This window comes from Sphingobacterium sp. GW821-FHT03E03 (assembly GCF_059420745.1).
In genome coordinates, this window is record NZ_JBWKUH010000018.1 from 57,672 (window position 1) to 114,675 (window position 57,004).

At 36.9% G+C, this 57,004-nt stretch carries 52 protein-coding genes (1 of these 52 running past the window's edge); 39 read left to right on the plus strand and 13 right to left on the minus strand.

The window, feature by feature from the left end; translation table 11 throughout:
* The 6 genes from AC07UV_RS18135 to AC07UV_RS18160 form a co-directional block, all read left to right on the plus strand.
* A protein-coding gene (locus AC07UV_RS18135) for a hypothetical protein (protein WP_495184749.1) crosses the window boundary here: on the plus strand, nt 1-29 show its 3' end. The gene continues 622 nt to the left of window position 1, outside the view; only the last 29 of its 651 coding nucleotides appear in the window; its start codon lies off the left edge, out of view; its stop codon occupies nt 27-29.
* A 71-nt stretch (nt 30-100) separates the two neighbouring features.
* Complete coding sequence (locus AC07UV_RS18140) at nt 101-1,021, plus strand: hypothetical protein (protein ID WP_495184750.1); 921 nt, start codon at nt 101-103, stop codon at nt 1,019-1,021.
* 161 nt (nt 1,022-1,182) lie between these two features.
* Nucleotides 1,183-2,376: an ImmA/IrrE family metallo-endopeptidase gene (locus AC07UV_RS18145; protein ID WP_495184751.1), complete on the plus strand. Its 1,194-nt coding sequence runs from the start codon at nt 1,183-1,185 to the stop codon at nt 2,374-2,376.
* Nucleotides 2,377-2,387: 11 nt separating this feature from the next.
* Nucleotides 2,388-2,720, plus strand: a complete 333-nt coding sequence (locus AC07UV_RS18150) for a hypothetical protein (protein ID WP_495184752.1) — start codon at nt 2,388-2,390, stop codon at nt 2,718-2,720.
* A 30-nt stretch (nt 2,721-2,750) separates the two neighbouring features.
* The gene (locus AC07UV_RS18155; RefSeq protein WP_495184753.1) at nt 2,751-3,065 is read left to right on the plus strand and encodes a transposase; all 315 of its coding nucleotides are present in this window, start codon (nt 2,751-2,753) and stop codon (nt 3,063-3,065) included.
* Complete coding sequence (locus AC07UV_RS18160; protein ID WP_495184797.1) at nt 3,062-3,928, plus strand: IS3 family transposase; 867 nt, start codon at nt 3,062-3,064, stop codon at nt 3,926-3,928. The genes AC07UV_RS18155 and AC07UV_RS18160 overlap by 4 nt, the downstream gene beginning before the upstream one ends.
* 158 nt (nt 3,929-4,086) lie before the next feature.
* Here the strand turns inward: AC07UV_RS18160 and AC07UV_RS18165 are convergent, their stop codons facing one another.
* The 6 genes from AC07UV_RS18165 to AC07UV_RS18190 form a co-directional block, all read right to left on the minus strand.
* Nucleotides 4,087-6,495 (minus strand): TonB-dependent receptor domain-containing protein, encoded by a 2,409-nt coding sequence (locus AC07UV_RS18165; protein ID WP_495184754.1) that lies wholly within the window; start codon nt 6,493-6,495, stop codon nt 4,087-4,089.
* Nucleotides 6,496-6,519: 24 nt separating this feature from the next.
* Nucleotides 6,520-6,870, minus strand: coding sequence for a hypothetical protein (locus AC07UV_RS18170; RefSeq protein ID WP_495184755.1), 351 nt, complete (start codon nt 6,868-6,870; stop codon nt 6,520-6,522).
* Nucleotides 6,871-7,327: 457 nt separating this feature from the next.
* Nucleotides 7,328-9,520, minus strand: coding sequence for a peptidase domain-containing ABC transporter (locus AC07UV_RS18175; protein WP_495184756.1), 2,193 nt, complete (start codon nt 9,518-9,520; stop codon nt 7,328-7,330).
* A gap of 3 nt (nt 9,521-9,523) precedes the next feature.
* Nucleotides 9,524-10,831 (minus strand): radical SAM protein, encoded by a 1,308-nt coding sequence (locus AC07UV_RS18180; protein ID WP_495184757.1) that lies wholly within the window; start codon nt 10,829-10,831, stop codon nt 9,524-9,526.
* On the minus strand, nt 10,767-12,065 hold the full coding sequence (locus AC07UV_RS18185; protein ID WP_495184758.1) for a radical SAM protein: 1,299 nt from the start codon (nt 12,063-12,065) through the stop codon (nt 10,767-10,769). The genes AC07UV_RS18180 and AC07UV_RS18185 overlap by 65 nt, the downstream gene beginning before the upstream one ends.
* Nucleotides 12,066-12,259: 194 nt before the next feature.
* A complete protein-coding gene (locus AC07UV_RS18190) occupies nt 12,260-12,442 on the minus strand; it encodes a hypothetical protein (protein ID WP_495184759.1) in 183 nt (60 codons plus the stop codon).
* A 782-nt stretch (nt 12,443-13,224) separates the two neighbouring features.
* Between AC07UV_RS18190 and AC07UV_RS18195 the strand changes: the two genes are divergently transcribed.
* The 9 genes from AC07UV_RS18195 to AC07UV_RS18235 all read left to right on the plus strand — a co-directional run bounded on the left by AC07UV_RS18195 (nt 13,225) and on the right by AC07UV_RS18235 (nt 22,021).
* Nucleotides 13,225-15,192 carry a hypothetical protein gene (locus tag AC07UV_RS18195; protein WP_495184760.1) on the plus strand — a complete coding sequence of 656 codons (1,968 nt, stop codon included), beginning with the start codon at nt 13,225-13,227 and terminating at the stop codon, nt 15,190-15,192.
* Nucleotides 15,193-15,323: 131 nt separating this feature from the next.
* Complete coding sequence (locus tag AC07UV_RS18200) at nt 15,324-15,662, plus strand: type II toxin-antitoxin system HigB family toxin (protein WP_495184761.1); 339 nt, start codon at nt 15,324-15,326, stop codon at nt 15,660-15,662.
* A gap of 9 nt (nt 15,663-15,671) precedes the next feature.
* On the plus strand, nt 15,672-16,184 hold the full coding sequence (locus AC07UV_RS18205) for a helix-turn-helix domain-containing protein (RefSeq protein WP_495184762.1): 513 nt from the start codon (nt 15,672-15,674) through the stop codon (nt 16,182-16,184).
* Between the two features lies 1 nt (nt 16,185).
* On the plus strand, nt 16,186-17,847 hold the full coding sequence (locus tag AC07UV_RS18210; RefSeq protein WP_495184763.1) for a KGGVGR-motif variant AAA ATPase: 1,662 nt from the start codon (nt 16,186-16,188) through the stop codon (nt 17,845-17,847).
* A 548-nt stretch (nt 17,848-18,395) separates the two neighbouring features.
* Nucleotides 18,396-18,569, plus strand: a complete 174-nt coding sequence (locus tag AC07UV_RS18215; RefSeq protein ID WP_312333961.1) for a hypothetical protein — start codon at nt 18,396-18,398, stop codon at nt 18,567-18,569.
* A 276-nt stretch (nt 18,570-18,845) separates the two neighbouring features.
* On the plus strand, nt 18,846-19,193 hold the full coding sequence (locus AC07UV_RS18220; RefSeq protein WP_495184764.1) for a hypothetical protein: 348 nt from the start codon (nt 18,846-18,848) through the stop codon (nt 19,191-19,193).
* A gap of 437 nt (nt 19,194-19,630) precedes the next feature.
* Complete coding sequence (locus AC07UV_RS18225; protein ID WP_495184765.1) at nt 19,631-20,122, plus strand: hypothetical protein; 492 nt, start codon at nt 19,631-19,633, stop codon at nt 20,120-20,122.
* An 80-nt stretch (nt 20,123-20,202) separates the two neighbouring features.
* Entirely contained in the window at nt 20,203-21,126 is a 924-nt protein-coding gene (locus tag AC07UV_RS18230) for a DUF4238 domain-containing protein (protein WP_495184766.1), read from the plus strand.
* Between the two features lie 25 nt (nt 21,127-21,151).
* Complete coding sequence (locus tag AC07UV_RS18235; RefSeq protein ID WP_495184767.1) at nt 21,152-22,021, plus strand: HEPN domain-containing protein; 870 nt, start codon at nt 21,152-21,154, stop codon at nt 22,019-22,021.
* Nucleotides 22,022-22,025: 4 nt separating this feature from the next.
* Here the strand turns inward: AC07UV_RS18235 and AC07UV_RS18240 are convergent, their stop codons facing one another.
* A complete protein-coding gene (locus AC07UV_RS18240; protein WP_495184768.1) occupies nt 22,026-22,388 on the minus strand; it encodes a helix-turn-helix domain-containing protein in 363 nt (120 codons plus the stop codon).
* 444 nt (nt 22,389-22,832) lie between these two features.
* Here AC07UV_RS18240 and AC07UV_RS18245 point away from each other — a divergent pair, with 444 nt between their 5' ends.
* The 3 genes from AC07UV_RS18245 to AC07UV_RS18255 are packed head-to-tail and all read left to right on the plus strand — an operon-like array spanning nt 22,833 to nt 28,792.
* Complete coding sequence (locus AC07UV_RS18245; protein ID WP_495184769.1) at nt 22,833-24,161, plus strand: TlpA family protein disulfide reductase; 1,329 nt, start codon at nt 22,833-22,835, stop codon at nt 24,159-24,161.
* 22 nt (nt 24,162-24,183) lie between these two features.
* Nucleotides 24,184-27,408: a SusC/RagA family TonB-linked outer membrane protein gene (locus AC07UV_RS18250; RefSeq protein WP_495184770.1), complete on the plus strand. Its 3,225-nt coding sequence runs from the start codon at nt 24,184-24,186 to the stop codon at nt 27,406-27,408.
* Between the two features lie 10 nt (nt 27,409-27,418).
* Nucleotides 27,419-28,792: a RagB/SusD family nutrient uptake outer membrane protein gene (locus AC07UV_RS18255; RefSeq protein ID WP_495184771.1), complete on the plus strand. Its 1,374-nt coding sequence runs from the start codon at nt 27,419-27,421 to the stop codon at nt 28,790-28,792.
* A 57-nt stretch (nt 28,793-28,849) separates the two neighbouring features.
* Here AC07UV_RS18255 and AC07UV_RS18260 read toward each other — a convergent pair whose 3' ends face one another.
* From AC07UV_RS18260 to AC07UV_RS18275, 4 genes are all read right to left on the minus strand, one after another.
* Nucleotides 28,850-29,155, minus strand: a complete 306-nt coding sequence (locus AC07UV_RS18260) for a hypothetical protein (protein WP_495184772.1) — start codon at nt 29,153-29,155, stop codon at nt 28,850-28,852.
* Between the two features lie 170 nt (nt 29,156-29,325).
* Nucleotides 29,326-29,997 carry a DoxX family protein gene (locus tag AC07UV_RS18265; protein ID WP_495184773.1) on the minus strand — a complete coding sequence of 224 codons (672 nt, stop codon included), beginning with the start codon at nt 29,995-29,997 and terminating at the stop codon, nt 29,326-29,328.
* 97 nt (nt 29,998-30,094) lie between these two features.
* Complete coding sequence (locus AC07UV_RS18270; RefSeq protein WP_495184774.1) at nt 30,095-30,970, minus strand: hypothetical protein; 876 nt, start codon at nt 30,968-30,970, stop codon at nt 30,095-30,097.
* 30 nt (nt 30,971-31,000) lie between these two features.
* A complete protein-coding gene (locus tag AC07UV_RS18275; RefSeq protein ID WP_495184775.1) occupies nt 31,001-31,993 on the minus strand; it encodes a helix-turn-helix domain-containing protein in 993 nt (330 codons plus the stop codon).
* A 533-nt stretch (nt 31,994-32,526) separates the two neighbouring features.
* Between AC07UV_RS18275 and AC07UV_RS18280 the strand changes: the two genes are divergently transcribed.
* The 8 genes from AC07UV_RS18280 (at nt 32,527) to AC07UV_RS18315 (ending at nt 38,244) form a co-directional block, all read left to right on the plus strand.
* Nucleotides 32,527-33,411, plus strand: coding sequence for a hypothetical protein (locus AC07UV_RS18280; protein ID WP_495184776.1), 885 nt, complete (start codon nt 32,527-32,529; stop codon nt 33,409-33,411).
* A 101-nt stretch (nt 33,412-33,512) separates the two neighbouring features.
* Nucleotides 33,513-34,487, plus strand: coding sequence for a LytS family sensor histidine kinase (locus AC07UV_RS18285; RefSeq protein ID WP_495184777.1), 975 nt, complete (start codon nt 33,513-33,515; stop codon nt 34,485-34,487).
* On the plus strand, nt 34,484-35,227 hold the full coding sequence (locus AC07UV_RS18290; protein ID WP_495184778.1) for a LytR/AlgR family response regulator transcription factor: 744 nt from the start codon (nt 34,484-34,486) through the stop codon (nt 35,225-35,227). Before AC07UV_RS18285 ends, AC07UV_RS18290 begins: the two co-directional genes overlap by 4 nt.
* Nucleotides 35,228-35,278: 51 nt before the next feature.
* Nucleotides 35,279-35,566 carry a helix-turn-helix domain-containing protein gene (locus AC07UV_RS18295; RefSeq protein ID WP_495184779.1) on the plus strand — a complete coding sequence of 96 codons (288 nt, stop codon included), beginning with the start codon at nt 35,279-35,281 and terminating at the stop codon, nt 35,564-35,566.
* 593 nt (nt 35,567-36,159) lie between these two features.
* Nucleotides 36,160-36,801 (plus strand): DUF6266 family protein, encoded by a 642-nt coding sequence (locus AC07UV_RS18300; protein ID WP_223577935.1) that lies wholly within the window; start codon nt 36,160-36,162, stop codon nt 36,799-36,801.
* Between the two features lie 83 nt (nt 36,802-36,884).
* Nucleotides 36,885-37,271, plus strand: coding sequence for a hypothetical protein (locus AC07UV_RS18305; protein WP_495184780.1), 387 nt, complete (start codon nt 36,885-36,887; stop codon nt 37,269-37,271).
* Nucleotides 37,190-37,780 (plus strand): CHAP domain-containing protein, encoded by a 591-nt coding sequence (locus AC07UV_RS18310; protein ID WP_495184781.1) that lies wholly within the window; start codon nt 37,190-37,192, stop codon nt 37,778-37,780. Before AC07UV_RS18305 ends, AC07UV_RS18310 begins: the two co-directional genes overlap by 82 nt.
* Before the next feature lie 11 nt (nt 37,781-37,791).
* Nucleotides 37,792-38,244, plus strand: coding sequence for a hypothetical protein (locus AC07UV_RS18315; RefSeq protein WP_495184782.1), 453 nt, complete (start codon nt 37,792-37,794; stop codon nt 38,242-38,244).
* 152 nt (nt 38,245-38,396) lie between these two features.
* On the opposite strand, the gene AC07UV_RS18320 is transcribed toward AC07UV_RS18315, so the two are convergent.
* Together AC07UV_RS18320 and AC07UV_RS18325 are read right to left on the minus strand one after the other, a co-directional pair.
* Nucleotides 38,397-38,771 (minus strand): hypothetical protein, encoded by a 375-nt coding sequence (locus AC07UV_RS18320; protein WP_495184783.1) that lies wholly within the window; start codon nt 38,769-38,771, stop codon nt 38,397-38,399.
* A 284-nt stretch (nt 38,772-39,055) separates the two neighbouring features.
* Entirely contained in the window at nt 39,056-39,367 is a 312-nt protein-coding gene (locus AC07UV_RS18325) for a TFIIB-type zinc ribbon-containing protein (RefSeq protein ID WP_495184784.1), read from the minus strand.
* Between the two features lie 601 nt (nt 39,368-39,968).
* On the opposite strand from AC07UV_RS18325, the gene AC07UV_RS18330 reads away from it, so the two are divergent.
* The 13 genes from AC07UV_RS18330 to AC07UV_RS18390 form a co-directional block, all read left to right on the plus strand.
* On the plus strand, nt 39,969-41,009 hold the full coding sequence (locus AC07UV_RS18330) for a LacI family DNA-binding transcriptional regulator (protein WP_495184785.1): 1,041 nt from the start codon (nt 39,969-39,971) through the stop codon (nt 41,007-41,009).
* A gap of 708 nt (nt 41,010-41,717) precedes the next feature.
* Nucleotides 41,718-41,882, plus strand: a complete 165-nt coding sequence (locus AC07UV_RS18335) for a hypothetical protein (protein ID WP_495184786.1) — start codon at nt 41,718-41,720, stop codon at nt 41,880-41,882.
* 367 nt (nt 41,883-42,249) lie between these two features.
* Nucleotides 42,250-42,720: a hypothetical protein gene (locus AC07UV_RS18340; protein ID WP_495184787.1), complete on the plus strand. Its 471-nt coding sequence runs from the start codon at nt 42,250-42,252 to the stop codon at nt 42,718-42,720.
* Nucleotides 42,721-42,726: 6 nt separating this feature from the next.
* Nucleotides 42,727-45,585: a SusC/RagA family TonB-linked outer membrane protein gene (locus tag AC07UV_RS18345; protein WP_495184788.1), complete on the plus strand. Its 2,859-nt coding sequence runs from the start codon at nt 42,727-42,729 to the stop codon at nt 45,583-45,585.
* Between the two features lie 11 nt (nt 45,586-45,596).
* Complete coding sequence (locus tag AC07UV_RS18350) at nt 45,597-47,396, plus strand: RagB/SusD family nutrient uptake outer membrane protein (RefSeq protein ID WP_495184789.1); 1,800 nt, start codon at nt 45,597-45,599, stop codon at nt 47,394-47,396.
* A gap of 17 nt (nt 47,397-47,413) precedes the next feature.
* Nucleotides 47,414-50,539 (plus strand): SusC/RagA family TonB-linked outer membrane protein, encoded by a 3,126-nt coding sequence (locus AC07UV_RS18355; protein ID WP_495184790.1) that lies wholly within the window; start codon nt 47,414-47,416, stop codon nt 50,537-50,539.
* 4 nt (nt 50,540-50,543) lie between these two features.
* Nucleotides 50,544-52,316, plus strand: coding sequence for a RagB/SusD family nutrient uptake outer membrane protein (locus AC07UV_RS18360; protein WP_495184791.1), 1,773 nt, complete (start codon nt 50,544-50,546; stop codon nt 52,314-52,316).
* 214 nt (nt 52,317-52,530) lie between these two features.
* Entirely contained in the window at nt 52,531-54,060 is a 1,530-nt protein-coding gene (locus AC07UV_RS18365; RefSeq protein ID WP_495184798.1) for an alpha-L-fucosidase, read from the plus strand.
* 168 nt (nt 54,061-54,228) lie between these two features.
* On the plus strand, nt 54,229-54,462 hold the full coding sequence (locus AC07UV_RS18370) for a hypothetical protein (RefSeq protein ID WP_495184792.1): 234 nt from the start codon (nt 54,229-54,231) through the stop codon (nt 54,460-54,462).
* 285 nt (nt 54,463-54,747) lie between these two features.
* Entirely contained in the window at nt 54,748-55,248 is a 501-nt protein-coding gene (locus AC07UV_RS18375) for a hypothetical protein (RefSeq protein WP_495184793.1), read from the plus strand.
* Between the two features lie 156 nt (nt 55,249-55,404).
* Nucleotides 55,405-55,791, plus strand: coding sequence for a hypothetical protein (locus AC07UV_RS18380; RefSeq protein WP_495184794.1), 387 nt, complete (start codon nt 55,405-55,407; stop codon nt 55,789-55,791).
* Nucleotides 55,792-55,798: 7 nt separating this feature from the next.
* On the plus strand, nt 55,799-56,206 hold the full coding sequence (locus AC07UV_RS18385; protein WP_495184795.1) for a hypothetical protein: 408 nt from the start codon (nt 55,799-55,801) through the stop codon (nt 56,204-56,206).
* Nucleotides 56,207-56,614: 408 nt separating this feature from the next.
* Nucleotides 56,615-57,004, plus strand: a 390-nt coding sequence (locus AC07UV_RS18390) for a hypothetical protein (RefSeq protein ID WP_495184796.1), incomplete at its 3' end; no start/stop codon positions are given.

The window sequence follows — 57,004 nt, forward strand, 5'->3', positions numbered from 1 at the left end:
TCGAAATTGAATTGAAAGAGATTGGATAAATTAGATCACGCCATTTAGAGAATGGCGTGATCTAATTTATTTGTAGTGGATATTTTGTTAAACTTATTTAATGAACATAGAATTAATTATAGATTTTTTTCTTTCAAGAGAAAATTGGAAAGATTTTATCATACCATCTTTGGCTATTGCAATCCCTATTTTTATTACACTAATTATTACCCATTTAGATCGTAAAACAAATGCGAAAAATAGGTTAGATGATTTAGCCCAATACGAAAAAGATAAAATCAAAATGCTTTTGGAAGCGGAAAATCAAAAGAATACCATAATTAAAGCAAAAACCGAAACTTTTAAAGATTTAATTACAAAGTCAATTTTTAATATTGAAATACATTTGATTACGCTTGATGGATTGATAGATAAATCATCTTTTGAAAAATTGAAAAGCTTGTCCATAGCCGTTATGGTAAATGACTATATACAAGCTTTACTTAGATTTAATTTCAGCGAGATTGATAAAAACTTTGATCAAAAAACATCTCTTCAATTTTTGAATTCCATAAAACTTATCGATCGAATGTATGACGAGTTTGGCGAATGGATTAATTTCTACAGATCGAATTATATTCTAAATTCTCGAGAGTTTGATGTTGCATTGCACCATTTACTTTTTGAAATCGAAAGGCTGAGATATGATCAAGATTTTGATAAATTAATTTTTCAAAGTCTTGACGATTTTAAAATAAAGTACGACCAATATGTGGATAGCTATAATGGAGTTACCTCTTTGTCTTCTGCTAAGATGGTAAGTATTTTGAAGGAAAATTTTGTCACACAAGATTTCATCAAGCTAGGTGGAAAATATGCATACCTACATAACTTATTGTTAAATTTAGAAATATCGCTTTTGAAACTAGAAAGACTCTCAGAAAATTCAAGTATGATGCTAAATGCTATTAAGTCAGGAATGACAACCCATGTTAGCGTATTGATTAGGGTAAAACAATTTTTAGATAATGAATTACTATAATGGATGAATGGCCAGCAAATTAACTTTAAATGCATTCTACAAGTCTAAATAAATGGCTATTGATTATAGCTTTTTATAAATCAAAAATAAAGGGTATTTACCCTTTATTTTTGATCTATATTAAAAAATTACCGTATATTTGAGGGTAAATACTTTCAGAAATGAAAAATATAGATGTAGATAAGCTTCTTCAAGATATATTCAATGATGATGTATCCTTCGATTTGAAAGCACGTTTTGACGAGAAGATAGAAGAGTATGGGATAACAAAGACTAAAGCACTTAAGTTATTAAGTATAGATAAGGATGTATTTGAAGATATCATTAACGGTACAGCAAAACAACCAAATCTTATACATGTTGTGAAAATAGCTGAGTTTTTGGAAGTCAATGTGGACGACTTTATCCAGATGGTCCTTAAGAATCAGAATGCGGAAAATATCACCTCAATAGATCGTGCGCGTAAAGTAAGGTTTTTAATGAAAAACTTTGATGTAAAGGCGCTTACTAAAGAAGGTTTCTTTGAGAATATCGATGATGTCGATCTACTTGTAGAGCGAGTTTTAAATTATTTTGGTTATGATTCTATTCGGGCGTTCGAAGATGAACTGGTAACGCCTTTATATAGTAGGACTAAACGTAAGTTCTCAGATAAGATGAAAGACTTTTGGGTACGTTCTGCTTATCAAACATTCAAGCTGATTAACAATCCAAATGAATACGACCGTGAGCGGCTTAAGGACGTTATCGTTAATATGAAGCCATATTCGCAAGATGTTAAGAATGGTCTTTATACGGTATGTAGAGCTTTATACAATATTGGCGTTACTGTAATATTTCAGAATTATTTGACAACCACACATGTTAGAGGTGCTACCTTTATCATCAATAATAAACCATGTATTGTTTTGACAGATAATCAGAAAAAATATCCTACGATCTGGTTTACACTACTGCATGAATTGCATCATGTTTTATTCGATTATGATGCAATCAATACCAATAGTTACCATTTATCTGACGATGAGGATCTGTTTTTAATTGAGGAGAAAGCGAACGCTTTTGCTCGGGATTATTTTTTGCCCAAGGCGGATTTTGATTATATAAAGACCTACATAAAAAATGCTTACGTGGTCGAGCGATTTGCTAAGGACAAAGAAATCCATCCGTCGTTGGTGTATTCATTTTATAAATGGTATCAAAAGGAACTTTACGATAAAAATTATCATGCAGCCTTCAAAGAGTTCTATCCTGACTATAAGATTGCAGTATCTCGATTGAATCCGATTGCTTGGAATGAAGATAGTGTACGAGTTGTAAGTGAAAAAATAAAAGCTGTATTTGAAATCAATTAATAAACTATTTTATGGAGAATAATAATAAAAAGAAAGCACAACAGGACGAAGCTGTCAGTCAAGCAGATTTAGAGCGTCTGGAATTATTGCGGCGTGCACATGAGAAAAAAGGCAAGCAATTAACTATCGATGGTGAATCTGGAAGCTTGAGGGAAATCGACGAACTACGTGAGTTAGTTGGTAAACAACTGGAGAATCCCGAAGAAAAGTATAACATTTACTACAAAGGGATTCGGAAGCGATTAATGGATCATTTACCAAAAGGAGATGAAGCTAAGGAGATGCGTGATATTATTTATGATGAGAAAAATATCTTGAAGTTGCTACATTTGACTGGACATTAAGTTAAGAGAATTTAATAACTTAACAGACTTATGTCAAGAGAAAGAAAAGTTTATACCAAAGAGTTCAAACTGATGAGCGTTGAACTGAGCAACACGCGTAGCGACCTTAGCGCGCTGGCCAGGGAATTGGCTATTAGCCCAGCATTATTGTATAGGTGGCGAAAGGAACATTCTGTAAAACAAGGAAGTAGTTTCTCTGGGAATGGAAAAGTTATCTTGAGTGAGAGTGAACAGGAGTTAGCACGATTAAGAAAAGAACTTCGGGAGACACAGATGGAACGGGATATATTAAAGAAGGCTGTAAGCATCTTCTCCAAGAGCGACACCAAATATTCAGGTTCATAAGGGACAATAGGGAAATATTTTCAGTCGAGAAGATGTGTCAGGTGTTCAAGGTGAGCAGAGCGGGCTACTACAACTTTTTAAAGGGTATCCCTTCAAATAGAAGTATTGAAAACCAACAGATTACTATGGAAATCCAGGATGCATTTATAAGAAGTAAAAATACTTACGGCAGTCCGCGTATTACCAGAGAACTACACAAAAAGAATATTAAAATATCCAGAGTGAGGGTAGCCAAACTGATGAGAAAGGCCGGGTTAAGAAGTATTGTCAAGAAAAAATTTAAGGTGACCACAGACTCCACCCATAAGTTTTCGGTACCGGAGAATATATTGGACCGTGATTTTAAACCGGGAACACTTGGTGCAGTATGGGTATCAGACATCACTTACATCAAAACGCAGCAGGGATGGTTGTATCTGACAACTGTAATCGATCTGGGAGATCGAAAAGTAATTGGATGGACTTTAAGTGAGACTATGAATGCGGTAGATACGGTGATTTCTGCTTTTAAAATGGCACAAAAAGCAAGGCCAATCACCCAGAAACTAATATTCCATTCCGATCGTGGCGTACAGTATGCCTGTCATGAGTTCAGCTCTATGGTGGAAAAAAATCCACTCATCATAAGAAGCATGAGTAGAAAGGGAAATTGCTGGGATAATGCTGTCGCTGAAAGTTTTTTCAAGACACTGAAAGCGGAATGTATATATCAGCATAAATTCGCTCACAGGGAGCAAGCTGCGCTTATTGTCTTTGAATATATTGAGACTTGGTACAACCGAAAAAGGCAACATTCTGCCTTAGGGTACTTATCACCAGAGGAGTTTACTAGAAAAATAAATAAACAAAATATTGCAGCTTAACTAGGTGTCCATTTTATTGTTGCAATTCCAGTTTATGTTTGTACAGCTTTAAACCTTCGGCTTAGGATGTTACCCGTTATCTCCTGGTAGTGCTATTTTGTTTCTTCGCTTTTTAAGATATACGTATTAATTGTCTAGTTTTACGAATATCCCAGATATTATAATCTACTCCGTTCTTCACTACTATTTGTTTTGCCTTCTCGAGTTTTCAGATTTTTGTTTCCAAATTTATATGAAAAGCTTAATTGAAAAATTCTTCCTTCGTAGATATTTCGAGTTTTTTGATCAATATTCAAAATCTTTACGGTTGTAAGCCGATCATTTGATTTAAATAGATCCGTAATACTAAATTTAAGATCCATGTTTTTACTCAGCTTTTTGCTAGCACCTATATTTATTAGCCAGTACGGGTCAATTTTATATAAACCAAAAGCGCTTGCTGCAGCATAGTTGAAAGAAATATAACTACTTATTCCTTTTGGTAATTTAAAAGATTGCTCGGTGAAAAATTGAATAAGAGTGCCTCTATTATCACCAAACGTTGACATATAGTTTCTGTAAGAAATATTAAATACATTATACATCTCCCACCATTTATTTATATTTAATGGAACTGTAGAATTGAAGCTGAATGCTCTATATTTTGCTAGGTTTTCATATTTCTCAATAGCAATTCCTGTAGTCTCATCCTGCTCGATTATCTTTTGAAATTCATTTTTAGAATCTAAATAACCTAAGAAGAGCATAATTCGTCCTTTTAGTAAGTAAATGAAATCAATCGTTGTAGCAGTACTCGGTTTTAAATAGGGGTTTCCGCTTGAATAGTCGTATTGGTCTATATAAAAAAGAAAAGGATTTAAATCTTTATAATTTGGTCTTGTTATCCTCCTTCCAATCGAAAATTTAATTAAATCTTTATTACGTCTTATTTTCTTTGTGATGCTTAAATTCGGAAACAGCATGCCATAATTATTCTTAAAAACATCATTTATTGAGGCTATGAGTTTTCCTTCTGAATACGTGTGTTCATACCGCAACCCTAATTCGGCAGAAAGAGTTGTGTCTATTGATTTAGAAAAGCTGGAATATAAGGCAATATTGGACTCGTTATATCTGAAATTACTTGTTTGATTCGCTATATTCGACCAGCTCCCATTTATGAGTGAGTCTTTTGCAAAATTATTTTTAGAAGTTATATTACTAAATTTACTCCCAAAATTAAGTTCTCCACCTAAAATATTCTGATCCATATTCACCTGAAATGTTTTTATCTCGATTTTTGTAGGATTTAGAATATTAAAGTACGAATGCCCTATTTGCTCATTTCTATCCAAAGTGGAATAACCAGTTTTCTGATCATTTTTATATAAGATATAACTTCCTAATATATTTAGGCCTCCACGTTTTCTCTTTTTATTATAATCAATATTAAAGGAGGTTGTAGTATATGTCTTATCTTCAATTATCGACCTTTCAAGGGTATCGGGCTGCTGTTTTTCTTTCTTGATGAGCGTTGTTATACCATCGAAGTTAAGGTTGTTTTTAAATTTGTTCAGGCCAATACTTAATCCCAAAGTACTATTGGAATCTATTTCGTACGTTGTGTTAAGAAGAGTGTTTAACCCCTTTGACGTTGAAACTATTTCCATGTCTTGATTGAGGGACTGATCATACGGTAAAATTCTATTATTAACATACGATTGACCACTTTTATTGTAAGGCGTATTGATTATGAATGTAGCTTTTAGTTTATTTTTGTTAAAATCTAAATTTAGACCTGGCGTAGTTTTAAAATAATCACCCTGCTGCAGTACCCAGTTAAAATTACCCACAAGACCTTCCGCTAAACTCTTCTTTCTAATAATATTGATAATTCCACCATATCCATCTGCATCATATTTTGCAGGTGGGTTAGATATTATTTCAATTTTTTCAATACTATTCGAGGGCATACTCTGAATTAGGTTTAATGCTTGTTGCGTATCAGTGGCAATTTTTTTTCCATCAACAAGTAACAAAACACCTGTTCTTGCCATCATCGAAATACTTGATCCATCGATCATCACCCCTGGAACCCGCCGTAGTAAATCAGATGCATTCAATGAGTTTAATTCAGCAGATTTTGAAATATTCATGATAATTTTTCCATTTAATAGTTCAATGTCTTTTTTTTCAAAGAAGACATTTACTGTATCAATACTCAAAGAATTTGGATCGAGTATTATTTTGTCAAGCGTCAATGTGTCGGAGAATTGATTGTTAATCTCAATTCTTTTAGTATGATATAATAAATGAGAAAATTCAATTTTTATCTTATTTGATTGAATGCGTCTTAGAGAATCGATTGATAGTTTAAAGATGCCATTTTGATTTGATTCGGTACTACTTATCGCCGATAGGCCACTGTCTAGCATCAATTTTATAGTTACATTTTCAATACCTTTAAAGTGTGAGGAGTCTGATAACGCACCTACTTTTCCAACAATCACTTTGCTGCCGTTTGATTTTTGTCCAAACAAAAGATTTGCAAACAATAGAAAGCAAAAACAGGAAATTATATTTTTCACCTTATACATAGTCTTTATTACAAGTTACTGTCCCCAGATTTTCTTTATCATGGTTGAACTTACTTTAATTTTTTTGAGAAAGTTCACACTGGTATGGGACACCCATTCATACTCGTTTATCTTTACAAAACTGTTTGAATCTATTACATATATCCATCCGCCGACATCCGTATTTAAATGGGAGTCATCTAGTTCAAGTGATAACTCTTTATCATCCAGATGTAGGTTCCAGGAACTAATAATATTTTCTTTTTCAACAGTGAGACAAAATGGAAGCGCAAATTCAAGTTTATGGGAAGCATAGAGTAAAGGAGATGGAATTAGAATATCTAGATCTCTTGGAGATCCATGATATAAAATTGAGTGTTGTCTCATAATTTATCTATAAGATCCGATCAGGTGGTCGGCAAGATTTTGATTAGTAAATACTAACTCAGCCTTCAGATTTTTTTTAAAATGATCTAGGTTAACTAGCTTATCGGAGAATCGTATTTCCAAGCAATTTGAACGCTTATTGCGATTAACTAATTCAACATTATGCAACTCTATTTTTCGTTTATCAAGATATAGATTTACCAAAGGTATTTCATCGCATTTTAAAATTTCCTTTGTCTTATTAAGATTGCTGTTTCCTAGATTTAACACCATAGAGTAAGATCCATTAATATGCAGAAACGATTCGATCTTGCCTTCAATTGCTGAGGGAAGTTTTACCGTGAAAATTATAACTAGGATGAGTACAATAATAGCAAACAAAGCCAGTATTGAATTAATGAATAATTTAGGAGGGATGCTCCCAATCTGTTTTTCTAGCATAAAATGATATTTAATGTTAGTATTCATCTAATTGGAGCTGGTTTTTGACCAGATTGAAATATCTTCCATTTACGTTTACTAATTCTGAGTGTGTGCCACTTTCAATTATTCTACCCTTATCAAACACCAGTATTTGATCAGCATTTTTAACAGTACTCAATCGATGCGCTACAATAATCAGCGTTTGGTTTTCGGACATACTATTAATGTTATTAATGACAATATTTTCGTTCTCGGCATCTAATGAATTTGTCGCTTCATCAAAAAATAGAAAATTTGGTTTTTTATAAACAGCCCTAGCGATCAGGATTCGTTGCTTCTGCCCCTGACTCAAATTGATACCGTCTATTCCAATTTTAGTATCTAAACCTACAGGGAGCCTTTGTATGAAAGAACCCGCATTTGCTACCCGGAGGGCGTAGGTTAGTCTTGTTCTGTCAATATCTTCTTCCGTCAAGCAGATATTATATAGAACTGAATTTGGAAATATAAATCCATCTTGCAGAACTACACCACATTTTGATCTCCAGTTCTCTAAGTTATTTCCGGTTAGTATTGTGTTCCCTATAGAAATCATTCCATCTTCTACGTCATAGAGTCCGGATAATATTTTAACTAGTGTCGTTTTACCACTGCCACTTTCACCAACAATAGCTGTTACTTTGTTATGCGGGATATCAAAACTCAAATCTTCTAATATTAAATTATCCTTTTGATAGGCAAAGCTTAAATTACGAACGATAATATCTGAATTTTCTATATTTGTGCGGTCAAAATTTTGACACCCCATGGTCGTATTTTTGGCGCCGACAGAAGCTTGAACCGTCTCCAGTCTGGCAATTGCAAGTTTCGAATATTCATAAGAAATAAAAAATGATATAATTTGAGAAATTGGTGCATTTAACTGGCTTGTTATAAATAAAATAGAGGTCATAATGCCTAAGGTAAGGTTGCCGGAAATAATATTTAAAGCACAAAAGTATATTATCAGTATTGTTCTTAAGTAGGAAAAAAAATCAGAGCCTCCTTTTAAGTATTGATTTAAAGTAAGATTGTTTTTATTTAAGAAAAACAGCTTAGTTTGAATATTCAACCATTCCTTATTTTTGAGATTTTCTATACCATATTGTTTTATATCATTCATTCCTCTGATGATCTCCATGAGTTTATTTTGATCTTGCGAGAGATAATTGAACCTTAAATTTTCATAAACTTTTAGTTTTGATTTGAAGAATAAAAACCAGGTTAATTCACAAATGGTGGTTATAAAAAAAATAGCGAAGATTGTCTTATTATATTGAAATATTAATATAGTCAAAACAACAACATTCAGAAGGGCAAGTATGAATTTTAAGAGTCCTTCATTTATTAGATTCTCCACCTTTTGATAATCTCTGATGCGCTGAATTAGGTCACCAGCAATTCTGTTGTCAAAGAATTTTGCTGGCAACAGCATGATCCTAGCCAAAAAATCTGAAATTATTTCAATATTCACCCTGCTGCTCACTTGAATTGTAATCCATGACCTAACAAATGAAGTTATTGAGGTGGCTATGTAAAGAACAAAAAGACTGATTAATAGCTGATTTATTAGCTGTAGATTTTTGGTTATTATTCCATTGTCAATCGTCAATTGTAAAATAAATGGGAATGTGATCTGAAGAAGACTCGATATGATAAAACTTAGAAAGATAAGGCCAATATATTTACCATATTTTTTAGTATACTGCCTGATGAAGTTGAATACCTTGAGTTTTTTCGAAGTGTTAAGATTCTGATCTGTTTGGAAAAACAATTCAGTTGGGCTCAGTAGAATTGCGGTACCATAATTTTCTATTTTTGAATACCAGATATTTATAAAATCATTTTTTTTATAGTATAAAATTCCGCAGCTTGGATCCGCTATTTGTACTCTGTCATTTTCTATTTTTATTACAATTACATAGTGATTATTATTGACATGGCATATTGCAGGAAGGCATTTTGATTTATATAGCTGGTCGTAATCCAATTTTACACATTTAGATTCAAAACCGATAAGATCGCCTAACCTCATAAGATCATATGCAGATATACCTATCCGGTTAAGCATACTCTTTTCCCGGAGATAGCTGGAAGGGATTTTATTCCCATAATATATAGATAACATGCTTAAACAACTTGGCCCGCAATCTATAGAGTCTAATTGGCGAACAAATGGGAATTTCATAAATTACCTTAATTTTTGTTTAAATGATTCCAGATATTTACCTTCGAGTTCATTCTCGTGTGTATATTCTTGACTTACAAATTCCATTATCTCATCAAATTTCATAGGTTCTATCTCCATGGAGTCGACTAAATGTTTTGGAATACTTTTTAAAAGCTGGTTTTGAATATGTGTAATCAATTTTATTAGATCATGGCAGTAAACTGACGGATTATCAAAACCATTTTCTATACTGAATCTATGAGGTAGATATCCACCACCACATATATCTCTAATTGGGCAAACAGCGCATTTTGCGCACAGCATCGTATGACTTAAATGATACAAATTCGCTAATTCTGTATCGATGGCCTGATCAAAGGTATGGCTCGATACATTGGCGCCACATTTGGTGAAACCGTCCCCACATACTTTGAGAGCATCTACGGCTTCAATCCCGCCGTCAGTCTCAATGACTAGTACCTGGTTGTTTAGATCGCCGATAGAATCTGATGAAACAATTCCACCTAATAACATGTGTATGATTTGATCAAAAAATCGGATTTTTTTAATTCTATTTGTAGAACTGTCGTAAAACCATTTGTCAAACAGGGCTATGAGCCAATCTCCATAGGAGGTTTGAGAAAAATTTTCTTTGCCTGATGGAAATTTTTCATAGGTTGTTTCTGGCAGGAGAAAATCGGCTGATTCGATGCCGAGAGCTTTAAAATGTTCATATACACCAATAGGTGAATTTTGGACATCAATTACACAGAGTATGCCTGGTTTATTTTTTACAAATTTTGAATTTTGTAGTGTTTTTAATCCTTTTATAATGTGGTTGTAGGATCCCTTTCCAGCATGGTCTATCCTATGCCTATCATTTGATTCTTGGGTGCCATCCAAGCTTACGCCGACATTTATTCCCAATTCAGATAAAGTTTGGCACCAGGATTCGTTTATGAGTGTGCCATTTGTTTGTAGGACTGTTTTTACCTCAATGGAGGATAAAGTCTTCCTAACAGCACTCATGAAGTTTTTGAAAAACTTTTCTCCGGCAAGGAGAGGTTCCCCTCCATGTAAGACAATCGTAAACTTTTTAACGTCATGGGTCTGACAGTGAACCAATATTTGGTTCATCAATTCTTGTACGGTATCCATTGACATTCGTTTAGGTTGAAAATGATAGGTCTCATCTCCCATGTTATACATATAACAATAGGTGCAATTAAGATTACAGCGACTTGCTATCTTAACTACTACAGTATTACATTTTAACATCATATTGCTTAGGTTTAACATTAAAACTTTCAAGTTCAGAACTATGGTCATCTATGGCAGAAAATTCATTCTGTTCAATTAATTGCAATGCCTTTTCATATGAAAGTGCACTGATTGTTAACGATTCAAGTAATCTGCCGGGGATTTTGCCAATAAGAAAGGTTTGGATATGGGTAATTAGCTTTAACAGGTCATGACAGAAAATAGTTGGATTATTGAACCCGTTTTCACTAAAATACCGATGAGGTAAATACCCTCCACCACAAATATCTTTCACCGGACAGCATTGACATCTTTTACAAAGCTTCTGGTGGCTCATAAGATAGAGGTTCGCCAGTTTGGTTTTTAACGCACCGTCTATTGAATCCCTTCTTATATTCTTTCCGGTTTTTGTAAATTCATCACCACAAATTTTGAGTGCATCCACTGCTTCAATCCCACCGTCTGTCTCTATAACAAGAAGTTCATTATAATATTCTCCAAGAAAGTCTACTGGAAATTCGGATCCTAATATAGAAGATATGATTCCGTCAAAGAGACGTATATTAATTCGCTCATTGGGAGCTTCCTTTATCCAATAATTGAATAGTTTTATCAACCAATCTCCATAAGTTGTATTAATTGTTTGATGCTCATTTATCAAAGATGGCTTTATTCCAAAGCTATCATAAGTATAATATGGTAGAAGAAAATCTAATTTCTTTACACCTAAGCTTTTCATATGGGAATAGCATTCTATGGGATCTACATTTATGTTGATAACACTCAGAATCTCAACCTGTTTATTAAATGTGCTGAATTTTTTTAAGTTTTCGATTCCTGTTACTACTTTGTCATATGAACCATGCCCAGCATGATCTACTCTATGTTTGTCATTTTCAACCTTATTACCATCTATGCTAATACCTATATGTACATTCAGGTCGCTTAATAACTTACACCAGTCATCCGTTAAGAGGGTTCCGTTAGTCTGGATGGAGAAATATAATTTTATCTGTTCATTTTTGAATTTCTGGAGGCATTTCTTTACAAATCCCCGAATAAAAGCTTTTCCAGCCAATAATGGCTCTCCTCCATGGAAACCAAATATGAATTCTTTTATTTGATGTTTTCTGCAATGGGCCAGAACATTCTCAATTAATGCACCAACTGTATCGCTTGACATTACCTTTGGTTGTTTTTTGTAACTCAGATCCCCCATGTTATACATATAGCAATAAGTGCAATTCAGATTGCATCTGCTCGCAATTTTAATAATTAAGGATTTACATTGCTGTTTGTTCATTTCGAGATAGTTATTAATATATATAAACTGATATTGATCGTTACGGAGTCCTTGTAATAAAGCAGGTTATATTAATAGTTACGAAAAAGAGAAAAACGCCCTTTAGATCACATATTTTAGGGATTAGCTGGAACGAACGATTTAGTAGAATTTAATTAGCAAGACCTCTTCTGAAAAGAGGTCTTGCAAAATCATTAGGCTTTACTCCAGGTAGCGTCTCCATGAACTTTCGCCCAGGGATCAACCACAGGATCTCCGTCAGAAGCACCACCATAAATCTTCTCAACAGCAGATTTAACTAGTTCACTATCAATTTCATTGATAGCCGCACGAAGTTGTTGAACTTCTTCCATGTTAATTCTAAACTTTTTTTTCATAACAAATTTATTTGATTTTATTCTCTACTCTTTTAAGGTTTTTCGAGAATCCACCTATAAGCTTATAATTAATTGAAACTAATCATTTTAGTTCCGACCTTATTTGATAGCTTTTTGTTATATTAAATTGGTTATAAGTACAAAGATTATTATATCTTGGTTATTGCTTTCGGTGATAATTATTTATTGAAAATCGTGTTACTTTTTATTAAATTTACGATAATATTTTTATTAAAATATTCTTTAGGGTTAATTCTACACTTTTGTGTAGTGTATTTTATGATTTATTGAGTTTTTTTGAAATTTTTAAGTTGCATGTATTGTTGATTTCTTAAAGTTTCTTTAAGATAAATATTTGTGTGTGGCGAATTTTTCAGCAGGTGTAATTTTCTGAATAATGATTGTTTGTATTTATAATGTTGTTTACTTTTTGATTATTAATTGTTTATTGTTTTTTAATATAAGTGAGATAAATAAAATAAACGCTAATGGTATTTTTAAAGCAATTTTAAATGAATAAAATTTATAGAATTGTTGTTCTTTTGTGTTGAAAATTAAAGTTTTTAAGATATATAAAATAAATCATTGGGAAATATTTTAGGGTGTGCTTGCGGGCTGATTTTGTATTCTTCGTCTTGGTTTTTACTTCTATATCAATACGGTAAGTGAATTTTGGAATAAAACTTTTCGGTACCTCCGGAATACCGCTTAGATACCGCTTCTTTTCCTTAGCTAACCCTACTTACCCGCTTACTTTTGCTATACACTTTAAAGAAAAGAAAATGGCAAATCAGCTTTTAATTAAAAACACGATGCAGGAGATGAGGGCTCTTTCCGCGGAGGAAATTGCAGGACTACAAGGAACCACACCAATCTATTCTGGCGTAAAGTTACTCGGCTATTACAAAAAAGGCGATACTCCAGCACCTATTATTTACTACCTCGCTCCAAGCGATCCAAGCGCAGACGATGGCGGCAGCGTAATTGCAACTGGAGGAATTAAATTGATCCATAATTTCGTTGGTAATGTGAATGTCCTATATTTTGGTGCCAAAGGTGTTGAAGCAGGTGGGCAACCCCCACATCCTGATGATTATCTGTATATACAAAATGTCTTAAACTATTGTGCGGGCAAAGGGAAATGTATCAGTCTTCCAGGGAAAAAGTTTTATACATCACAGACGCTAAACATACCACATAATAGCATAGGCGGTGGGGTCGTCAGTGAGCAGGGCAGCAATTCCTATATTAAGTCTTGTATCGAATTGATGGCAACCTCCGCCAATTTATATACCATTAGGAATTATTCACAGGGAACGACATTTAAAGATGTGGCTATTAGAGGTAGATCGGTTAGTGTCGCAAATTCTGTGGCCATACTGTTCAAAAGGGTTGATGAATACCCCAATTCCGGCGATCCATGGAAAGATGATCTAGAAAATAACATTGATGCGGTGATCGAGGGTTGTGACTTTGGCAATGCAGAGACCCATCTTGAATTTTGGGGACGTCAGGTAACCGTAAAGCACAATACGTTTAGTGGTGGTCATAATGCCATGGTATTTAAACAATTCAATACCTTGGGTAAATATGGTGGCAGTGCCAGAGGTTATCGCATATGGAACAATTTCTTCCACTCATTTGATAGTGGCAATGCCAATCGGGACAATTTTGCATTGATCAATAATAAGACAACTGACGGCTATGGATTTGATATCATTGGCAATTTTAGCGATAGCTTTAACACATTCTTTATGGGTAATCTTGTCAATAGTCTTGTCGCCAGTAATATTGATTACACACTCTTAGGTTATTTTGTTAAAGGAGGTCATATTATTAATAGCAACATTACATCGAATAATGTCGATCATGCACAGCGGTATTCCGATACCGGAACCAACCCGCCTTATAATTCCAAAGGTGCTGTTCATGCGGATCGGATTGATAAAACAATTATTAGCAACAATAATTTCACGACCAGTTCCGGATCTTCCATCTTGTCCGAGGGAGTGACGAATTCCAAAATCCAGGGCAATATCTTTAATCGGTGGGGAGTAGCCACAGTGGCACCAGTTGCCTGTATCGTATTGGACTCAAGCACGAATACTCTCTCCAAAAGCTATGGTAATGAAATTGATGGAAACACGTTTTACAACTCACTGAAAGCAGGTGGCTATTTATTGGAATCAGGTACATTCGATACCAATAATTACTGGGGGAGTGGCAATCGTATTTGCTTGGATTCTCAAGCGACTTTGACAGCTCTGTTCAATACCCCAAATTTTAAATTGTCCCAATCGGTAAGCTTTAGGCGGAATTTAATCGTAGGAGAGAATATAGGTGATGCAAATCATGATACCTTCAGTATCTCTGGTTTATATAATATAACAAATGATACCATAGCAGCTAGTATTATTGGCCTTCCAATTGGAGTAGCCGGTACATTGAAAGTTGAGATGGCTAATCTTGTTGCGACACGTTATTACAAGCCGTATAGATCGACAGGTAACAATAATATCTATACTCAGAAAATTTCGCATAACATTGCTGGTGAATGGCAAACGATAATAACATCAAAAAATGTAGCGGATGTCAATACCGCTGGTATAATGAAACAGTCTGGAGCTGTGGCCGATATTATTTCCCAAAATGCGACAGACTTGACGACAGCTTTAACATTGGTCAATGAATTAAAACAACAGTTTAATTTAAAGCTGGCATCTAATCGGGTTAGTGGACAGCAGGCATAAAGTAATTGTTGACTGTATCTTTATGGAATGATTAATACGTAAAATTTAAAAATAATAAAAAACTCTCTTTTTGAGAGTTTTTTATTATTACCTTTGTGTTAGAGAGCAACACTATTGATCGGTATTTCAGTATGGTGAGAATTATAAAAACTACTTCTATTGATAGTTATATCAAAACTAATCCGAGAGAGAAGGAAGCTCTTGAAGCTTGGGTGTCTATTGTGAAATCACAGACTTGGAAAAAACCTCAGGATATTGTAGAATCCTTTGGGGCTAAAGCAGTGGATATTTTAGGAATGACTGGGCGAGCTGTCATTGATATCAGAGGTAATAATTTACGGATTATAATTAAATATCAATTTCACGAAAAGCTTAAAGATGGTATTATCTATATAAAATGGATTGGTACCCATGCAGAATATACAAAACTTTGTAAGCTGAATAAACAGTACACAGTAGAAATGTTTTAAATGAAAGTGATGAAAAAGAAAATGTTTAAAAATGAGGAGGATTACAACCTGGCAGTAGCCAAGTTGGAAGAAATCGGCGATCGCGCAGATTTCGGAGAAAATGAAGATCTCATGAAACAATTTGAACAGCTTTCAGATTGGATCGAAGCCTACGAAAATGATGTGACAGACATTCAGGTAGGTCATCCTATTGAGATCATTAAGCTTAAGATGAGTTATATGGGACTTAAGCAGAAAGATCTCCTGCCCTATATCGGGAGTAGTGGGATTGTTTCTGAAGTAATGAATAGAAAAAGAGCGCTATCAAAAAATATGATACGTGAGCTATCTGAGTTTTTGAATTTAGACCAAGATCTGCTCAATGTCAAATATGACCTAGTAATGTCTAGTCCAAAAGAGAAAAAACAAAGCTCATTGGCAGTATTAAGTACTTCGCTTTTTAAATTTATTAATTCTTCACAAACTGATTCCTTTAAAGAAAGAGTCTCCGAAAGAGGAACATTATTTGCTATAGGCTGTTAATATGAAAACGATAACTTTTTATTCGTATAAAGGTGGTGTAGGGCGTTCCTTGGCTTTGGCCAATATTGCCAATAGATTGGCAGAGTTTGGCAAGAAAGTCTGTATGCTTGATTTTGACCTAGAGGCTCCGGGATTGCATATCAAGTTTAGCGATAGTATAGGGAAAAAAGGGATAAAAAGAGGCTTGGTGGATTATATTCACAAGTTTACATCTGAGAACGTTGTTCCCGAAAATATTTCACATTATGTTACTAAAGTAAATTCATTTAATGATGGTGGAGGAAAGATCTCTCTGATTGCTGCTGGAGATACATCGCGTGAAGAATATTGGAAAAAACTATCCCATATAAACTGGACCAAGCTTTTTTACGAAAAAGATAGTTTGGGCGTGGATTTCTTTTATAATCTCAAGTTACAGATTGAAAAGCAACTGGCGCCAGATGTATTATTGATAGACTCTCGGACGGGGATTACAGATATCGCAGGTGTCACGATGTCGATTATGGCAGATGAGGTTGTCTTATTTGCAGCGAATAACATGGAAAATCTGGATGGGATAGGTCAAGTACTTTGTTCCTTAGCTATTCCCTCGAATTCATTACGAAATGAGATACCTAAAATAAATGTGGTGCTTTCTAGAATTCCCTATTTTACAAAAGCAAAAGACAAGCCAAGGGAAGCAAATGCAAAAAATGCTGCATTAAGGATCTTGAATGAAAAATTGGAACATAAAAAGAATAAGGATTACTCAATTGAAAAGATCTTTGTTGTTCATTCTGAACCAGAGCTAGAGATGCAGGAAGAAATTAGAATTCATCATAAAACTGGAGATGTTCTAAGTCAATCGATTACAAATACAGATTATTTAGAGCTTTTTGAAGAGCTCACTGTAGGTATAGTCGATGATAATGAGGGGGTTGTCTTAGATAGTATAAAAAAGGCGAGTTCATTAATGGAATCTGCGATGAAGACAGAAAGTTTAGAGGAAAGGGTTAAGTTATTAAAAGAAGCAATTAATCTAGCACCACATTTTGTTAATGCATATTTAAATTTGGGATTAGCATATTTTAGCACAGAACAATATAAAGAGGCATTAGATATACTTCTTAAAGCTGAGGAATTGAGTCCTCAATTTGAAGATTTTATAGAGTATTTTAAAGCGCATGCATTGTATAAGTTGGGGGAAATTGATCAGGCTCAAAATCTTTATGAAAAACAAATTAATAAAGGCATGAACCTGGGGGATTCATTTGCTATGCTTGGTGTTATTTCACTAAGGAAGAAGGAGTATAAAAAATCTGTAGAATATTATAAGAAAGCTATAAAAGAAGAGCCTGAAAATGCAGACATTTGGAATGGTTATGCGAATGTTTTACGTGTTTTAGGACTTTATGAGGAAAGTTTTGAATCAGTTTATCGTGCATTAGATCTCGACCCCCAACACCTAATGGCGACAACAACTTTGGCTGAATTAAATGCGGGAATAAAGAACTATCGCGAGTTTTATAAAAATATAGATTTAGCGTTTTCATTAGGATTAACTGCTAAGCTCTTTCAACAGATTATTGATGAAGATGAATTTTATGAGCAATTTATTGATGATGAAAAGCTTAAAAAAATTTTAGATAAGTATAATATTGATGTTGAGTGGGAGAGAAGATAGCAATGATAAAACAGTATTAAATTCTACTTCCTAGTTATTCAATGACTTATTGTTAAGGGTAAAACTTAGAAATGTGGAAAACTTCCATTACCTTTTGAGATGTTGATGATTTAAATTTTAGTATTTTTGTTTGTAACTGATGGGTTAATAATAAAATAATTAGTAGTATGAAAATGAGATATGGATAGATGTGGGAGATGATATAAAGAAAAAAGAGCTAAGTCTCTCACCTCTTAACTCTTTAATTTTTGTATCATTCATGCCTAGAAAGGTTGAATGAAGTGTATGTTTTTTTATTTGAACGCAAAATAAAGCTTTTTGTTTTGCATAATCAAAATTTTTTACGGGAAACCGTATTTATACCTTCTCTTTTCTAGACATGACCGGGGTAAACGCTGACCGGTTCCTGTAGGACAAATCACGCAATTTCTTGGAGTAATTCAGCCCGAAGCTCATCGCTTTGATTATCTATATGTGCTATTTGCTACAACTGATAGTCAATACGATCTGCTGCTGGCAATGTTTAAAATTTTCAAAGCTAAAAAGTTATGGCTGGAAATGGCAAATCGGGTGACAACAGACGCCACGGTTACGTCGGTGGGCGTACGCAATCTCAGAATCCTACAACGGGATTATGGACGAAGCGTGATACACAGACAGGACAATTTATGGATGTGAAAACATCTGGAGGAAAGTTTAAAGGAATTAGAAAGGAGAAGTAACTTATGAAAAAGTATTATATCAATAACAATATACAGGCAAATGGAGATTATGAAGTTCATGTTCTCGGTTGTACGTTTTTCCCTATTCAGAATTATACTTGTTTAGGAGAATTTTGGGGGTGTCAGTCTGCAATAGCTGAAGCAAAAAGACAATTCCCTTTTAGGAAAATAAATGGTTGCTATTATTGTAGTAGAGAGTGTCATACGAGTTAATAATCAGATAGAAAGATTGGTCGGGATAATTTTCGAAACATCCCGACCATTAATTAAGAAAAAATGGATAATACATATATTATAGCCTCTAAATATGAGCGCTTTATAATGATGGTTTTTAATTGCGATCGGAATAAAAATGGAGCTCATTTGTGCAATATGCAGAACGTTATGTTTATGGAGCAAGGACAAACGTACTCAAAGCATCTAGGTTCTTTGGACAAGCAGTTTGGTACAGTTCAGGGTTATATAGAGAAAGCTTTATTGCATTTGATAAAGAAATCAAAAAAAGAAGATAACATTATACGATTTCAAGAACTGCTAATAAAATTGCAAGATGCTAAGAATACAAATGAACTAATGAAGATTATAAATTTGGCTATGGATGACTTAAAGCCAAAAGAAGATTAGAAAGAAAAGGACCAGATTAGCCTTTGGATAAATGATATTTTGCTGATTGTTTTGGGTGAGGTTCCTAAATCGAGAATAAGCATTTTTTAGTTGAAATGTAGGATGAAAGATAAGCAGTATCAGTTAGAAAAACTCTGATAGATAAAAGAAATCCTTATGTTTTGCATCACTGTTATGAGTAAAGCGATTTTAATAATTTCGATGCACTATGAAAACTAACAAACGAGATTAGATTATTTGACAAACGTATAACCTTAATGGAATTTATATCCTCAGTATTTCACTACTTTATAGATGGACAAAAGAAATTTAGTCATAAATCTTTGATGATTTTAATCAGTATCTCGCTATTGGTTATTGTAGATAATACCCTAAATTTTACCCAACATTATAATAATAGTCGAAAGTTTGAACAAGTCGAGTTGATTAATAAAATTATGATCGATAGCACATTAACCCCAAATGAAAAGATGACTTTAAAAGCACAACGGATAGCAATATTAAATCATAAAAGTTGGCGAGATAAATTTTACGAGTTTTTGGTTTCTATAAATTTCAAAAAAGAACAAAAAATGAACGTTGGTAAGGATGAATCAGCGAAAGAAACAACTACGGTAGTAGATGAACGGAGTTATTGGATACATTTTGTGACATCGAGTTGGATAATTTTAGTTTTTATGTTACTCATCCCAATTGGAGCTCTCAGTAGTAAGGAAAATGGAATAATAAGTAATTTGGCCTTACTCTTATTTGTTGTCGAGCCAGTGTTTTATTTTATTGCATGGTTGTTCGCTAAAGTTTTTTCTTATATTCCAATTTTAGGAGGATATGCCGTATATAATTATATTGTAAATGTGGTTTTGCATCTAGGAGTTATTTCCTTGATTGGATTTGTGTTGAGTAAAGCAAATAAAAGAGTAAAAGATTGATGAGTAAAAAAGTGATGGCATTAGTCATCCGTAGCTAAAATATTGGAAATAAATTTCCTGGATGTTTGATTATCTATAATATGGAAGTAAAAAAAAAGCACCATTATGTTTGGAAGCAATATTTAAAAAGCTGGGCAAATGAAAAAAATCAAATTTACTTTTTTCGTAAAAACTCTAGTCAAATAAAGTCTACGAATTTGGATAATATAGCCCAAAAACGTTTTTTTTATGAAGTTGATTCATTTACGGAGAGCGAAGAATCAATTTTAAAATATTTAATCAATGAATGGAGCAATGATTACTCAAGAGAAAGCAATTTATCTCTACTAAAATTATTTTTGACATATTCAAAGACATGTCGGCAGTGGCAGAATCTTAGCTTTCGGGGAAAGGAAGAAAAATTGAATGTCGTAAAAAAGAATACATTAGAAGATTTGCATTCAATGTTTGAAAAATTTGGACACAAATTATTATCGATAAATAATCTGTCAGATCTATCAATTTTCGATAAAAAGGAGGAAAAAGTAAAAGCTCTGATTTATTTATGTATTCAATATACGAGGACTAATCAAATGCATTCAAAAGCTGTCGATAATCTTACCTTAGCTAAGCTGCTTCCTGAGAGTTCATTAAAACTTATTGCGGTTACATTTTCGATAACTCTAGCTTCAAATCTAGCATTAATTCATAAGTTAAAGATAACTCTTTTGAAGAATACCTCTAACATAGAATTTATTACTTCGGATCAGCCGATTATCAATACAAAAGCAAACCTCGGTAACCCAAGGATAGAAACAGAACTGTTAGAATTTTATTATCCATTAAATACAAAAGCCGCAATTCTAATTTCTACTTCTGAAGTCGACTCAATCGTCGAAAACGTTATTGCTGTAGAGAGCGAAATAAAAAAATATAATAATCTGTTATTAAAATCCTCCCCTGATTTTGTTTTTTCAAGGACTGAGGATTCGTTGAAGTTATATGAGGCTTCAGAACTCATTTAGTCAAAAATTATTTTAAATTTACGGTATGAACCAACTATCCCATTTACCACAACACAAACAAGACGAATTAGCTGAAATCGTTGGAATTATCTGTGAAATCACGAATCCGGCTAAGATCATTCTGTTTGGAAGTCACGCCAATGGTAAGTGGGTAGAGGATGAGTATGTCGATAAAGGAGCGACCTATACCTATATTAGCGATTACGATATTTTGGTGGCTCTATGTGACAAGGAAAAAGGTGAAGAAGTTGAGATTGCTAGTAAGATTGATAACCGTACAGGGAAGTTTAAAAACGAGGTTAGCGCGATTGTACATTCGATATCCTATATCAATAGCGGTTTAGAAAGGGGACAATACTTTTTTAGCGATATTGTCAAAGAAGGGATAACGCTCTATGATAGCGGAGAATATTCTTTTGTCGAAAGTAAGCCTTTGACTAATGAACAGCTAAAAGAACTTGCTATTGAAGATTTTAATAAATGGGTTAAAAGTGGCTCGAGGTTTTTGGAAATAACGCGAAACGCATTCGCGGATGCGATTGAACGTGAAGACCCATTAAATGAGGTGATGTTCATCTTAAACCAGACTGCAGAGAAATTTTATGGAGGGGTCTTATTAGTTTATACTGGATATAAACCCAAAACTCACCGTATTAAAGCTTATCGCAAATATGCTAAGCATATATCGGAAAATCTTTATCATGTCTTTAGATATCCACGCACGGACAGTGAAGAAAATAGATTGTTTAAAATATTAAACGATGCTTATATCGATGCCCGTTATAAGGACGATTATTATATCGATCCCGAGGATTTGAGAAAATTAATAAGTAAAGTTGATAAGCTAGAAAACGTAGTGGTTAGGCTTTGTGAAGAGCGTATCTCGCAACTTTAAAGATCTAGGACTTTCTGTCTCTTCTCAACGGCAAATGTTTGGGGATTTTGATCTTGAAATCAAATATTTCTGCGGGTTGAATTTCTAAAGCTTTACAGACTGCGATTAAGCCACTTACTGACATGTTGTTACTTCCGCGAACAATTCGATAAACTTGGCTATAACTAAATCCAGTACGATCTTGGATATCCTCAAGCGTAATTTCTTTTTCGTTGGAAATAGCCCAAAGTCTTTCTCTAATAATTTCTAAGTTTTCCTTGTCTATGTACTGTTCAGCCATAAACAAATAGACATTTAAAATAATAATTTTGTTATACCAAATTTGGAATAATAGTATTGTTTTTCTTATATTTGTATTGTCATTCATTGGTACCAGCGTGAGAAACTGAAAACCAAAATGAATGAAGAATATAAGCTTAAAAGAATACAGAAAATATTTAGATAGGGCCTCCCTTATTTATTTAAGGATATGGTCGCGTAGTTTCTCACGCTCAACCATTGAGCAAGGGAGGTTCCTTTTCTATTTATCATATATTAAGTGGACATTCTTTAAGGATCCATTGATTCTAAAAAAATGTCCGCCAGAATAGTTTTATGGGATGAGAATCATCCATATATTAGCATCCGATTTTTACTAGTGTGCGTAGCGACCATTATGTTATTGACCTTGTTATAGAAATTTTTCACCGCACTAGAGGTACAGATAATCTTATTTTTTATTCGGTGGTTCGAGCTTGTCTCGGACTCGGATATTGTTAGCAATCCAACAGTCTATTAGAAACTGCTTGAACCACCATTAATACCTTAAAAAATGATAAATTTTTATAGGGGTGGAAGGGTACTTTCTATTCTATCAAATCTAAATTACTTTAAATATATGCAGGCGACGACTCGCCTGATATTCTTGCTTGCAACTTTAGTTTCTATGTTTAGTTTATCAGCTCAGACGCCCCGCAAGGACAGCGGGGCCGATGGGCTTCTAATCAAACCGTTGAAAGTGGGAGATAGCATCCCAGAGTCTCTTTGGGATTTACCAATTGATATCGTTAATGCTCCATCAAAAACTAATTCATTTAGCCTTAATCAATTTCGGGACAAGAAGCTGATCATTATTGATTTTTGGGCAACTTGGTGCAGTCCCTGTATCAAGTCCATCCACAAACTGGACAGCTTACAGCCGATATTTAAAGATAATTTGGCGGTATTTGCCACAAGTTATGAAGAGCGAGATCGGATAAATACTTTCCTGAAAAAACAGGGAATTAAACTGTTCTCGGGTACAAAAACAGAATATCTGAAACAGTATTTTCCACATAAAATGATCCCGCATCAGGTATGGATCAAAAATGGTAAAATAATCGCTATTACCGCAGGCTCAGAAGCAACAGGTGAAAATATTCAAAGCGCAATCAAGGAAGACTCTTTTAAGCTTGCTACGAAAAATGATCGACTCGATTTCTCCACCAGCCGTTATCTGACACATTTTATCGATACCGCGAATGCCAGCAATTTCGCTGTTTCAACATTCAGTAGTGGGCAACATGGGCTTGGTAGCATCATCTCGCAGGTAATTTCACAAAACAAAATCTTCGTCAATTACATCAATGCTGATCCGATTTCCATGTTTTTACGGACACTGAAACAGCCCAATAACAAAACGGTCATCACGAATGGCAAGCTTTTGGAAATAGATAAACTTCCTGGTATGGAGGCTATGTACTGTTATCAGCTGATCAGCGGGGATACTTCCAGATCATACTGGCAGAGACAAATCTTAAACGATCTATCCCTTCAGTTTGATGTCAAAATTGAGCGCAAGTTAGTCGCCAAGGACTGTATCATTATTAGCAAATTAAAGGGAAGTAGCACTAAGGAGAGCATCACTAGCTCTGGCCATCCACAGGACTATCACGATTTTATTAAGCTGCTGAATTTTTCGGTACGATGGAAAATGGATCAGCCACTTTTTATCGACGAATCGGGTTTCAAAGGCAAAGTATCTATGCCTTATTATAAAGATCTGCAGCTGAATCTTGATAGGCTCATTCTGGCCCTTAGACCTTATGGTCTGACGGCTTCAAAAAAGAAAAGAACAATAGAAGTGCTAGTCCTTGCGGATAACAATACAGCTGAAAAGTAAGCCTAACATAAGATAACCTATAATGACCCCTATACTAAAACTAAATAGCGGGATCAAAGTATACTTTGTTCTCGTCATCATATCATTATTATCAGCCAATTTTGGCTATAGCCAAAATAATCTTGGTCTATTGAGAGGAATAGTACGTGACTCTTCCATAAACGAGACTATCGAAGGTGTTACCGTTACACTTGTCGGTCATTCAACAATAAAAGCGTCTACCGATAATAAAGGCAAATTCGAAATTAAAACAAACGTTCTGAAAGGAAACCTGACCTTATCGCGGATAGGGTACGGACAAAAAACAATAGCATTTGACCTGCATGTATCCAATACGATGGAAATTGGATTAGCTAAAGCAGAAAATATACTGCAGGAGGTGCTGATCAATACAGGATACCAGCGTATTTCCAAAGAAAGGACTGTAGGTAGTGTAGATGTGATCGGAACAGAACTGATCAATCGGAATGTCGGTACCAATATTATCCAGCGTATCGAGAACCTATCTCCGGGATTATTGGTCAATCATGGGGACGCTGCTGCACAGGATGCTTTTCTGATCCGCGGCCGTAGTACCATCAATGCCGAAGCCAAGCCTTTGATTGTGCTGGACAACTTTCCTTACGAAGGTGATCTGGAAAATATCAATCCCAATGATATTGCTTCCGTATCTGTGCTTAAAGATGCAGCTGCCGCTTCCATTTGGGGCGCTCGTGCTGGTAACGGTGTTATTGTACTGACCAGCAAAAAAGGAAAAATAGGAGCGACTACAGTCTCCTGGAATAGTAACTTTTCCTATAAGGGAAAGCCTGACCTTGATCACCGCAAAATAATGTCTTCAGCAGACCGTATCGCTCTGGAAAAGTTTCTCTTTGACAACGGCCGATATGATGCTTATAAGAATCCGACAACCTTGGGCAATAGAATTGCTGTATTGCCAGATGCAGTGGAACTGATGATTGCGAATGCTCCTGATCTTGACGCGCAGTTAGCGCAACTGGCGAGTCAGGATGTGAAAGAGGATCTTCGGAAATATTTTTATCGGGGTATACTGAATAGTCAGAATGCTGTGAATGTCAGCGGTGCAAATGACAGGATGCAGTATTATATTTCCACAGGTTTGGATAATGGACGTAGTCAGCTGGTCGGTACATCCAATCAACGATTTACACTGCGTTCCAACAATCGTTTCAAAGTAACCGATCAACTCGGATTTGAAACAACAATCAGTTATATCCGTACAAATAATAAAAATGGGAATAACGATGGCATGGGAACAGCTCCTTCTGGTACCTATACTTTATCGCCGTATGCACGTTTGGCTGATGATCATGGGAATGCATTACCTGTCTATTTGAATTACAGAAAAGGATTTTTGGACACTGTCGGTAATGGCCGCTTGTTGGACTGGACGTATCGTCCCTTAGACGAAATAAATCGCGAGACGCACTCCATGGATAAGCAGGATTTGCTTTTTGCTGTTTCGGCCGACTATAAAGTTCTTGATGGATTGCAGGCGTCGCTCCAATATCAATATCAGCATCAGTCTGGCAAGGCTCGGGATCTATTTTCCGAAGATTCTTATTATGCACGAAACAATATCAATGATCTTGCACAGATCAATCGTACGACAGGTCTGGTTACCTATCCATTTCCATTGGGTGGCGTTATCTGGCAGAATTATAGTAGCACGCGCAGCCACCAAGGTCGGGGACAGCTCAATTATTCCAAAAATTGGAAGCAGGTACATCAACTGGATGTGATGGCCGGATTTGAGATTCGAACGATTCGGACCCAGAATGAAAACTACCAAAATATAGGTTACAATGCCGAAAATGGAGCTTTGGCCAATCAAGTCGACCTGCTGACTTATTTTCCAAGGAGAACAACAACGGGAACGAGGCGTATTGCATTCAATGACTATAAGGATGGCACAATAGACAACTTTCTATCTTACTTTGGCAATTTATCCTATCGCTACAAAAACCGATATGATGTTTACGCTAGTTTACGAAAGGATGAGGCTAATCTCTTCGGCCTCAATACAAATGAAAAAGGTACACCATTATGGTCTGTCGGTGTGGCCTGGGATATAGCGAAGGAAGATCTAGCGTTAAACAAATTATTTTCCAGCTTTAAGCTTAGAGGTACCTATGGTGTCAGTGGAAATATAGCACGCAATGCCAATGCGATATCGACCATTACATTAAATACAAGTGGTAATACGCACCCTTTCCCAACAGCTTATCTCAATACAATAGCTAATAGTAAGCTCTCTTGGGAGAGGGTGAAGCAGTGGAATATAGGGATTGATTTTGAGCTTCCGAATAAGCGTATTGCTGGAACGATCGATTGGTATAGCAAAAAAGCTACCGACCTGTTGGCAAGTACACCCGTCGATCCTACCTATGGTGTCTCAAGTGTCTATATGAATGTGGCCGATATGAAAGGAAATGGTGTTGATATTCAGATCAGCACGCAAAATATCAAGGGCGCGCTAAACTGGGAAACTGTATGGATGTATAGCCATACAAATTCCAAGATAACAAAGTACTTATTGCCAGTTGCGAGTACAAGCCAGCAATACCTGCCGATTACCTTGGCGAATCCGCTGGTGGGCAAACCGCTATATAGTGTATTTGCATTGAAATGGGAAGGACTTGATCCGACCAATGGTAATCCACAGGGACTATCGGCAGGCAATCTTTCTAAAGACTATAATGCATTATATAACCAAACGCCGTTGGAAGATCTCGTGTTTTTTGGGACTGCCCAGCCAACGCATTTCGGCGCTATAAGAAATAGATTTACGTATAAACAATTTGACCTATCCTTTAGTATCAGTTTTAAATTAGGTTATTACTTTAGAACAAACTCGGTCAATTATACCAATATGTTTGCCGGAGACTGGTATGGTCATGTAGACTACGCGAATAGATGGCAACAAGTGGGAGATGAGATGCATACAAATGTTCCTTCCCTTGTTTATCCTGCCAATGTGAATCGGGACAATTTTTATAGATATTCTGAAGTACTCGTGCAGCGTGGTGATCATATCCGTTTTGATGACATCAATATTGGCTATTCCATCCCAAAGCTCGGAAAGTTAAAAAATGTAAGGGCCTTTATGTATTTCAGCAATTTGGGGATACTATGGAAAGCAAATCATCGTGCCATTGATCCTTACTATAACAATACACCAAGAGAAGCTAGGCAGGTAGCGCTTGGTCTTAATGTATCACTTTAATTTTTAAAACATGAAACCAATTATAAAGCTATTGATAATTACTCTTGTACTGAGTGGATGCAGCAAGCAAGAATTTTTAAATGAAAAGCCAAAGGAGTCATTGATTATTCCATCTACATTAGCCCATTTCCAGGCGCTGTTGGATAGAGATGCCTATCTGAATGGTACAGACGGTCAAGGGGTGACGCCACAGTTAGGGGAGTCGGGAGCGGACAATTTTTATTTATTGGATGTTGACTTTAACACCAACTTGCGCCCACAGATGCAGAATTATTATACTTGGGCTGCACAACCATACGCGGGGGTGGAGGTATTGGACTGGCTATACCCTTACCGTGCGATATTGGCTACAAATACAGTGTTGGGTAATCTAAGTCGTATAACAGCCTCTCAAGAAGACTTAAATTATTTGAAGGCGCAGGCACTATTCCATCGCGCTCATTTATTTTATCAGCTTGCACAAATATTTGCTCCTCCATATCTCAGGGGGCAGGCAAATAATGAAAAATCAATTCCATTGCGGATGACAGATGATATCAATGAAGTTCTTGTGCGATCGACTGTAGCAGAAACTTATAATCGCATTGCCGGCGATCTGCAGGAAAGTACTCAGAACCTTAGGGTAAATAACGATTTTCCGACGAGACCTTCTAAACAGGCTGGGTATGCCTTGCTATCGCGTGTGTGTTTAATGATGCAGGATTATACTGCAGCGGAGAAATATGCCGACTCATGTTTGGCTATTACAGATTTCTTATTAGACTATAACCTGATAAATATGGCGTTGACAGAACCGTTGACAGGCAAGAATCAGTCAGGAATCATTAAACCAGAGGTGATCTATTGGAGTGGTATGCTTGCTGCCCCTTTTCAATATTATCCAACTACGTTTTTGAGTGCGCTAATCCCGACTCAACTCTATAATAGTTATGCCGAAGCTGATCTGCGTAAGAAATTGTTTTTTGAGAACAGACCAAATGGTTATCGGTTTAGAGGAAGCTATAACTACTTCTCGACCAGAAGCAATTATTTCTCGGGATTGGCAGTAGATGAGGTCTTTTTAAATCGGGCAGAATGTCGTGTCAGAAATGGTAAAATCGTAGAAGGACTGTCTGATCTAAATCATCTTTTGGAGAAGCGGTGGGAAAGGGGAAAATATGTCCCGATTGAAGGACTATCTCAGGCGGAAGCATTGAAAGTGATTTTAGAGGAGCGGAGAAAAGAATTGATCTTCCGTGGAATTCGTTGGTCTGATCTCCGAAGATTAAATATTGAGGGGGCCAATATTACCTTGGAACGTACGGTGAACGGAAAGAACTTTACATTACCACCTAATGATCCCCGATGGACTTGGCCATTTCCGGTGGAAGCGACCGCAAAGTAACAAATGCCCCCCCATAAAACACTGCGTTATATGGGGGGTATTTGTTAACCAAAACTCTTACGGTTCTACATGATAACGGTCTACTGCTGGTGTAGCATCATTGATAACCGATGGTGCTGTACCAGGTGCAAAACCTTTGGCACATAGCTCAGTAATAGCTTCCTGACAACCATTTGATGGTTCGTCAGTCGGACCACCAGACAGTAATTGATAAGTACCATCAGGTTGTCTTTCATACCAATCCATTGGAGCGGCATATTTGGTGGTATTTGCAGATGTCAACGACCAAGTTGATAATCCTGCTGCAATGGCTAATCCTAGAATAGGCATTACATTTGTCTTGATAAATTTAATTAGGTTCATAACCTTAATTTTTAAATGTTTGTAATTGATTTATTTGTATGCTAGCCTGCTTTTTGCTGAGTTTTCCGTCCGTGGCCTTCAACGAAGTAGCAGGGGTAATCCATGTCTTTTGGCAGACGCGCCCTTCACTCTGGTAGCCTAGCATCAGAGATCCGCTGTTGCTTTCGGTGCTATTCTTTCGTGTGCTTATGCTTACATTTCAGGTTAGGCAGGGTTTCCCTTTTTCTGTTTCTCACTATTGGGATCGACTGGGTGATTTTATAGCGATCTATTTTATTTCCTTTATCCGTATTAAATTTGGTTTTCAATATCCACCACTGTAATAGAAAGGCCCAACAACTAATGAGCAGGAGGAAGACATTGAATATAAAATGTTTTTTCCAGCCGATTTGAATGATCAAACCACAATTGCATGGCAGCTTATCACTCCATACATGTAATATCGCTAGCCCGACATATGCTGTAAAAGCAGTCATTAATAGTGCTGAAAATCCCAGTCCGATTAATCGGGTACGATGGTAGCCGATCAATAGGGCGGCAATAAGCTCACTGGCGGGTATAGCATAAGCCAAGAAAATCGCAAAGGTTTTTGGAAATGGTTGGCGGAGCATGCCTTCTATGTTTTGATCAAAATCCATGATCTTGTTGTGAGCAACAAAGAGCCAAAGACCAATCATAAGTGAACCATAAAATGTTACTGCGATTTCTTTCCAATGGACTAAACAAAAGCTGACTATCAAACCTGGTAATCTTTTACAGATCCTAATCATCCACCTCAATAGGGTAAGGATCTTATCAATAATAAGATCCCGATAGTCAATATGTCCTTTGGTATTGTTCATCTGCTTACTAAGTTTACAATGCTAAATTACAGCCTAAGGTACCCCTCGTGTTAGGCCAGATTTGATCAATCGATAAGCCAAGTTTGACAAGGGCGATTTATAAACAGCCTTGATAATCTGTTAATAAATAAGGATAACCCTTTGGAAACTCGTGATAGACATGAAGGTAGGCGAGTACGATGGGGCATACTTCCCGACGGTTAAACATAGCAATGATAGCAGGCAGATCGAGCGGATCAATAACTGATCTGTCGTAGTCCCTGAGAACTACACGGATATCTTCTTTAATTGTTTCGCGCTGTAACTCTTTTTCCTTATATGCTAGATTGCTGTATAATATTTCCTGATATATATTCTGCAGATCAACAATGTTTAACAGGTCATTGTGCCAGTAATCGAGCTGAAAACCATGTTTCATCAAGATGGAAAATAAGACCTCCAGACAATAGTGAACTTCCATATCATCCAGATAAGGGGCAGGAAATGCAAATACCATCACCTCTGCCCAGTCCTTATCGATCTGTCCGTTCTGATGTGCTAATTGGACTACGATGTCCTCAAATTCTATTTCGTCAAAATAGTACATGCCAATTTCATGATCCCGATAGAGATTGCTGACAAAAGTGATTTCGGCGAGTACAGAGGAAACAATGTAAAAGAGCTCCAAGTAATCGTTGTCGAGTGGTGGGAAGCAGATATATAGATATTGCTCAAGACTCATCTCTTCCTCTGTGGAGATATCATCGTTGGTACAATGGAAGATTGGCTCTGATCCGCTTAGTCGGTTTTCATCGGTGCTGAGGTATTCATCGTACAATATCTTACGATAGTTCATGAGTTCTTGATGAAAGGAACTTTCCTGCCAGCCCGCTGGTGCAAGTAGCCTCATCAGTAGCGGTACTGCATCATATGTGTCTTGAAGGATGGCATAGGTGGTTTTTGAATCTAGTTTTTTGTTGTTTTCAAATTTCATGTGTTAAGTTTATCGAGGTTTGTTTTGGTTTTAGCGTTTGAATTTTTGCTCGGCTTGCTGTTTAAACTGGGAAGAGGTCAGCCCGGTCATTTTTCGGATAAAACGGTTCATTTCACTCGGGCCACTAAATCCGACTTCATGGGCTGTAGTCCCCACTTTGTCATGCTCGACGATGAGCTGTTGGATATGTTCAAGTAGAAGCTTGTTGCGGTCGTCCTGAATACTGATCCTATGAAACTTTTGGTATTCGCGGCTTAGCTGCGCTGGAGCTGTGAGAAAGACCTCGGCGATTTCTTTTACAAGGGCTTGTGCACCGCGCTGTAAGATCATAATTTCAAGTAATTGTCTGATCCGCTTTGCTAGGGGGTGTGCAGAATCTGGCGCATGTAAAAGTTTGAAACGGCTTAAATCTACAAGGAAAATTAGGTGTTTGAGTAGTATGTGCTCGTTGTCAAGGGTGTTCGGATTTAGGATATTGAACAGGATGCAAAGGTATTTAATGGTAATAGGGCCAACACGAAAACCCACACTTTTGAGCGTCGTCAGTGAGTCATCTTTTTTTGCTTGAACCAGGTGCTTGATAAAGGGAAAATGAGCGATAGCCGGCGGCCTGAACATTCCCGCATCGACAACAAAACCAACGAGAATATGATGACCAACAGGTAGCTGTAACTGATATTGACCCGCGGCGAGATAGAAATAGGCCCCTTCTGCTGGGGACAGCTCGAAGGTGAATTCCTGGTCTATTCTTTTTCCAGAAATACGCACTTCGTTCAATAGGGGATAGATCAGATGCAGATCGGGCATAATAATCTCAATAGGTAAATCCATCGCTTCGCTGATCCAATACTCGTAATAATAGAGATAAGCATATCGACCATCAAAGGTCTGCTCGCTGATCTGGTTACGTGCGGATTGCCAATGCATTTCTTTGGCATTGCGAATGGAGTAACTTACTGTTTTTTGAGGATAAGTAATAGCGCTAAAATCTGCACTAAATGTGAGTTTGTAAGGTCTTTTCATCTTTTTTTATAATTAGTTAAAAGATGATTTTATGAAGTCTAATTACTTGATGCCAAATAAAACTGTACATGACCGATTTCTGGCTGTGAATGACCAATTTGAAATGTGACTGACGTTTTTGAATTGCAAATGACATGTCTGCGCTGTAATTGTATTGTAACCGTCTGTTTTCCGTATATGTACAGTTTTTTTAGAAATCATTTCTCCCTGCTGACATCTTTGCTGCCATTGGATCCAATACGGAGTTTTAAATTTCTGGCAATGGGAGGGTACAGCCCGGGGCCGGAAAATGGTGTAACAAGATGATACTATGAAATGGAATCAACAAATGATCAGATTTTGAAAGGTATGGAAATGAATCTGGGCAGCACTCAATTGTTAAGTTGGGAGCAGCTGTTGCCGTTTATTGCTGAACAAGCTTTAAGCGGTGACAGATGTCCGATCTTTACCATCTAAAAATGCAGCCTTATACCCGATAGGGAGCGCATCTTTATGAGGAGAACGCTCCCTATACTAACCAATTTAGAGTAACAATGTCAAAAAAATACGAAACCTGGGAGTTCGCGTTATTTTCGGCGCATATCCATTATTACTTGCCCGCAATAGCATGGCAAGACCATTATGAGCTATATGAAACATGGAAATCTTATCATAGAGCCAGACCTTTCCGTTCGGAGCAAACTTGGAATTGTTCGAACACAGAAGTTTTGAAAGCTGGACAGCCAAAAATTATCTGTCTATACCATTTGGGGCTTCACGCGCAGATTCCTCGCGTGATGGCAGACTGTGGGATTCATTTTGATATTTTAATGGATAGAAGCGTCTACCAGTCACAACAAGAAGAGTTCGTGCAGATGCGGCAAGAAATGCAGCGCAATGGATTGGACTATCGGTACCTGATGAGTGACGATGTACAGGTATTGCTAAAAATCCGGACTAGCATTCAATCGGGTAAACATGTATTGGTTTTCGTCGATGGAAATAGTGGAGTGTCGGACACAAAGGACAAAAAAGTAGCGGTTAACTTTCTGGAGAATATAATTTATGTCCGGGTAGGGATAGCTTTAATAGGCTATTTATTACATATACCTATCATTCCGCTAACACATTTTTCACTAAAGGGCCGCAATCATCTTATGCTAGGGAACGAAATCAATAGGAATTTGGGGGAAGATCGAAATTCCTTTATCTATCGCAGTATGCAGAAATTATATGATTTTTTAGCTATGGTAATACGGGATAAGCCCTGGAAATGGGAATGTTGGAGCTACTTGCATGAACTGAATTGCTATAATGTGCAAATGCCAAGCAAGGATGATAGTGGTCAAAAAAATAATCATGAAGCCTTAATCAAATTGAGGCTAAACGGTCGTCAGGGTTGTTTTGATCGTGAACATTTTTGTTACAAATGGGAATAAAAATAAAATATAGGTAAATTTATGTTTCTAAACCTTTTTCTACTATGAAGAGTATTGCTGTTTTGTGGTATTTTTATCTTTTTTGTTTCCTAATTTTTTTGATGCTTATAGGAGGGGTGAATTATTTTCGTAACGATGTACATATTCCCTTTGAGCAGATTATGATTACAGTTGCTTTGTATTTATTTTACTGTGTTACCATTTCTTCTTTAATCGTTGGTGCATGGAATCAAACATGGACAAGAATAGCCGCAAATGTCATGATCTATCTTTTTTTGACCTTTACTTTTATTCCTTTTATAGATTTTTTGGTACATGATTTTCTCCCCCGTTTTGAGATCGTATTTTTTGATCGTACTTTACCCGAAGATAATGAGGCATTCCGGGCACGGCTTATCTCAGGATATGTCACAGTGAATGCATTTGCAGGCATTGTATGCCTAGGTTATGCTGCCATCAGTCTGCTCAGGGAAAGACGACAGCTTAATAGTGACTTAAAGTTATATCGGGATCGTGCCGTAGGGATGAAATATACATCACATTTTCTTGCGACTATTTTCATCGGTAAGTTTGGCGAAATGCTCATCAATAAAGTACCCAAAGACAAAAGAGCAAAACGGGATATCATCCAATTTTTAGCCTATTTATTTGAGGTGGAGCATCCGGCAAAGATCAATCCATTGCTGGAGGAATTGGATCATCTGGAATGCTTTGTACGCCTGCTAAAAATGTACTATGGTGAAGGATCTATAGCTTATGATCAGCAATTAGATGGTAAACTGTGTCCGGATATTCCTACCGGTGTGCTCTTTTTCCCGTTAGAAAATTGTCTAAAGCATGCATTTATTTCTGTTGATTATCCTATACGGTATACGCTATTGCTCAATGATCAGGGGCTTGTGGTAACCTGTCAAAATACCTGGTCTCCAAAACGGGATCTCATAAAATCAGGGACGGGCTTTGCGCTATTGCATGCCAAGCTGGCTCAGGTTGACTACCTGTCTTCGGTAGAAACGAGCTTAAATGAAGATACTTTTTCTGTAAATATGAAACTCAATTTTAATGAAGTAAAATGAATAAGCTGAATTATAGACTATTGATCGTTGACGATAACCCCGACTCACTGGTATATATCTTGATGTCATTAAAGGAACTTCCTTTTATCAACGATGAAATCAAAATTGTTCAAAAACCCGTAGAAGCCTTGGCGTACTTAAAAGAAAATGAAGTAGATATTCTGATACTGGATATGGATCTCGGAGATGCTGATATAGATGGGATCAAATTGGCCAGATTGATTCCTAATCCACCCGTAATGCTCGCCTGTTCCGCCCATTCGGAATATATTTTTAAAGCTAATGAGGCTGGTATTTATACCTATTTCAGTAAAAAAATTAGTTTTAATGCGTTGAAATCAAAAATGGAGAATGTGATCGATATGGTGGATAGGAAATTGGAGCGTCAAAGCAGAGATGTGAAAAGCCTAATGATGAAAAATCTAAATAACGAATTGATTGAAATAGAAGTTGACCAAATCTTTTATGCCCAAGTTGACAACGATATTATAGATATTCTTTTAGAACAAGATACGCATCAATTTAAAGGAAGTCTCAGGGAATTACAGGCCAACCTCCCTTCGACGATGTTTTCTCGTCCTCGAATCAATACCCTGGTTAATTTGGCCAAAGTTGATCTTGTACGGCCAAAAGAGCTATATTTTAAAAAACCAAGAAATGGCTGTTCTATTGGCCTGACCAGGTCTTATAAAGCTAATTTTAAATACCAATACGAAGTTTATAAGCAGAATAATAAATAAAACCGGGTATGGCTGCCCCTCATTTCATGGTATCGACCAATGGAATAATTTATGTCACAATTGGATGAAATCGTACAATTGCTACGAGAAATCAACGACAAGCTGTCCTGTACAGCACATCACATCCTGCCAGTAGAAAATAGGAGCAAAGGATGGAACGTTGATGAACTGATGACCCGCATGGCTGTGGTGTCAAAACTAGGAATCTCTGAACGAACCTACAACCGCTGGGTAAAGAGTGGGATTCTTACGCCTATTTATCTGGGCAACAAGCATTACTATCGCGAGGAGGACCTACAAGAAGCCATCAAGCGAAGTATTGACAATGGGATGATTTGATCGTCTCCTTTTTGAGTGAGGCTGGTTCGAAAAGGAGCTGGCCTTTTTCTGTTCAGGTTGCGTTCGTCTATTGCCCATTCTTTGATTATTTTTTGGTGTTCGGTCGCTTATTCATTGCTATTTCTCTGCTATTTCTTTGCCAGTTCTCTGATGTTTCTTTGTTTATTTATTGCTTATCCTTTGGTCTTGCTAGGGGATTGGCTTAGGTCTGGTTTGGTATTTCTCTGCTATATAGTTGCCTTTTCTTTGCATATGCTATACTTTTTGTTTACCCTTTCTCTGCTATTTGTTTGCTTTTTCTAGACTCTTTCCTTGCCTGCCGAGCAAAAAAAAAGCCTGGCGTCGGTCTATTAATGGCAAACGATTCCCTATTTAATTGCCTTGTTTGTTCCTCAAATAAGCGGCAGACCTGCATACGATTTTTGGAATAATTTAATTTTATTGTCGCAGAAAATGGCATTTTAAGTCAAATGACGCCAGATGACGCCATTTCTCGTCTTTCCTTTCCTTTGCGAACTACCTTAGCATCATGATATCGGTATCGTGGCAGCCTGCAGCGTCACATAGGATAAAAATTTTAAAAAATTAATATTATGGCAAGATTCATAAAAGGAATTCACGGATCCTACCAGGGTAAGGTGGGAAGTATCGTAGGGAGCTCCTGGCGAGGTATAGACTACGTTCGTTCGCTCCCAAAAAAGAGTTCAAAAGCCGCATCGGAAGATCAGATGGCGCAACGGATGAAGTTTGGGATGACAACCAGTTTTCTCAAATCCATCAAAGACGTGTTGATGCTGGGCTTTTCAGATAGCAAACAACGGAACAAGACAGGTTATAATGTGGCGTTTCAGCAGTTTATCAACAATGCCTTTGTAGGCTCTTATCCCAACTTTACCATCGATTATGCTGCGGTAAAGATCGCGAGTGGAGGATTAGCTTCTTTAGTAGGATTACAGACTGTTGAGGCTTTTCCTAAAGTGCTGTCATTAAGCTGGGATCCGATCGGCAATCGCTTTAATGCTTTTGATGATGACCAAGTGCTCGTGCTCCTATACGATCAGGCAGATAATCTCTTTTTTGCTTACGAAGGTGCAACAAGGCTGGATAAAACAATGGATATAACCTTGCCCGACAGCTATACAGGCAAGACAATAGTTGGTTGGACATTCAATATTCATCGGGATGGTGTAACCACCTCCGGTAGTCAATATTTGGGTGAGTTTGTCTTAACATAGACCATCTGCATGTAGGAGGTGCTCCATTAGGAGTGCCTCCTTTTTAAAGCGAAGTTTTTATTAAATATCTAAAAGTATTAAAAATGAAAATATTACAAAAACAAATGGTCACCGATATCGAGGATATCTATTGGCCTTTAACAAATAGGCAGCTGCTCGGAATTGTGCTCACTTGTCTATGCCTGTTTTTTATTTCAGCAGGTCTTATGCTCCGGGCCATAGATCCCACAGCTGGCGTATTGGATATCGGTATGTTGTCTGTACTGCTATTCGGTATATTGGCGGGATTGCTCGCTATCTACTGCTGCTACTGGCTGCAGGAACTCCTCTGGCAGCCGTTTAAGTCCTTTCGTCAGGACATTAGTTATCACTTTAATCAATTAACATCATGGCAACAATGCATTCTTTATTTTTCGGTGTTCTTTCTGTCGCTATTCTCTTTCTTGGCCATTTTAGCGATCATGCTGTAGAGCGGAAGATAGTTGGAGATCAGCCCAGGCCTATGGCTATTGGGGCCAGACCTGAGCATTATGAACCAATAATGAGCGTTCGCGAATGCATTGTGGATATCGCCGTAGGAGAGATCGGTGTAAGGGAAGCAACAGGCAATAATGATGGTGCTCGTGTGGAAGGATATCTGGCCTATACGGCCCTTGGCAAAGGGCATGCCTGGTGTGCAGCTTTTGTATCCTGGTGTTACGGCAAGGCTGGACTTGCTGCGCCACGCAATGCCTGGAGTCCGGCGCTCTTTCCGATAGCCCGTCGTTATACCAAACAGCAGATCAAGCAAGGGAGCATTCGGCCGGCAGATCTATTCGCTATTTATAGCCAAAAGCTTAGGCGTATCAACCATGTGGGCATGGTCCGGCAAATTGGGGGGAATTGGATACTGACGGTGGAGGGGAATGTGGAAGATCGGGTGCTGTCCAAGCGGCGGTCACTGTCTACTGTTTACGCATTTGCAAACTGGATAAATTGAAGGGTGGGATTATGGAAAGGACTTTAAAATATGCATTAGTCTCCATAGTGCTGATGGTTGGATTAGGTTGCTGTAAACACTATCAACATAGAAACTGGGAAGAACAGCGATCTTTGCACAGCAAAAGCCAATATGAATCGCATGGGATGCAGCAGGAAACTATGCAGCGCGACAGTCTATCCCGATACTGGATTTTTTGGTCGGACAGTGCTTTTCGTTTTCACCCGGACAGTGGGCTGAGTGGGTATGGAGGTAGACTTTTTGTGCAAGAGTCCAAAGCAAGCACAAACCTGAGAAATAGGGTCTCTACAGCGGTCAGGGATATTGCTGTACAAACGGCAATAAAAGAAACTAAGGAAAAAAGTAAGTCGGTATCAGTTCAGCGTCTTTGGTTGATCGGCCTAATTGGAATTGTTTTCGTCGTCGCCTGGAAAATTAGAAAATTTTTAAAAGCCTTGTCCTGACAACGGTTTTCCGATTTTCTTTTATGCCCAGAGGTCAAACCATTGGCACCATTGAGATAACGTGAGGAATACCAATATAGGATGGCCGTCTTTATTGAAATTGTTTTTTTGCACACACGGAGTATCATGTATCGATACTCCGTGTGATAAAATCATACTTTCTCAATTTTAAAAGATAAGCCAGAAACTATCGCTGCCACCGAGTAGCATAACAAAATGCGAAGGTCCACATTTCCCTCAATGAGGTAAAGTGTTAAAATAATTCCCCCAATAGTAAGTAATATTAATATAGGAATTGTCCAGTTATTATTGCTTTTGAAACCATTCAATAGATAGAATGCTGCCATGCAAATAAATAATGTGGGAAGTGAAAATATGAAACTAGCCGCCATCCATACCGGAAATAATATAAGTGATTCTAAGAAATCAGTTATATTGATCGCTCCCAATCCTTGCGTGAATGTAAGGAGGATAATACCAAGGAGCAAAGTGAGCCCCCAATGTTTTAAATTATACGACCAGTTCATATGAATTACAGAATTAAATTATATTCGTACTGTCCTTGGGCATTTATAAATTCGACTTTATAATTGTCTACTCATGTATAGTAAAACATAAGTTTTGTATAGAAGAGTTGTGGGTTATCCATTGTCCTATTACCTTTAAGTTTGAAAGCTTTTAGAGCTGGCTTTCAAGATGATTCTAGTATGAATAGGGACAATTCATTGCTTAGAGCGTGTAACAATTATGAGAAAGTTCTCTCAGCAATGGGAGGACTTTCTTTTGTTTTGGACCGTACTATAATCCATTCTTAATCGAAATCGAAAAGATCAGATAGGAAAGACTTTTTCTTTCGACTCTGAGGATAGTTGTGACTGTCTGAAGATCGATCACTATCTCGATAGTTATGTTGGGGTTGATAGTTTTTATGTGCATTTTTATTAAAGCGATCCGAATCTCCATGTTTATTATGCACATGATCTCCTGCATTGCCAGCCTGCTCCAATAGTTTATCCAGTTCACCCTTATCCAGCCATATGCCCCGGCAGTTTGGACAGTAATCGATTTCAATACGTTGACGTTCTGTCATCAGTAGTGTTTCATTACAGTTTGGACATTTCATATTTTTCGAATATTGATGAAAATACAATATAATCAAAAATGCATAACCAATAGCTTTGCGTCATGATATTTAGCAATTTTTAACTTAATGAATTTTGATACTCTATTCTTTGGAACAGCACAAGCTATTAATAATAGCATTGGGTTCATAAATCATTCAGATTTGAATCCGAGACTTTTTTGAGCGCTCTTTTTTCAGATCGTATATTTAAGAATTCCACCAGAACAGAAAATGCCATAGCGAAATAAATGTATTCTTTTGGAATATGTTGGTCGAATGCTTCTGCAGTCAAAGAAACACCGACTTCAATCTGAGATTTCAACAGTTTTTTTATTTAGAGTAGAATTTGTCTAGGAAAAGTGTTGTTTCGCCTATTTTTTTAATCAATGATTTAAGAAAGCGATTTTGTTTAATGAAATTTAGATTTTGCGGTGGAGCTAGATGTTTAGTATGGCGAACGGGTTATTTGAATAAGGGAATCAGATATGGATCGAAAAAAATATTGTACGGTTATCCAAGTCGGAGATTCTTATTAAACGGGAAACAGTTTTATATATTACTGTTATCAACATTTTAATTGAAGATCATTTAAACAGCTATTATGAAAAATCGTATCACTTTAAAGGATATTGCCAAAGCTCTCAATAAATCCGTATCTACAATATCGAAAGCACTTTCTGATAGTCATGAAATTGGGCAAGAGACAAAAAACAAGATATTAAAATATGCGCAGAAGCATAATTATTATATCAATAAATCTGCCAGGAGCTTGCGTACTGGGAAAAGTAAGACCATTGGTCTTATCATTCCCTTTATTGATAATAATTTTTTTTCGCAGGTATATGAAGGGATAGAAAAGATCATAAAGGACACCGAATATAATTTGATTTTTATGCAGAGCAAAGATAATAAGAACACTGAGCTTGATTGTATAGAAACCATGTATCAGAGAGGGGTCGATGGTCTAATCATATCCCCAATTGGAGATCATAGAACTATAACCGTTCTACAAGGCTACCTAAAAGAAAATTTTCCCATTGTTATTATTGATGGGCTGGATAATCCGCTAAAAGTCCACAAGATTGGGATTATGAATGAAGAGAGCGCCTTTGAAGCAACCCGCCATCTGCTCGAACAGGGCTATACTAAGATATTGCATTTGTCCATTAATAAACATGGCGTTATTTTTGATCGAATTAAGGGCTTTAAAAATTGTTTGTCAAATTATAAGATCCCTTTTGAAAAGCAGAATATCCATTTGTTTGGCTATCAGGATAGACAAAAATTACACGATGATATCTTGAAATTTCTAGATAATCAATTGAAATCGAATGCAAAACCAGATGCAATATTTACTGGGACTGATTTGTTGACAAACACAGTAATGCTTGCTCTGAACGAATTGAATGTCTCTATTCCCCACGAAATAGGCCTGATAGGCTACTGTAATTCATATTACTCCGCAGCGTTTAAGCCACCGCTTACATGTGTTTACCAGCCTAGTGAAGAGATCGGACGTCTTGCTATAATAAAGTTGCTTGAAATAATTAGAAGCAACAACAAAGGGATATCAATCCCTGTTGAGACAATTCATTTAGCTTCTAAGCTTATTATTCGCGAATCCACAAAAAAGATGATCTAATTTAAAGCTAATAATAAGGATTTTCTTCTAAATAGGCGTGAATATGAATGCAATATTGATAAAGGGAAAACACTGATCCCTTTATCAATATTGCATTCATCCTATGCTACGATAAAAAGATCAAATAAGCGTATTGGGTCAGCTGCATATGTTTCTTCGGTTTTATTGAGAGAGGTTAGTAAAATCGAGAAAATGCATCAGGATTCGAGGCTTTCAAGAAATTTACTTGTTACAAGTTATAAAAAAAAATATTTTTCTGAAATTAAAATTGACATTTTTATAAACTAATGTTTTTTTATGGAAAATCTTTGTTTGATTACGTACACAATCGTTTGTTCTGTTTACGCAATCGTTTCAGTGTAAACAATACAATGATATTTTAATGAAAAAATATTATTTTAAAATATAAAATACTGTAAAAAAGATTGTTATGTTATTTTTTGTCGATTTGAAAGATTGGTAGAAATCAATATTAACGAAGTTGTATTACGTCATCTGAATTACCTCCTTTCAGAAACATAATTTCTATTTGAATAAAAAAAACTCAATTTTAAAATATAATCATTTATGGCTGACCATAAATTATGATTAATTATAATTTTTTCAATAAAAATATAATTTCGTTAAAAACGTACAATTATTAATCATTAGTTTGCTAACGAATAAAATATAAAACGAATAAATATAATTGATAACCGTATAAACATTATGAAAAAACAATTTTTAGAACAACGTTATTACGTCTTTCACTCCGCTTGGGAGAATTTTCCTAAGAAATGGGGGCTTCCAGTTTCGGCAAATTCCTATGCTGAAATTGCAGTTCTACAGCCGTCAAAACCAACCAAAGCTTTGAAGGAGCTGCGTGATCAATAAAATTTTCATGATTAAACCATGTACTTTATGAACCTTAAATATTTAATTTTTATACAGGGTGGTAGAATAACCCAACAATGGCATAAAAGGTCAAATTTCACCAATTTTATTGCTTTATGTGTTTTACTTTTTGCTTTTCTTTTAAGTTGCAAGAAGGTGTATTTTGATAAAGTCAAACATTATGAGCTAACTACCAACACAACATTTGTACAATTTCCTTCTACTACATCGACAAAACGTATTACGTTAAATAAAAAGTCATCTTCAATTTGGGCGCTATACATATTAGATACTAACCAGAGTTTTATTTGAAAATAGCTAACTATCAATTGATTGAATAAGTTCAATGACAACAAACCTAAATATTATGAATTTCTCATTTCAATTCTACTGGAAGATTTTGAGTCTTCTTATTTTGACCAACCTCATTTTTACAAGTTGTAGGAAAGATCTTGTAACATCGGAGGTTTTCGTTGACCGTCGATGGAATGTACCTATGTCATCAACAGATATTGCTGGGTCTACTGTCCCAGAGCTACAAGATGCACAATCCCTTTTTACATTGATGAGTGACAAGAAGCTCTATTTTGACATCTATTTTACTACGATCAAAGAGGGACGAAAGCCTTTGTCCATCCGAATTATGAAAGGAACATCGCGAATTGTTGAAACAACTGATTTTTCATGGGCTAATAAATCTTTGAAAGGTGATATCGCCCTAAGTGATGAACAGATCGCATTACTTGTCTCCGAAGAAGAAACTATTACAGCAACAATTTCTTCTGAGGATTTTTCCGATGGATTTGTTGCAGGTCAACTATATCTTAAAAAACAATAACATATTATGGCCTTATTTGTTACACCTTTGCAGCCTTTTCCACGATTTAATAAGCTGGGCTGTAAATTGATAATAACGAGTTTGATCTCTGTGTCCTGCTTGTCAACATCCTTTGCACAAGAACAGGAATCAACTCGTTTTGATACGATTCCCAACCCATACAATCTGCAGTTTTCCGATCGACCGGTTCAATTGTGGAAAAAATCAATCCAAGAAGAATTTAAAACTGGTGCGACACATACTATCTATGAAAGAGATCTAACGACTACACCTGTTTCTGAATTGAAGCAAGTCCTTGGCGGAAGGCTCACCGGACTATATTCACGCCAATCCAGCGGGCGAGCGGGGGCAGACTTTAGCGCTCCGGGACTATTGTTAAGAGGGAAGTCCCCAATTGTAGTGGTTGACGGTATTATTCGCCCTTTTACGAATTTGAGCTTTCAGGATATTGAGTCAGTGACAGTTCAAAAAGATGCATTCAGCACAGCGATGAATGGACAGCTTTCCTCGGCTGGAGTAATTTATATAAAAACGAAAACGCAATCCAAGAATGGACCATTTGAAATAAATTTTAACGTGCAACATGGGTTTCTAGAAGGGATTAAACCGCCTAAATTTGTAGATGCATATAGCTATGCCTCGCTATATAATGAAGCGCAACAAAATACGAATCCAAACGCTATTCCCCGTTTTAGCCAAAACCAATTGGACGCTTATCGGAATGGAACAAATGATCCCTATAGACAGCCTTATGTAGATTGGTATAATTTAATTTATAAAAATACCAGCCAACAACAAAGATATAATATCAACGTAGGTGGTAAGGGAGATAGTTTTAGATATTTTGCTGCGGGAGAATATTTTAAACAAGGGGGAAATTTTATTACAGACCCTGAGAATCCCTACAATACGAACAATGATTATGACCGTTATAATTTACGGACAAATGCCGAGGTAAAATTTAACAAGAATATCGCGCTTGATGTTAACATATTTGGTTCATTTGAAAAGTATAATGAAGCTGGAAGTGGTACCGGCGCAATTATGAACCGGATTTTTTATGTGCCTAGAACTGAATTTCCTTTGAGAAACGAGGATGGAAGTTTTAGTGGGGTAAGTAAATGGCTGCAGAATCCAGTAGCGAATTCAATCAATTCAGGATATATACAGACCAGTAAACGATCTGTCAATGCTGATGTTGCATTAAACTTTAAGTTGGATGATCTTTTGGAGGGTTTGTGGGCAAAAGGCGCTATTTCCTTCAATAATTATTATGCAGAAGCGGTCGTCAGAGAAAAAAAAACAGCAATCTTTATCCCACAATATGGCGAGGACGGTTCTGTAACCTATATACAGAATGGAACGGAAACAGTGATTGAAGCGGGGGCTGGACGTGCCACCGTAAATGACCAATTTAATCAAAATTACTTAGGGGGAATCATTGGATATTCACCAGTTCTGGATAATCAGAAACTCGATATACGCTTGGTATACAATAACTATCGCACATCAATAGATTACGTAGAATTGGATGAGCTCTATCAGAATTATGGACTGGAAGGAAATTATGTCTTAAAGGACCGGTATTTATTTGACGCTGTACTTACGTATAGCAGTTTGAACAGATACCGCCCGGATAACCGTTGGGTATTTTCACCGGCTGTGGGTTTAGGTTGGATCATAAATAAGGAAGATTGGTTCAAGGACCAGGATCTTTTCAACTTTATGAAACTTCGGGCTACAATCGGCCAAACAAGTTGGTCAGGTAATGTAGGCTATTTTGCTTACCTACAAAATTATGCCGTCAATACAGATGGTTATAGCTTTGGAAGTTCTCCAGGTGGCGTAAAAGGAACTGTTGAGAATATTCTGGCAAACCCTAATCTGGAGCCTGAAAAAGCCATAAAATGGGATGTTGGATTGGATGTAACACTGTTGGATGAAAAGCTTAATTTCTCTTTTGATTATTACGCTGATCACTATAAGGGGATATTGGCAAAAAGATTTGCCGGAAATAATTCGGGTATTATAGGTCAGACTTTGCCTTTTGAAAATATAGGAAAACAAAGATATTCTGGCTTCGAAATTAGTCTGGGTTTCCGAAACAGTAAATCTACTCCTTTCCGCTACTTTATCAATGGTAATTTTTCTTCCGCACAGAGTAGGGAAATATATACCGGAGAGGGAACTTATCCTTATGCATGGATGTATAGGCAAGGAGGGCCGGTCAATCAAAATTTTGGTTATGAATTTGAAGGCTTTTATACAGGGAAGGAAACTGAGCCTGTACCAACGATGGCGGGATATACATTGAAACCCGGAGACTTACGCTATAAAGATTTAAATCAAGATGGCGTCATCAGCGACTTTGATAAGAAAAATGTCACCGGGGAGAAACCACTCTATTTTTATGGACTAAATCTTGGCGTCTCTTATCGTGGATTTGATGTCAATGCATTACTGCAAGGTACAATAAACTCGAGAACGATGTTGTCCGGACTGTATATGTCTGCTTTTAATAACAGTGCGGGCTATGTACTAGATTATACAACAGAAAACCGGTGGACAGCAGAAAATCCCAACGCTGATTTGCCAAGGCTGACACTTGGACCAAACGCCAATAACCAGGCTACATCAAGCTTTTGGGTGAGAAATACAAGTTATTTACGACTTAAAAATGTAGAAATCGGTTATACGCTGCCAGCTGATTTCACAAAACGTATGCGGATGCAAAATGTCCGGTTTTTTGTCAATGGCTATAATTTATGGACTGTTTCAAAAATGAAATATATGGATCCAGAATCTTTGCTTTCAGGCTTCCCGAATCAAAGGATTATAAACGCTGGGTTTTCATTTCAATTATAAAGGTAAAAATCATGAAAAAAATAAATAGTCAGGCTTTTTTTGCTATGCTGTCGTTTGGCTTATTAGTCTCCTTAGTTGGCTGCAATAAAGTATTGGAAGATGGCCCTTTGGAAAATGTTGATAAAGAATTGGTTTTCGATCCAAAAGATTCATTGGGTGTCTATGCGATACAATTCTTAAATAATATTTATAGTGATCTTCCACGTGGGTTTAATCGAATTTCAACAAACATTCCTGGGTCAAATGTTATAGGGAACGATGCTGGGGTCGGTAATCTATTAGATGCCGGATCCGATGATGCGCTGCCGAGTGGAGTAAACGAGGAGGCTCAATATTTTTCCAATGGCATGTTCAATACATTCAATCTGCCGGACAACGTTTGGGACAGTAACTATAAAGCCATTAGAAAAGTGAATATCTTTTTAAGGAATGTAGATATAGTACCATTCAAAGAAATTGGCTTAAAGGATCGGCTTGTGGCTGAAGCTCATTTACTGAGAGCTATATTTTATTTTGAACTGGCCAAACGTTGGGGTGGCGTACCAATCCTGGGAGATGCTTTATATGATTTTGGCGATAATTATCAGCTGCCTCGGGCAACTTTCGATGAAGTAAAAACGTATATTCTTTCGGAGATTGAACGCTCGTATGAAAAGCTTTACACGCCGAATGGTGATGCGCAAAATGGAGTTTTGGGTGTCAATTTCGGAAGGGTAAATAAAGGTGCGGCAATGGCCTTGAAAGCTAGGGTACTACTTTATGCCGCAAGTCCTTTACATAACACGAATAACGATATGGGCAGATGGAAGGAGGCGGCTTTGGCGGCAAAGGCATTGATCGATAGTGCTGAGAGTAGAAAGTTTATATATGCATTGAGTAGCGCGGCTCCTTCGACGCCGTATAGTTCAGAACAAATGGCCGTATTCGGTTCCAGCACGACATTGAACCAGCAGGTCAATAAGTTTCTCAATATTTTTACCACCAGAACGAATAATGAACTTATTCTCACTTATACGCGTGACCTAACCTCAGATGTGGAGACAAATAACGGCCCTGTTGGCTCAACACGGGGTGACAAGGGAAAGACAAATCCTACACAGCAATTGGTGGACGCATTTGAGATGAATAATGGTAAATCTATTGCAGATGAATCATCTGGATATGATAGGGATAATCCTTATTACAATAGAGACCCACGTTTGTTGGCAACGGTATTTGTGCAGAATCTCCCTTGGTTGGGAAGAAAAATCCAGGTGCAGGATGGAGGAATTGATCGTCCGTCGGGATATGGTAACGTAAATTCAGGAGAAACCCGCACGGGATATTATATGCGTAAATTCTTGGCAGATAATAACAACGATAAAGCTACAACGTCGACCAATCATAATTTTCCAATTTTTCGTTATGCGGAGGTATTGCTTAATTATGCCGAAGCATTGAATGAATATGTTGGACCAGTTAGCGATGTATATACCTATATGAATAAGGTACGGGCAAGAGTTGGTATGCCAAATCTTGCCCAAAACTTGACCAAAATACAGATGCGTGAACGTATACGTAACGAACGAAGAGCGGAGCTTGCCTTCGAAGAACATCGTTTTTTTGATATCCGCAGATGGAATATTGCCAAGGATGTGCTCAATGGCACATTACAGGGGATACAAATTACAGTGGAAAATGGAAATGTGACCAAATATAGTGTTGTTCCGGTCGCATTGGCAAAGTTTGATGGCACAAAAATGAATTTATATCCCATCCCTTTTAAGGAGTTGTCCGCTAATCAAAATATGAAACAAAATCCTAACTGGTAACCATGAATTTTAAATTAATGAAAAGGTATATATTATGTTGGCTATTCCTCTTTTGCTGTATCGCAACAGGCTGGTCACAAGAAAAGACCGTAAGAGGAAAAGTTGTTTCTAAGGACGGTCCATTGTATAATGTCACCATATTGGAAAAAGGAAGCGCAGGCAGTGGCACCAAAACTGAAGTAGATGGTTCATTTTCCCTAAGATTGAAAGGAAGCAGACATGTATTAACGATCAGTCTGGTTGGGTATATTTCTCAGGAGGTTAATGTGGAACGAACAGGCAACGTTACTGTAAATCTTGAGGAAGATCTGAAAGGATTAGAGGAAGTTGTTGTTGTCGGTTACGGGACAAAGAAAAAAGTGACAAATACAGGCGCTATTTCTTCCATTTCTGGAGATGCCATTAGGCAAAGCCCGTCAGCCAGTTTGCAAAACAATTTGGCAGGGAGAATACCTGGCTTTTTCTCGCAACAACGGAGTGGTCAACCGGGACGTGATGGAGCTTCGTTTCAAATACGGGGGGTCACTAGTTATGTGTCAGGTTCTAATAATCCATTGATTATTGTTGATGATATTGAGTATTCCATGGATCAGGTTAACCAAATTGATCCGAACGAAATAGAATCATTGACTCTTCTAAAGGATGCTGCAACAACTTCTATCTACGGTGTTCGTGGAGCTAACGGTGTATTAGTCATCACTACTCGAAGAGGTAAAATAGGAAAGCCTATGCTTAACTTCAAAAATGAAACGGGTATTTTGATGAACACCCAGACACCTGATGTAAATAGTAATTATAATACGTTACGGCTCCTAAAAGAGAACGCGGCAATGAAATTTCTTAATCCAGAGACACAATATCCTAAGTATTTTGGGGAGGGTAATCTGGAACATTATCGTTTGAATGATCGTCCTTATGATTTTCCAAATGTGGATTGGTGGGATGTGCTGATGAAAAAATATACGGTACAGAATCGTAGTAATTTTGATATCAGTGGTGGAACTGAGAAAACGAAATATTTTCTTTCGCTGGGATTTATCACGCAGGGCGGAATGTATAAGGATTTTACAAAAGATCAGGGATACAATGGTAATTATTTCCTAAATCGCTATACACTTCGTTCAAATATTGATTTGGATCCAACAAAAGATCTGCATATTCGACTTGATATGAGTGGGCGTTTTAGCACCATAAATGAGCCCAATGACAAATCATGGAATGGTGGGGGAACGACCTTTCAATATCTATGGAATGGACAATTATCTGCCTTTGGATATCCCTTATACAATCCTAATGGGACATTCGGTGGGAGTAATTTAGGCTCAAGCCAAAAACCTAATCCTGTAGCCAATTTAATGTATTCTGGTTATAACAGAGAACAAGGGAATGATATGAATCTGGTTGGCCAGGCCAGTCATAAGCTGAATTTTATTACACCAGGTCTGTCTGCGGATGTATTACTTTCTTACTCAAGTGATTATTCTTATATGCGTTCACTGACCCGTAATAGTGGCGAAATTTTAACTTATTTCTATGACCCGGTTAGTGATACTTATGCTCCTGTAACGCCGAATTTGTATAGAATGGGGAAATTGAACCGTAGCGGTCGTCTTAATGATACCAAAAAGATGATGAATGCACAAATGGCCCTTCGCTATTCTCGCAGTTTTTCAGGTCACAATATTTCAGCATTGGCGATGGTGAATCGTTTGTCGACGACACGTGGAATCTACAAAAGCGAGTCGGGCACTGGTTCTGAGGTAACCTATGCTTATGAACCTTACAATGTACAGGGATTCGTTAGTCGGTTGTCGTACGATTACAAAAATAAATACATGCTTGAATTTGTGGGGGCATATAACGGTTCGGACAAGTTTTCCTCAAACAAAAGTTATCAATTATTTCCAGCAGTAAGTTTGGGCTGGAACATTAGTGAAGAATCGTTCCTTAAAGATAATTTTTCTTTTGTCAGCAGCATGAAGCTCCGTGGATCGTTTGGATACACTGGATTTGATGGCTCGGGCGTGCAGGTTCTGAAATACGAGAAAACATATTCTTCGGGTTCCGGAAAAGAGTACGTCTTTGGTGAGACGGGAAATAGTGCTGTCGATGGAGGCTTGATTGAACCACAGCTGGCAAATCCTTTTGTCACATGGGAGAGCCAGCGTGATTTTAATGTGGGGATGGATGCAACTTTTTTCAATGGGGATATAGGGCTTACATTTGATTATTTTGATAAATACAGATACGATATATTAACAACCAGAACATCAGTTGGGGCTAATTTTGGAGTTACACTTCCTCCTGTTAATCTCGGAGAAACACAGAATAGAGGATATGAGATTGAATTTAAGTATAGAAATAATAAAAAAGAGTTCAAATATTGGTTTAATGGGCAGTTGAGTCTTGCTAAGAGCAAGATTTTATTCAGAGATGAGGGGTCTCAACGATATCCATGGTTGGGAAGTACAGGAAAGCCGATAGGAGCAGAATTTGGTTATACTGCTAATGGTTTTTTTAAGGATATTGAAGATATTTATAATAGCCCGCGATTGGCGTCTTCTATTCCTTTACAGAACACTTTTCCTGGAGGGATTAAATTAGTCGATCTCAATGGTGATGGTGTAATCAATCAATATGACCAGGGTTATTTGGGAACACGCAATACACCATACATTGCTGGTTTTAGCTTGGGATTCTCTTATAAAAGTTTTGATTTCAGTACCTTATTTCAGGGTGCCTTTGGCAATATCATAGCAATTAACCGGGGGCTTATTGCGTATGAACGTCCAGAATATCAGTCTGTACCATTTAATCTGGGCAGATGGACTCCTCAAATGGGGGAAAATGCAGCTTTCCCAGCATTAAATATGGATGTTCAGAGCACACCACTATCTTCATTTTGGACCCGGAAAGGCGATTATATCCGGTGGAAGAATATTGAAATGGGATATACTTTCCCAAAATCACTCGCCGAAAGGATACACATTAAAAATTTGAGGGTGTATTTAAATGGGTACAATATGGGATTAATTTATACAGGATTACCAGTGTTTATTGATCCAGAATCTAATTTCAGCACAGGAGCAGGTGAATATCCGCAACAAAGGATATTTAATTTTGGTATTCAATTTGGATTATAATAAAATGAAAAGAAATATTAATTACCTCGCAGTTTTTGGGTTATTGGCTTTAATTGCTTCAGCCTGTCAGAAGAATTCTTTTTTGGATAAACCGACCGAGAGTTTTACAGAAGAGGCTGTATTTACAGACAGTGGGAATACGATGAAATTCCTCAACAATATTTATGCTTACACCGGGCAGGATATCTGGCGTAAACGCGATGATTATATTGGGTCGGGTTATGGAAGTGACCAAGCATCGTTAGAAGATTTGACAACGAACTCCACAAGTTATTGGGGGGATCCACAATTAAAATGGATGACAGGTGGTGGCTCACCGGTTGCAGGAGCAAATCCTTGGGTAAAATACTGGGAGACGTATTATAGAAGGATACGAGAGACCATTTTATTGATGGAGAATAGTCATAAAACGCCTTTATCAAAAAGCCGAAAATCCCAATTAATTGGTGAGGCAAGGTATTTGAGAGCTTTTTATTATGCAGCTTTGATCCGTATTTTTGGAGCTGTTCAGATAATGCCCAACCGAACGCTTCAGGCGGATGAAGTTCTGGATCTTCAGCGCAATTCATATCGGGAATGTGTAGACTATATCACAAAGGAACTTGATACTGCGGCCATGTTATTACCCAATCAATCCCAGCAACTGGCGATGGATTTCGGACGAGCTACCAAGGGAGCTGCACTATCGTTGAAAGCAAGGGTACTATTGACGGCTGCTAGTCCATTGTTTAATGGTCAATCTGTGACACAGGACGCAAAGCTGCTTCCATTAGTTTCTTATTCAGCAACATTAGATAAGTCATTATGGGAAAACGCCGCTGCCGCCTTCAAAACGATTTTGGATGCAAATGAGTATGCATTGGTCGAAGACAATAACACGAGGCCGGGGCATGGTTTCTGGACACAGTTTGTTAAAGGCAGGAAGACAACCGAAATGATCTTTCCATTTATGATTGCTGACGGAACTGGGCTGGAATCCAGCAGGTTCCCGTCATCTAGGGGTGGTAGTGGGTATAGCAATCCTTCAGATAATATGGTCAGGGCTTTTGGAATGAAAACAGGGCTTTCTATTAAAGATGCCAATAGTGAGTATAATGCTTTCAAACCATATGAAAATCGTGATCCGAGATTTTATTATTCGGTCATATTTAATCAAGCTAAAATTTATAAGGCTGGCTCAGGAGCTACATTAATTCCTGTCAATATCTATTTTGATAAAAAGTCTGGATCACTTACACAAGATGGTTTACAAAACTATAAAACAAAGACGGGCTATTATTGTTCAAAAATGGCAAATGATTCTACAGGAAATTCAGTAAGTATCCAGCGTTCACTACCAACAATTCGTTTTGCTGAAATAATTATGGGTTATGCAGAATGTCTAAATGAATTGGGAAGAATCGAAGAGTCCGTCGGTTACCTAAATATGATCCGTAGACGAGCAGGAATCGAGCCCGGGGAAAATGGACGTTATGGTATTCCAGTAGGAGTGACACAAGAAAATTTACGTTCCATTATTCAGAATGAATATCGAGTAGAGTTCTTCCAAGAAGGACACTGGTATTATGATACCAGAAGATGGCGGACAGCCGAACGGACAGAGGGAGAACCTATCCAAGGAATGTATATTACGAAGGAATTGGATGGAACTTTTACTTACAAGAATATTGATGTTATCAAATCCATCTTTTTATATCCAGCGATGTATTTTGCACCTATACCACAATTGGAAATCAACAAATCAGCTACCATGTTTCAGAACCCGGGATGGGAATAATATTTCATTAATACTTTTTCAATAGACATGATAAAGGACACTATTTTTCAAGAGCAATACGGTGCATAGATAGCTATCTGGAAAGACAATAGAAGGCCTTTTATCATTAAAATTTGAATACAATCTATTAGTGCGCCCGTGGGTGTCATGGTCGTCACTATTTTTATGTAATTGTTTCTTAATTCAAAATAAAAAAATAAATCCTTAAATTGTGATGAAGTCAAATAAACTAACTTTTTCAACAAGAAAGATTAGCGTCTGTATCGTTAGCTTTCTTTCTCTTTGTTGTGTGGCACAACATGCATTGGCACAAAAAAATTATGCAAGGCCGAAAATAATTCCAGCTCAGAAGGTCGAGATAAAATATGGTCCAATTGCTCAGCAACATCGGACAGATGCTGCTATGGAGGCTTTTCGCAATTATGGGCTCGGACAGTTTATACACTGGGGACTGTACGCCATACCGGCAAATGAATGGGAAGGGCACAAATACAGCGGTGCTTCTGAATGGATTAGGAGTTGGAGCGGACCAACGAAACCAGATAATTGGGCCAATATTTATGATAATCTGTACAAGAGATTTAATCCCAAAAATTTTGATGCGAAAAGATGGGCTCGACAGGCTAAAGACATGGGGGCAAAATATGTTATTTTTACTACCAAACATCATGACGGATTTGCACTTTGGCCGACAAAATATTCGGATTACAATATTAGCCATACACCCTATAAACAGGATATTGTAAAAGAGATTGTTGACGCCTACACTACGGAAGGTATTGATGTATTTCTTTATTTCTCAGTGTTGGAATGGAACAACCCAAATTATATGAGCAAAAAACCAGAGACCGCGATGGAAAAGGAAAAGTTCAACAAGTTTTTGAAATATACCAGAAATCAAATTTTTGAGCTTCTAAAAAACTATCCCAAAGTGAAAGGGCTTTGGTTTGACGGTACTTGGGATGCTTCCTGGATGTCGTCCTATGATTATACCTTTCAACTGGAAAAAGACCTCCGGGCAAAATATCCCCAACTGATCATTGGTTCCCGTCTTCGTAATGATGAATATGGGAAACGACATTTTGATAGCAACGAAACCCTCATGGGCGATTATGAACAAGTCTGGGAGCGGAAGCTTCCAAAGCAATTCGACTGGCTAGGGGGCAATGATTGGGAAGCGGTGATGACCATTACCCCTGGAGACTGGGGATATACCAAAGATTGGGATAAAAAGTACATTAAAACAACAAATGATATTATTGGACTGTTGATGAAATCAGTCTCGATGAACGGAAATTTTGTACTGAATTTCGGGCCGGATGCATCAGGAAATATGCATCCTGGGGAAGAAAAAATAGCAAAAGAATTAAGCGAATGGATGGCCGTCAATCACGAAGCGGTATATGGTGTTAGGCATATAGATGATTATTCCGATACGGGTTATGGCTATTACACAAAAAAAGGATCAACACTATATTTGACAGTGTTCAATCGACCCATCGATAATATTCTGCGCATTATTGTGCCCCCGGGCGTTCAAGATGTACCTGGACGTGCTAATTTGCTGATCACTGAACAAGAGCTGCCTATCAAGCGTGCTGATATCGGTTTTGATGCGGATAATAACACATATTATGATATCACGCTCCCTGAAAGTTTTAAAATAAGTAGACCTTTTATCATTAAGATAAAGCTAGAAAAACTAACTAGTACTCGAAAGCGGCTTTCAGAGGCTAAAATGTAACAATTTCTCCCGATGGCATTGACTGTGGTTTATCGTTGGGAGATAGATAATCAATTGTATATTATGACAAAGTTATTTTTTTGTATGTTGCAAAAAGGGGACTTGCTATTTGTCTAATTTTTTCGAGCTTTGGAGTATCTGCTCAAGTTAAAATTAATGGAAAAGTAAGTGCCGACATTGGGCAATACCTACGGCGAGAACAGAACGATTGGCGAACAGGACCAGCACTGGGCAGTTCGGGGCGTTTTCGGTCGATTGAATTATATTTTGAAGGACCGTTATATCTTTGAGCTCAACGGTCGTTATGACGGCTCCTCGAAATTTCCAAAGGCTAATCGTTTCAAATTCTTCCCTTCTTATACTGTTGCCTGGCGTCTGTCTGAAGAGCCAGGTAAACTTTAACGGTATATTGAATTCTGTTATCTTTAATTTTGTGTTTAATGATTATGTATTATTAATGTTTTTACAATTATAAAATGTCAAATGATTACGAAAAGAAGACTTAACAATTCTAAGGGCATAAAGCCTTGGATCGTACTATTATGTTTATCACTGATAGTAGTTTGGGCCTGCCAAAAAGAACAGAAAATTGACCTTGGTTCAGATCCTTTAGAGAAAATCAATGCGCTTTCAAAGTGGTACGAAAAACAGCTTCTTCCCACAGAAGACACGACATCATTTTCAAGGATGAATAATCCATCTTGGAAAAACACAAAAGTAGTCCAGAAAGGAGACACAATCTTTTATACGACGCTGGTGTATGCAAAAAATAATATTACCAGAGAACTCCAAACAACATACCATGACGGGATTTATAGCGGGGTGGTTCGTCAATATAATTTTGCTTCTAGTGATTCGCTATTAACTGTAACTTTAACATTAAACGGAAGGTTAATAGATCTTGGATACTTTGACAAAAATAAGAACTATACATTGCTCTCGATTGCAGGAAACAGAAATCTGGTATTAATGGGAACTGAAACAAAAGATGGTGGTACCCTTCCAACTCCCGTAGTAACACGTCCTGTTCCTGGTGAACCAGATCCTAACAATCCGGATCCCGACATACCACCGACCGGTAACCCCTCCTACGCCAACATTTCCCGGTACCGGAGGGCCTATACCACAAACATCAACCTATACGGTTACCAACCATATAACAGATCCCTGCTTAAAAAAAATAGTTGATGCGCTTATAGCGAGTAATGTTCAATCTGCAACCAAACAGGTTCTCATAAGGGCTTTAATCTGAATTTCTATCAGACTACTTCTTTAACAACTGACAATCATTGTTTAGCTACGCTGGAAAACTATACGACAAATCCCGATGGATCATTCTCAAAAATGAATGTTAGAATCGATTTAAACGTAAATACGTTGCCTAATGCATCACGTGAGTATGTTGCAACGGTAGCGATACACGAAACTATTCATGCCTATCTTTATACTAAAGGATTTTTCGACAGGTATGGACAAGCAAGCATAGAACAACATGATATTATGTGGACTAGCTACATAGATGTTATGGCGAATTATCTGAAGGATAAGTATGGGATGGATATAAATGAAGCTAAAGTATTGGCTACCGATGGTTTGCAAAAAACTTTTCAAAGTAAGATAGAAGATTCTATTTATCAATCCTTAAATAATAAAACTGGTGTTCCTTCTACTCGTAGAGGTATATTGGCTACTGACTATAGAACTGGAGCAAAGGGAACAACTTGTAAATAATGATACTATGGTTAAATATTCTTTTAAATATGCGATTGTGTTGTTGGTAATTTTTATTTTTGCATCATGCTCATCAACAGTACGTCTAGGGAACACGGGTAAATATACGAAACGTGCGACTAGCACCAAAACCCTAAAAAATGATCTGGTAGGAATTAGGATATCTCTATTTGATCTTAAAAATAAAGATAAAATAGAAATAGGAGATGTCCAAAAACTTCCTGGTAAAGTCGTAGATAGTACTATAAATTCAAAATTATTAGTTTTCCATCGTGACTCAGTACCTCAAAGTATTAGGATAGACAAAGCAGGTAAAGGATCAATTATTTTTTACCCAGAGGTTGATAAAAAAAGTAGTAAAAACTTATTTAATTTCGATATTTACATGGTACCAATGCAACACGGAAATTTTTAAACATAAATTAGTTAGTTTAATAACGTCGAAGATTGGACTATTCGTGCCAGTAATAAAATGCTGATAGTACCCTATCAGCATTTTCATTTTTTCATCCCCCTTCCATCCTTTTAAGGTATCCATTCATTTCTGAAATTTCCGACAGTCCCTCCGGTCCTGTACGTTGTTTCCTCAATTCATGGATCATTTGTTTGACCCAGTCTATCCCGTTTTGCTGTTCAGTATAACGCTCCATTATATAAGACAGCTTTCAAATTACATTGTATTAATATTCAAAAAAGTAATCATTATTTTTTTGGTCGCTTTGGTCGTTAGTAATGTTTTTTAAAATATAACATAAAATTAAACATAGGTATACGCTAACTTAATATTAAACAGTATTATTTGTAATATTAATCAATACGAAAAATGAGATTTCGAAAAACATCATTTAATTTGAGAACAAGTATTATTTTGTTTCTCTATATTCTTTCTATCTTTGCATATCAGGGATGTAGGAAGGATATCGTCCTCAATAGTCCAAAGACAAATACTTTTGCGAGTATAACTGAAATAAAAGAAAGCTACGAAAAATTAGCTATTGAGTCGCGAACACGTGATAGCCTAAAAAGTGGGCTTATAATTAAATATATCCCGCAGTGGGAAAATGCAAAATACTCCCAAATCAATGATTCCACACAATATGCCCTGATTCCATTGATTGAATTAGGACATATGAACGAGAAGGAAATTCCGGTGAAAACTGTAAATAACACCCCATTTTTGGTCGTTGCCAACGGGGAAAAATACTACCTTTCA

What these genes read in the sequence shown, in the direction of transcription:
- AC07UV_RS18260 (WP_495184772.1), bottom strand. Translation starts at nt 29,155, where the DNA reads ATGAACCTAATTAAATTTATCAAGACAAATGTAATGCCTATTCTAGGA.
- AC07UV_RS18285 (WP_495184777.1), top strand. Translation starts at nt 33,513, where the DNA reads ATGCTTATAGGAGGGGTGAATTATTTTCGTAACGATGTACATATTCCC.
- AC07UV_RS18330 (WP_495184785.1), top strand. Translation starts at nt 39,969, where the DNA reads ATGAAAAATCGTATCACTTTAAAGGATATTGCCAAAGCTCTCAATAAA.
- AC07UV_RS18320 (WP_495184783.1), bottom strand. Translation starts at nt 38,771, where the DNA reads ATGAACTGGTCGTATAATTTAAAACATTGGGGGCTCACTTTGCTCCTT.
- AC07UV_RS18155 (WP_495184753.1), top strand. Translation starts at nt 2,751, where the DNA reads ATGTCAAGAGAAAGAAAAGTTTATACCAAAGAGTTCAAACTGATGAGC.
- AC07UV_RS18305 (WP_495184780.1), top strand. Translation starts at nt 36,885, where the DNA reads ATGAAAATATTACAAAAACAAATGGTCACCGATATCGAGGATATCTAT.
- AC07UV_RS18325 (WP_495184784.1), bottom strand. Translation starts at nt 39,367, where the DNA reads ATGAAATGTCCAAACTGTAATGAAACACTACTGATGACAGAACGTCAA.
- AC07UV_RS18275 (WP_495184775.1), bottom strand. Translation starts at nt 31,993, where the DNA reads ATGAAAAGACCTTACAAACTCACATTTAGTGCAGATTTTAGCGCTATT.
- AC07UV_RS18150 (WP_495184752.1), top strand. Translation starts at nt 2,388, where the DNA reads ATGGAGAATAATAATAAAAAGAAAGCACAACAGGACGAAGCTGTCAGT.
- AC07UV_RS18170 (WP_495184755.1), bottom strand. Translation starts at nt 6,870, where the DNA reads ATGAGACAACACTCAATTTTATATCATGGATCTCCAAGAGATCTAGAT.
- AC07UV_RS18295 (WP_495184779.1), top strand. Translation starts at nt 35,279, where the DNA reads ATGTCACAATTGGATGAAATCGTACAATTGCTACGAGAAATCAACGAC.
- AC07UV_RS18375 (WP_495184793.1), top strand. Translation starts at nt 54,748, where the DNA reads ATGAATAATCCATCTTGGAAAAACACAAAAGTAGTCCAGAAAGGAGAC.
- AC07UV_RS18310 (WP_495184781.1), top strand. Translation starts at nt 37,190, where the DNA reads ATGGCAACAATGCATTCTTTATTTTTCGGTGTTCTTTCTGTCGCTATT.
- AC07UV_RS18350 (WP_495184789.1), top strand. Translation starts at nt 45,597, where the DNA reads ATGAAAAAAATAAATAGTCAGGCTTTTTTTGCTATGCTGTCGTTTGGC.
- AC07UV_RS18145 (WP_495184751.1), top strand. Translation starts at nt 1,183, where the DNA reads ATGAAAAATATAGATGTAGATAAGCTTCTTCAAGATATATTCAATGAT.
- AC07UV_RS18230 (WP_495184766.1), top strand. Translation starts at nt 20,203, where the DNA reads ATGGAAGTAAAAAAAAAGCACCATTATGTTTGGAAGCAATATTTAAAA.
- AC07UV_RS18180 (WP_495184757.1), bottom strand. Translation starts at nt 10,831, where the DNA reads ATGACCATAGTTCTGAACTTGAAAGTTTTAATGTTAAACCTAAGCAAT.
- AC07UV_RS18210 (WP_495184763.1), top strand. Translation starts at nt 16,186, where the DNA reads ATGAAAACGATAACTTTTTATTCGTATAAAGGTGGTGTAGGGCGTTCC.
- AC07UV_RS18280 (WP_495184776.1), top strand. Translation starts at nt 32,527, where the DNA reads ATGTCAAAAAAATACGAAACCTGGGAGTTCGCGTTATTTTCGGCGCAT.
- AC07UV_RS18290 (WP_495184778.1), top strand. Translation starts at nt 34,484, where the DNA reads ATGAATAAGCTGAATTATAGACTATTGATCGTTGACGATAACCCCGAC.
- AC07UV_RS18235 (WP_495184767.1), top strand. Translation starts at nt 21,152, where the DNA reads ATGAACCAACTATCCCATTTACCACAACACAAACAAGACGAATTAGCT.
- AC07UV_RS18255 (WP_495184771.1), top strand. Translation starts at nt 27,419, where the DNA reads ATGAAACCAATTATAAAGCTATTGATAATTACTCTTGTACTGAGTGGA.
- AC07UV_RS18190 (WP_495184759.1), bottom strand. Translation starts at nt 12,442, where the DNA reads ATGAAAAAAAAGTTTAGAATTAACATGGAAGAAGTTCAACAACTTCGT.
- AC07UV_RS18360 (WP_495184791.1), top strand. Translation starts at nt 50,544, where the DNA reads ATGAAAAGAAATATTAATTACCTCGCAGTTTTTGGGTTATTGGCTTTA.
- AC07UV_RS18270 (WP_495184774.1), bottom strand. Translation starts at nt 30,970, where the DNA reads ATGAAATTTGAAAACAACAAAAAACTAGATTCAAAAACCACCTATGCC.
- AC07UV_RS18220 (WP_495184764.1), top strand. Translation starts at nt 18,846, where the DNA reads ATGGATAATACATATATTATAGCCTCTAAATATGAGCGCTTTATAATG.
- AC07UV_RS18335 (WP_495184786.1), top strand. Translation starts at nt 41,718, where the DNA reads ATGAAAAAACAATTTTTAGAACAACGTTATTACGTCTTTCACTCCGCT.
- AC07UV_RS18250 (WP_495184770.1), top strand. Translation starts at nt 24,184, where the DNA reads ATGACCCCTATACTAAAACTAAATAGCGGGATCAAAGTATACTTTGTT.
- AC07UV_RS18245 (WP_495184769.1), top strand. Translation starts at nt 22,833, where the DNA reads ATGATAAATTTTTATAGGGGTGGAAGGGTACTTTCTATTCTATCAAAT.
- AC07UV_RS18200 (WP_495184761.1), top strand. Translation starts at nt 15,324, where the DNA reads ATGGTGAGAATTATAAAAACTACTTCTATTGATAGTTATATCAAAACT.
- AC07UV_RS18385 (WP_495184795.1), top strand. Translation starts at nt 55,799, where the DNA reads ATGGTTAAATATTCTTTTAAATATGCGATTGTGTTGTTGGTAATTTTT.
- AC07UV_RS18340 (WP_495184787.1), top strand. Translation starts at nt 42,250, where the DNA reads ATGAATTTCTCATTTCAATTCTACTGGAAGATTTTGAGTCTTCTTATT.
- AC07UV_RS18215 (WP_312333961.1), top strand. Translation starts at nt 18,396, where the DNA reads ATGGCTGGAAATGGCAAATCGGGTGACAACAGACGCCACGGTTACGTC.
- AC07UV_RS18225 (WP_495184765.1), top strand. Translation starts at nt 19,631, where the DNA reads ATGATCGATAGCACATTAACCCCAAATGAAAAGATGACTTTAAAAGCA.
- AC07UV_RS18240 (WP_495184768.1), bottom strand. Translation starts at nt 22,388, where the DNA reads ATGAATGACAATACAAATATAAGAAAAACAATACTATTATTCCAAATT.
- AC07UV_RS18265 (WP_495184773.1), bottom strand. Translation starts at nt 29,997, where the DNA reads ATGAACAATACCAAAGGACATATTGACTATCGGGATCTTATTATTGAT.
- AC07UV_RS18380 (WP_495184794.1), top strand. Translation starts at nt 55,405, where the DNA reads ATGAATGTTAGAATCGATTTAAACGTAAATACGTTGCCTAATGCATCA.
- AC07UV_RS18355 (WP_495184790.1), top strand. Translation starts at nt 47,414, where the DNA reads ATGAAAAGGTATATATTATGTTGGCTATTCCTCTTTTGCTGTATCGCA.
- AC07UV_RS18365 (WP_495184798.1), top strand. Translation starts at nt 52,531, where the DNA reads ATGAAGTCAAATAAACTAACTTTTTCAACAAGAAAGATTAGCGTCTGT.
- AC07UV_RS18205 (WP_495184762.1), top strand. Translation starts at nt 15,672, where the DNA reads ATGAAAAAGAAAATGTTTAAAAATGAGGAGGATTACAACCTGGCAGTA.
- AC07UV_RS18185 (WP_495184758.1), bottom strand. Translation starts at nt 12,065, where the DNA reads ATGAACAAACAGCAATGTAAATCCTTAATTATTAAAATTGCGAGCAGA.
- AC07UV_RS18300 (WP_223577935.1), top strand. Translation starts at nt 36,160, where the DNA reads ATGGCAAGATTCATAAAAGGAATTCACGGATCCTACCAGGGTAAGGTG.
- AC07UV_RS18140 (WP_495184750.1), top strand. Translation starts at nt 101, where the DNA reads ATGAACATAGAATTAATTATAGATTTTTTTCTTTCAAGAGAAAATTGG.
- AC07UV_RS18195 (WP_495184760.1), top strand. Translation starts at nt 13,225, where the DNA reads ATGGCAAATCAGCTTTTAATTAAAAACACGATGCAGGAGATGAGGGCT.
- AC07UV_RS18175 (WP_495184756.1), bottom strand. Translation starts at nt 9,520, where the DNA reads ATGAAATTCCCATTTGTTCGCCAATTAGACTCTATAGATTGCGGGCCA.
- AC07UV_RS18345 (WP_495184788.1), top strand. Translation starts at nt 42,727, where the DNA reads ATGGCCTTATTTGTTACACCTTTGCAGCCTTTTCCACGATTTAATAAG.
- AC07UV_RS18315 (WP_495184782.1), top strand. Translation starts at nt 37,792, where the DNA reads ATGGAAAGGACTTTAAAATATGCATTAGTCTCCATAGTGCTGATGGTT.